This window comes from Pantoea sp. EKM10T, from assembly GCF_011800685.1.
Lineage (GTDB): Bacteria > Pseudomonadota > Gammaproteobacteria > Enterobacterales > Enterobacteriaceae > Pantoea > Pantoea agglomerans.
Window position 1 is genome coordinate 513,654 of sequence record NZ_JAALEU010000002.1, and the last position, 55,753, is coordinate 569,406.

57 protein-coding genes and 6 tRNA genes (2 of these 63 only partly in view) are annotated in these 55,753 nt (G+C 54.4%); 34 read left to right on the plus strand and 29 right to left on the minus strand.

All coding sequences use genetic code 11. The features are described 5' to 3' along the window. On the minus strand, positions 1-542 hold the 5' portion of the coding sequence (locus HFD95_RS05930) for a sulfonate ABC transporter substrate-binding protein (protein WP_010254990.1). It extends 412 nt beyond the left edge of the window; the window shows 542 of its 954 coding nt (coding positions 1-542); the start codon lies at positions 540-542; its stop codon lies beyond the left edge, outside the window. Between the two features lie 11 nt (positions 543-553). After that, on the minus strand, positions 554-1,105 hold the full coding sequence (gene ssuE, locus HFD95_RS05935; RefSeq protein WP_045140577.1) for an NADPH-dependent FMN reductase: 552 nt from the start codon (positions 1,103-1,105) through the stop codon (positions 554-556). 748 nt (positions 1,106-1,853) lie between these two features. Between ssuE and HFD95_RS05940 the strand changes: the two genes are divergently transcribed. From HFD95_RS05940 to HFD95_RS05955, 4 genes are all read left to right on the plus strand, one after another. Further along, positions 1,854-2,834, plus strand: coding sequence for a glycosyltransferase (locus HFD95_RS05940; protein WP_010254993.1), 981 nt, complete (start codon positions 1,854-1,856; stop codon positions 2,832-2,834). 83 nt (positions 2,835-2,917) lie between these two features. Beyond that, positions 2,918-4,219 (plus strand): flippase, encoded by a 1,302-nt coding sequence (locus HFD95_RS05945; protein WP_167429947.1) that lies wholly within the window; start codon positions 2,918-2,920, stop codon positions 4,217-4,219. A gap of 134 nt (positions 4,220-4,353) precedes the next feature. Further along, positions 4,354-5,364 carry a quinone-dependent dihydroorotate dehydrogenase gene (gene pyrD, locus HFD95_RS05950; protein WP_010255000.1) on the plus strand — a complete coding sequence of 337 codons (1,011 nt, stop codon included), beginning with the start codon at positions 4,354-4,356 and terminating at the stop codon, positions 5,362-5,364. A 153-nt stretch (positions 5,365-5,517) separates the two neighbouring features. Next, complete coding sequence (locus HFD95_RS05955) at positions 5,518-6,060, plus strand: cell division protein ZapC (RefSeq protein ID WP_022625930.1); 543 nt, start codon at positions 5,518-5,520, stop codon at positions 6,058-6,060. Here HFD95_RS05955 and HFD95_RS05960 read toward each other — a convergent pair whose 3' ends face one another. Next, positions 6,061-7,170 carry a YcbX family protein gene (locus HFD95_RS05960; protein WP_167429948.1) on the minus strand — a complete coding sequence of 370 codons (1,110 nt, stop codon included), beginning with the start codon at positions 7,168-7,170 and terminating at the stop codon, positions 6,061-6,063. Positions 7,171-7,280: 110 nt separating this feature from the next. On the opposite strand from HFD95_RS05960, the gene rlmKL reads away from it, so the two are divergent. The 6 genes from rlmKL (at position 7,281) to rmf (ending at position 15,244) form a co-directional block, all read left to right on the plus strand. Further along, a complete protein-coding gene (gene rlmKL, locus HFD95_RS05965; protein ID WP_010669780.1) occupies positions 7,281-9,395 on the plus strand; it encodes a bifunctional 23S rRNA (guanine(2069)-N(7))-methyltransferase RlmK/23S rRNA (guanine(2445)-N(2))-methyltransferase RlmL in 2,115 nt (704 codons plus the stop codon). Between the two features lie 6 nt (positions 9,396-9,401). Further along, positions 9,402-11,318 (plus strand): ABC transporter ATP-binding protein, encoded by a 1,917-nt coding sequence (locus HFD95_RS05970; RefSeq protein WP_010255011.1) that lies wholly within the window; start codon positions 9,402-9,404, stop codon positions 11,316-11,318. A gap of 14 nt (positions 11,319-11,332) precedes the next feature. Next, complete coding sequence (gene pqiA / locus HFD95_RS05975; protein ID WP_010669781.1) at positions 11,333-12,601, plus strand: membrane integrity-associated transporter subunit PqiA; 1,269 nt, start codon at positions 11,333-11,335, stop codon at positions 12,599-12,601. Beyond that, positions 12,588-14,231, plus strand: coding sequence for an intermembrane transport protein PqiB (gene pqiB / locus HFD95_RS05980; protein ID WP_033771294.1), 1,644 nt, complete (start codon positions 12,588-12,590; stop codon positions 14,229-14,231). The genes pqiA and pqiB overlap by 14 nt, the downstream gene beginning before the upstream one ends. Then, positions 14,228-14,797 (plus strand): membrane integrity-associated transporter subunit PqiC, encoded by a 570-nt coding sequence (gene pqiC / locus HFD95_RS05985; RefSeq protein WP_022625928.1) that lies wholly within the window; start codon positions 14,228-14,230, stop codon positions 14,795-14,797. The genes pqiB and pqiC overlap by 4 nt, the downstream gene beginning before the upstream one ends. A 279-nt stretch (positions 14,798-15,076) precedes the next feature. Further along, complete coding sequence (rmf, locus tag HFD95_RS05990) at positions 15,077-15,244, plus strand: ribosome modulation factor (RefSeq protein WP_008925875.1); 168 nt, start codon at positions 15,077-15,079, stop codon at positions 15,242-15,244. 68 nt (positions 15,245-15,312) lie between these two features. On the opposite strand, the gene fabA is transcribed toward rmf, so the two are convergent. Continuing rightward, positions 15,313-15,831, minus strand: a complete 519-nt coding sequence (gene fabA, locus HFD95_RS05995) for a bifunctional 3-hydroxydecanoyl-ACP dehydratase/trans-2-decenoyl-ACP isomerase (RefSeq protein WP_009091047.1) — start codon at positions 15,829-15,831, stop codon at positions 15,313-15,315. Between the two features lie 68 nt (positions 15,832-15,899). Continuing rightward, entirely contained in the window at positions 15,900-17,768 is a 1,869-nt protein-coding gene (locus HFD95_RS06000; RefSeq protein ID WP_167429949.1) for a Lon protease family protein, read from the minus strand. Between the two features lie 53 nt (positions 17,769-17,821). Here HFD95_RS06000 and matP point away from each other — a divergent pair, with 53 nt between their 5' ends. After that, a complete protein-coding gene (gene matP, locus HFD95_RS06005; RefSeq protein WP_138919647.1) occupies positions 17,822-18,289 on the plus strand; it encodes a macrodomain Ter protein MatP in 468 nt (155 codons plus the stop codon). A 95-nt stretch (positions 18,290-18,384) separates the two neighbouring features. Here matP and ompA read toward each other — a convergent pair whose 3' ends face one another. Together ompA and sulA are read right to left on the minus strand one after the other, a co-directional pair. Beyond that, the gene (gene ompA / locus HFD95_RS06010; RefSeq protein ID WP_010255028.1) at positions 18,385-19,455 is read right to left on the minus strand and encodes a porin OmpA; all 1,071 of its coding nucleotides are present in this window, start codon (positions 19,453-19,455) and stop codon (positions 18,385-18,387) included. Between the two features lie 350 nt (positions 19,456-19,805). Continuing rightward, on the minus strand, positions 19,806-20,297 hold the full coding sequence (gene sulA, locus HFD95_RS06015; protein WP_010255031.1) for an SOS-induced cell division inhibitor SulA: 492 nt from the start codon (positions 20,295-20,297) through the stop codon (positions 19,806-19,808). A 210-nt stretch (positions 20,298-20,507) separates the two neighbouring features. Between sulA and HFD95_RS06020 the strand changes: the two genes are divergently transcribed. Then, positions 20,508-21,137 carry a TfoX/Sxy family DNA transformation protein gene (locus HFD95_RS06020; RefSeq protein WP_167429950.1) on the plus strand — a complete coding sequence of 210 codons (630 nt, stop codon included), beginning with the start codon at positions 20,508-20,510 and terminating at the stop codon, positions 21,135-21,137. On the opposite strand, the gene yccS is transcribed toward HFD95_RS06020, so the two are convergent. Together yccS and HFD95_RS06030 are read right to left on the minus strand one after the other, a co-directional pair. Further along, positions 21,134-23,293, minus strand: coding sequence for a YccS family putative transporter (gene yccS / locus HFD95_RS06025; protein ID WP_031592830.1), 2,160 nt, complete (start codon positions 23,291-23,293; stop codon positions 21,134-21,136). The genes HFD95_RS06020 and yccS overlap by 4 nt on opposite strands. Next, positions 23,277-23,717: a YccF domain-containing protein gene (locus HFD95_RS06030; protein WP_167429951.1), complete on the minus strand. Its 441-nt coding sequence runs from the start codon at positions 23,715-23,717 to the stop codon at positions 23,277-23,279. Before HFD95_RS06030 ends, yccS begins: the two co-directional genes overlap by 17 nt. Positions 23,718-23,840: 123 nt before the next feature. On the opposite strand from HFD95_RS06030, the gene helD reads away from it, so the two are divergent. After that, positions 23,841-25,895, plus strand: a complete 2,055-nt coding sequence (gene helD, locus HFD95_RS06035) for a DNA helicase IV (RefSeq protein ID WP_167429952.1) — start codon at positions 23,841-23,843, stop codon at positions 25,893-25,895. A 1-nt stretch (position 25,896) separates the two neighbouring features. On the opposite strand, the gene mgsA is transcribed toward helD, so the two are convergent. Together mgsA and HFD95_RS06045 are read right to left on the minus strand one after the other, a co-directional pair. Then, positions 25,897-26,355: a methylglyoxal synthase gene (gene mgsA, locus HFD95_RS06040; RefSeq protein ID WP_010246657.1), complete on the minus strand. Its 459-nt coding sequence runs from the start codon at positions 26,353-26,355 to the stop codon at positions 25,897-25,899. A gap of 69 nt (positions 26,356-26,424) precedes the next feature. Next, complete coding sequence (locus tag HFD95_RS06045) at positions 26,425-27,066, minus strand: DUF2057 family protein (RefSeq protein WP_010669788.1); 642 nt, start codon at positions 27,064-27,066, stop codon at positions 26,425-26,427. A gap of 176 nt (positions 27,067-27,242) precedes the next feature. Between HFD95_RS06045 and HFD95_RS06050 the strand changes: the two genes are divergently transcribed. Next, complete coding sequence (locus HFD95_RS06050; RefSeq protein WP_010669789.1) at positions 27,243-27,662, plus strand: CoA-binding protein; 420 nt, start codon at positions 27,243-27,245, stop codon at positions 27,660-27,662. A gap of 31 nt (positions 27,663-27,693) precedes the next feature. Here HFD95_RS06050 and hspQ read toward each other — a convergent pair whose 3' ends face one another. Continuing rightward, a complete protein-coding gene (gene hspQ / locus HFD95_RS06055; protein ID WP_010246651.1) occupies positions 27,694-28,011 on the minus strand; it encodes a heat shock protein HspQ in 318 nt (105 codons plus the stop codon). Positions 28,012-28,070: 59 nt separating this feature from the next. Then, positions 28,071-29,261 (minus strand): 23S rRNA (cytosine(1962)-C(5))-methyltransferase RlmI, encoded by a 1,191-nt coding sequence (rlmI, locus tag HFD95_RS06060; protein ID WP_167429953.1) that lies wholly within the window; start codon positions 29,259-29,261, stop codon positions 28,071-28,073. A gap of 85 nt (positions 29,262-29,346) precedes the next feature. Here rlmI and yccX point away from each other — a divergent pair, with 85 nt between their 5' ends. Further along, positions 29,347-29,625 (plus strand): acylphosphatase, encoded by a 279-nt coding sequence (yccX, locus tag HFD95_RS06065; RefSeq protein ID WP_010246647.1) that lies wholly within the window; start codon positions 29,347-29,349, stop codon positions 29,623-29,625. On the opposite strand, the gene HFD95_RS06070 is transcribed toward yccX, so the two are convergent. Beyond that, entirely contained in the window at positions 29,626-29,952 is a 327-nt protein-coding gene (locus tag HFD95_RS06070; protein ID WP_010669791.1) for a TusE/DsrC/DsvC family sulfur relay protein, read from the minus strand. Between the two features lie 104 nt (positions 29,953-30,056). Beyond that, positions 30,057-30,710 (minus strand): FtsH protease modulator YccA, encoded by a 654-nt coding sequence (gene yccA, locus HFD95_RS06075; protein ID WP_003850014.1) that lies wholly within the window; start codon positions 30,708-30,710, stop codon positions 30,057-30,059. A 220-nt stretch (positions 30,711-30,930) separates the two neighbouring features. On the opposite strand from yccA, the gene HFD95_RS06080 reads away from it, so the two are divergent. The 3 genes from HFD95_RS06080 to agp all read left to right on the plus strand — a co-directional run bounded on the left by HFD95_RS06080 (position 30,931) and on the right by agp (position 33,148). Then, positions 30,931-31,018, plus strand: a tRNA-Ser gene (locus HFD95_RS06080). Positions 31,019-31,085: 67 nt separating this feature from the next. Continuing rightward, positions 31,086-31,173 (plus strand) — tRNA-Ser (locus HFD95_RS06085). A 271-nt stretch (positions 31,174-31,444) separates the two neighbouring features. Continuing rightward, positions 31,445-33,148, plus strand: a complete 1,704-nt coding sequence (agp, locus tag HFD95_RS06090) for a bifunctional glucose-1-phosphatase/inositol phosphatase (RefSeq protein ID WP_181955253.1) — start codon at positions 31,445-31,447, stop codon at positions 33,146-33,148. A 65-nt stretch (positions 33,149-33,213) separates the two neighbouring features. On the opposite strand, the gene HFD95_RS06095 is transcribed toward agp, so the two are convergent. The 3 genes from HFD95_RS06095 to wrbA are packed head-to-tail and all read right to left on the minus strand — an operon-like array spanning position 33,214 to position 35,491. Then, a complete protein-coding gene (locus HFD95_RS06095; protein ID WP_033785555.1) occupies positions 33,214-34,587 on the minus strand; it encodes an NAD-dependent succinate-semialdehyde dehydrogenase in 1,374 nt (457 codons plus the stop codon). Between the two features lie 53 nt (positions 34,588-34,640). Beyond that, complete coding sequence (locus tag HFD95_RS06100; RefSeq protein WP_010669794.1) at positions 34,641-34,871, minus strand: YccJ family protein; 231 nt, start codon at positions 34,869-34,871, stop codon at positions 34,641-34,643. Positions 34,872-34,891: 20 nt separating this feature from the next. Next, a complete protein-coding gene (wrbA, locus tag HFD95_RS06105) occupies positions 34,892-35,491 on the minus strand; it encodes an NAD(P)H:quinone oxidoreductase (protein WP_022625914.1) in 600 nt (199 codons plus the stop codon). Between the two features lie 300 nt (positions 35,492-35,791). Between wrbA and HFD95_RS06110 the strand changes: the two genes are divergently transcribed. Both HFD95_RS06110 and HFD95_RS06115 read left to right on the plus strand, forming a co-directional pair. After that, positions 35,792-35,965, plus strand: coding sequence for a general stress protein (locus HFD95_RS06110; RefSeq protein WP_010246636.1), 174 nt, complete (start codon positions 35,792-35,794; stop codon positions 35,963-35,965). Positions 35,966-36,061: 96 nt separating this feature from the next. Then, complete coding sequence (locus tag HFD95_RS06115) at positions 36,062-36,976, plus strand: DMT family transporter (RefSeq protein WP_010669796.1); 915 nt, start codon at positions 36,062-36,064, stop codon at positions 36,974-36,976. 4 nt (positions 36,977-36,980) lie between these two features. Here the strand turns inward: HFD95_RS06115 and rutG are convergent, their stop codons facing one another. From rutG to rutA, 6 genes are read right to left on the minus strand one after another with little or no spacing between them, the layout of a single operon-like run. Beyond that, on the minus strand, positions 36,981-38,309 hold the full coding sequence (rutG, locus tag HFD95_RS06120) for a pyrimidine utilization transport protein G (RefSeq protein ID WP_167429955.1): 1,329 nt from the start codon (positions 38,307-38,309) through the stop codon (positions 36,981-36,983). A 46-nt stretch (positions 38,310-38,355) separates the two neighbouring features. Continuing rightward, complete coding sequence (gene rutF, locus HFD95_RS06125; protein WP_029518970.1) at positions 38,356-38,871, minus strand: NADH-dependent FMN reductase RutF; 516 nt, start codon at positions 38,869-38,871, stop codon at positions 38,356-38,358. A 19-nt stretch (positions 38,872-38,890) separates the two neighbouring features. After that, the gene (rutD, locus tag HFD95_RS06130) at positions 38,891-39,700 is read right to left on the minus strand and encodes a pyrimidine utilization protein D (RefSeq protein ID WP_167429956.1); all 810 of its coding nucleotides are present in this window, start codon (positions 39,698-39,700) and stop codon (positions 38,891-38,893) included. Continuing rightward, complete coding sequence (gene rutC / locus HFD95_RS06135; protein ID WP_022625912.1) at positions 39,700-40,095, minus strand: pyrimidine utilization protein C; 396 nt, start codon at positions 40,093-40,095, stop codon at positions 39,700-39,702. The genes rutD and rutC overlap by 1 nt, the downstream gene beginning before the upstream one ends. 20 nt (positions 40,096-40,115) lie before the next feature. After that, entirely contained in the window at positions 40,116-40,829 is a 714-nt protein-coding gene (rutB, locus tag HFD95_RS06140) for a pyrimidine utilization protein B (RefSeq protein ID WP_010246624.1), read from the minus strand. After that, positions 40,829-41,920, minus strand: a complete 1,092-nt coding sequence (gene rutA, locus HFD95_RS06145; RefSeq protein WP_010669800.1) for a pyrimidine utilization protein A — start codon at positions 41,918-41,920, stop codon at positions 40,829-40,831. Before rutA ends, rutB begins: the two co-directional genes overlap by 1 nt. A 306-nt stretch (positions 41,921-42,226) precedes the next feature. Here rutA and rutR point away from each other — a divergent pair, with 306 nt between their 5' ends. Together rutR and HFD95_RS06155 are read left to right on the plus strand one after the other, a co-directional pair. After that, positions 42,227-42,862, plus strand: coding sequence for an HTH-type transcriptional regulator RutR (rutR, locus tag HFD95_RS06150; RefSeq protein WP_003849991.1), 636 nt, complete (start codon positions 42,227-42,229; stop codon positions 42,860-42,862). Positions 42,863-42,900: 38 nt separating this feature from the next. Then, positions 42,901-43,875: a metal-dependent hydrolase gene (locus tag HFD95_RS06155; RefSeq protein ID WP_010246619.1), complete on the plus strand. Its 975-nt coding sequence runs from the start codon at positions 42,901-42,903 to the stop codon at positions 43,873-43,875. Between the two features lie 47 nt (positions 43,876-43,922). Here HFD95_RS06155 and cycA read toward each other — a convergent pair whose 3' ends face one another. After that, a complete protein-coding gene (cycA, locus tag HFD95_RS06160; protein WP_010246617.1) occupies positions 43,923-45,317 on the minus strand; it encodes a D-serine/D-alanine/glycine transporter in 1,395 nt (464 codons plus the stop codon). A 286-nt stretch (positions 45,318-45,603) separates the two neighbouring features. Here cycA and HFD95_RS06165 point away from each other — a divergent pair, with 286 nt between their 5' ends. The 3 genes from HFD95_RS06165 to HFD95_RS06175 all read left to right on the plus strand — a co-directional run bounded on the left by HFD95_RS06165 (position 45,604) and on the right by HFD95_RS06175 (position 48,925). Continuing rightward, positions 45,604-46,299, plus strand: a complete 696-nt coding sequence (locus HFD95_RS06165) for an extensin family protein (protein ID WP_167429957.1) — start codon at positions 45,604-45,606, stop codon at positions 46,297-46,299. Positions 46,300-47,468: 1,169 nt separating this feature from the next. Next, positions 47,469-48,191, plus strand: coding sequence for a transcriptional regulator SdiA (gene sdiA, locus HFD95_RS06170; RefSeq protein ID WP_045140567.1), 723 nt, complete (start codon positions 47,469-47,471; stop codon positions 48,189-48,191). Positions 48,192-48,313: 122 nt separating this feature from the next. Continuing rightward, positions 48,314-48,925, plus strand: coding sequence for an acyl-homoserine-lactone synthase (locus tag HFD95_RS06175; protein WP_029518973.1), 612 nt, complete (start codon positions 48,314-48,316; stop codon positions 48,923-48,925). A 35-nt stretch (positions 48,926-48,960) separates the two neighbouring features. Here the strand turns inward: HFD95_RS06175 and HFD95_RS06180 are convergent, their stop codons facing one another. Beyond that, a complete protein-coding gene (locus tag HFD95_RS06180) occupies positions 48,961-49,185 on the minus strand; it encodes a DUF2594 family protein (RefSeq protein ID WP_003849983.1) in 225 nt (74 codons plus the stop codon). 432 nt (positions 49,186-49,617) lie between these two features. Between HFD95_RS06180 and uvrY the strand changes: the two genes are divergently transcribed. From uvrY to HFD95_RS06210, 6 genes are all read left to right on the plus strand, one after another. Next, complete coding sequence (gene uvrY / locus HFD95_RS06185) at positions 49,618-50,277, plus strand: UvrY/SirA/GacA family response regulator transcription factor (protein ID WP_010246608.1); 660 nt, start codon at positions 49,618-49,620, stop codon at positions 50,275-50,277. Then, a complete protein-coding gene (uvrC, locus tag HFD95_RS06190) occupies positions 50,270-52,102 on the plus strand; it encodes an excinuclease ABC subunit UvrC (RefSeq protein ID WP_022625905.1) in 1,833 nt (610 codons plus the stop codon). Before uvrY ends, uvrC begins: the two co-directional genes overlap by 8 nt. 69 nt (positions 52,103-52,171) lie before the next feature. Further along, a complete protein-coding gene (gene pgsA, locus HFD95_RS06195; protein WP_010246604.1) occupies positions 52,172-52,720 on the plus strand; it encodes a CDP-diacylglycerol--glycerol-3-phosphate 3-phosphatidyltransferase in 549 nt (182 codons plus the stop codon). 150 nt (positions 52,721-52,870) lie between these two features. Next, positions 52,871-52,946, plus strand: a tRNA-Gly gene (locus HFD95_RS06200). Between the two features lie 40 nt (positions 52,947-52,986). Continuing rightward, positions 52,987-53,060: transfer RNA gene (locus HFD95_RS06205), tRNA-Cys, on the plus strand. A gap of 10 nt (positions 53,061-53,070) precedes the next feature. Next, a tRNA-Leu gene (locus tag HFD95_RS06210) sits at positions 53,071-53,157 on the plus strand. A gap of 147 nt (positions 53,158-53,304) precedes the next feature. Here the strand turns inward: HFD95_RS06210 and HFD95_RS06215 are convergent. After that, on the minus strand, positions 53,305-53,541 hold the full coding sequence (locus tag HFD95_RS06215) for a hypothetical protein (RefSeq protein ID WP_010246484.1): 237 nt from the start codon (positions 53,539-53,541) through the stop codon (positions 53,305-53,307). Between the two features lie 235 nt (positions 53,542-53,776). Here HFD95_RS06215 and HFD95_RS06220 point away from each other — a divergent pair. Beyond that, positions 53,777-53,849, plus strand: a tRNA-OTHER gene (locus HFD95_RS06220). Between the two features lie 179 nt (positions 53,850-54,028). Next, on the plus strand, positions 54,029-54,880 hold the full coding sequence (locus HFD95_RS06225) for a substrate-binding domain-containing protein (RefSeq protein WP_010669805.1): 852 nt from the start codon (positions 54,029-54,031) through the stop codon (positions 54,878-54,880). Positions 54,881-54,911: 31 nt separating this feature from the next. Here the strand turns inward: HFD95_RS06225 and HFD95_RS06230 are convergent, their stop codons facing one another. Further along, entirely contained in the window at positions 54,912-55,079 is a 168-nt protein-coding gene (locus HFD95_RS06230; RefSeq protein WP_010246480.1) for a hypothetical protein, read from the minus strand. Positions 55,080-55,272: 193 nt separating this feature from the next. Here HFD95_RS06230 and HFD95_RS06235 point away from each other — a divergent pair, with 193 nt between their 5' ends. Next, positions 55,273-55,473, plus strand: a complete 201-nt coding sequence (locus HFD95_RS06235) for a DUF6404 family protein (protein WP_010669807.1) — start codon at positions 55,273-55,275, stop codon at positions 55,471-55,473. A gap of 34 nt (positions 55,474-55,507) precedes the next feature. Here HFD95_RS06235 and HFD95_RS06240 read toward each other — a convergent pair whose 3' ends face one another. Then, positions 55,508-55,753, minus strand: the 3' portion of a protein-coding gene (locus HFD95_RS06240) for a SulP family inorganic anion transporter (RefSeq protein WP_022625901.1). The gene runs 1,260 nt beyond the window's last position; 246 of the gene's 1,506 nt are visible here — the last part of the coding sequence; the start codon falls outside the window, past its right edge — the gene reads right to left on this strand; its stop codon occupies positions 55,508-55,510.

A 55,753-nucleotide genomic window follows, 5' to 3' on the forward strand; every position in this document is an offset into this window, starting at 1 on the left:
CAGGCATCAACGTCACCCTGCTGGAAGGCGGCGCGCGCATCGGCGGGGGTGAGATAGACCGGCGTGATGTCTTTAAAGGTCAGACCCGCCTGCTGTAAGGCGCGCAGCAGTAAGTTGTGAGAGCTGGAGCCTTTCTGGAAAGCCACTTTCTTGCCTTTCAGATCCGCAACCTGTTTCAGCGGGCTGCTTTTTGGCACCAGAATCACTTCCGCTTTGGGTTTTGGCGGCTCCGCGCCAACATAGAGCAGATCCGCGCCCGCGGCCTGGGCAAACAGCGGGGGAAGATCACCGGTACTGCCCAGGTCGATACTGTTGATATTCAGCGCTTCCAGCATTTGCGGACCTGCAGGGAACTCGATCCACTTAATCCGGGTATGGGGAAAACGCTTCTCCAGTAACTGATGTGACTTCGCCAGCACCATGCTGACCGAACCTTTCTGATAGCCGATGCGAATCTCAGACGGATCGGATTCGGCGGCCTGTACCTGGAGGCCGGCCAGCAGAAGTCCGGCCACCAGCCACTTTCCTAATCTCAGCTTCATCGATCGCTTCCTTATACCGCTTGCGCAACGGGGTGGTGGTGACGGGTCAGTGCCAGCCAGAAGGCGGAGACGGCCTCATCCAGGCGCTGTGACAGTGAATCCTGCAGTTCGGGCTGACGGTCGTAATGACTGATCTGATGATCCTCGGCATAAACACCATGCAGGATCTCCTGCGCCTTTAAGGCGCTGAGCACCGGCTTCAGGGCGTAGTCCAGCGCCAGCATATGACCGGCACTGCCGCCGCTGGCCAGCGGTAACACGACTTTGTGTTCCAGTGCGCGTTCAGGCAGCAGATCGAGCAGCGTCTTCAGCGCACCCGAAAACGACGCTTTATAGATAGGTGTCGCAATAATCAGTCCATCAGCCGAAGCCAGATCGTCACGCAGGGCGAGAAGCGCAGGTGCATCAAAACGCGCATTGATTAAATCGTCAGGCTGAAAGTTGTGAATATTCCACGGAATGACTTCAATACCACGCGCCTCCAGCTTGTGCTGACACAGCGTCAGCAGTGAGGTTGAGCGGGAGGGGAATCGTGGGCTGCCTGCCAGCGTAATAACTCGCATCATCACTCCTTATAACTAAAAGTTATTGATTATCAAATGTTGAGAACTTATGCCTTCATACTGTCAGAGCAGGGGAGTGGGCTTAAATGATTTATCCGGCAAAGTAAGGGTGAAATCTGCAAATAGAAGGCGTTGCGACAGATGTCAGTATCGCCGCTTCCGATAATTCTTAAATTAAGCGCTGACAGCGGAACAATTCATTAAGGGGCATGATACGAGATCGTCAAAATGTGTCGGTTGAGCAGAAAAAATATCTTTCGTCTGATTGCTTAATCATTTTTTCTGAGAGTGGCGCGGCCATAAAGCGCAACGGCTGACAAAATAGCGCTGCGAAGCAGCACAGAATCAGCTTATCTGCGGCAGCCTCTGCCAAAGATTAAGATTTATTGCAGAAAGCAAACTGTAATAATAATGAAGGAATGCTGAACTTATTCATCGTTTCAGATGTTCGCTTACAGATTTCTGAATCTGGTTACGTCTGCTTTGCAGGGCTAATTTAAATCGATCCTCAACGGTTTTAACATTACTGCGGGCTATAGATGCACTTTCGTTAAGAGTGATGCTCACATGAAACATTAAGATGATTTTTACGGCTGGTCTTTTTTCGCATTACAGGTTTAAGATAATCGGGCTCAATGAAAGCAATCATAATAATCGCGCCTTACTCTTTTCGACGTTTCGCCTCTGGTCAGAACCTGCATCAGGCAGGTGAATCGTATTGTCATTTTCTAACAGCAGAGAATTGCATATGTCTGACATCCTGTTATCCGTTATTATTCCAACCTACAATGTTGAGAAATATATTGTAGAGTGCGTCGATTCGTTATTACGCCAGGTTAAAGCGCCCAATGAAATAATCATTGTGAATGATGGATCTACTGATGGAACATTAGCCTTAATTGAACAGAATTATGCGCACCTTTCTCAGGTGAAAGTGATCACCATTGAAAATGGCGGCCTCGGCAATGCACGGGACACCGGCATTGCACTGGCAAAGGGTCAGTTTCTCTTTTTCTGTGACCCGGATGATGTCGTGGTTGATGGCCTCGTCACTGAGCTGGCAATGGTGGCGGAGAAGCATCCTGAAACGGATCTTTTCTGTTTTAACTCCTGCGTCTATGAAGATGGCCACATTGATATCACCTCGCCAAAAGTGAAGCATGACCAGTTTGGCCAGCAGAAACCACAGGAGGTCTTTCTGCGCCTGCTGCGTAATGGCAGATATACCTCTGCCGTCTGGAATTACGTCTTAAGAAAAAGCGTCATTGAACAGCATAAGTTGCGCTTTGTACGTCGGGTTCATGAAGACCACAACTTTACGCTCTCCGTGTTTATGAAATGCCAGCACGCATGGGTCAGCCGTCAGGTCTATTATAAGCAGCGCATCCGCAGTGGTTCACTGACCAACAGTACCAAAGGCAATGAGTTTTTCTATCAGCGCTATGACGCTTTTATGCATGCTTATAATACGTTAACCAGTTCGCTCCCTAAATCAGCCTGGCGTAGTTCGCTGGAAAAGTCTTATTTACTTCACTCGTTCCGTCTGATGATCTATTTGTCTCTCTATAATAAAACGCCGGTGCCGGAATATGTCTGTAATGCCATTCGCTTCATGGGTCGAAATGTAAAATCAGAAAATCTTAAAGAGTGGTTATTGTTTAATCGCCCGGAACTCTTTATTGCGCTGCAACATTACAAGGTTAAAAAAGAGCTCAAGCGCGCAGCCTGATTCTGAAAAATGTGAAGCGATATTGTTTATGCCTTAGCGAAATGAGAAGGTGAGACATGCAATGTGTATAAGGTTGTTGCGACATGGCAAAAGTACTCGATAAAAGTCTGGTTATTAATATTTTCTCGCTGCTGGCTTACCGTGGCGCGTCGTTTCTGTTTCCGCTGGCCACGCTGCCCTATCTTGCCCGCGTTCTGGGCGTAGAGCAGATGGGTACGCTGGCGCTGGCGATTGCCTGCGTGCTCTATTGCAGCACTATCTCCGACTGGGGATTCAATGTCTTTACCACCAAAGATATTGCTCACCATCGTGAGGACAAAGAACGCGTCAGCCAGCTCTTCTGGTCAACGTTTAACGCCAAGCTGATGCTGCTGGTGGTCACCAGCGGCACGCTGCTGACTGCGACCTGGTTCAATCCCTCCTGGCACCCTCTGTTCTTCATCATTCTGGCGAACTGCACCACGCTGGTAGGCTCGCTGTTTTCATTCGGCTGGCTGATGCAGGGCTTTGAGAAGCTGGGTAAGACGGCGATGATCGCCACCTTCGGTAACTTCTGTGCGATTCCGCTGACCTTTTTGCTGGTGAAATCTCCGCAGGACACCTGGCTGGCTGCCCTGATCCCTGGCGCGGTCTCCATTATCAGCGCGGCAATTACGCTGAAGTTTGTACTGGAGATGAAAGTCATTGGCCGCTATCGCTTTGAACCGCGCGAAATCAAACAGCGCATCACCGACAGCATGGATGTGTTTATCGCCATCGCCGGTGCTAACCTTTTCAACAGCGTCAACGTGGTGATTCTCGCCTCCTTTACCTCTACCTATATGGTCGGGATCTACAACGGCGCCGATCGCCTGCGTAAAGCGGCCAACTCTGTGCCTGAGCAGATTGGCAGCGCCTTCTTCCCGCGCGTCAGCCACCTGTTTGGCCGGGATAAACGGGCCGCGATTGCCGCGACACGCAAAAGCCTGCTGCTGTCGTTTTCCCTGAGTCTGTCGATTGTGATCTTCACCTGGTTTTTTGCTGACCTGGTGGTCTCAATATTGCTGGGTAAAGACTTTATCCAGTCAGCGGATGTGCTGCGCGTCTTTGTGCTCTGCTTCCTGTTTGGCAACATTGCCTACCCGGCTGGATTACAGATTCTGATCCCACATGGTCTGGCCCGCCAGCGTATGTGGGTAATGATGGCCGCTGGTGTGGTTAACGTGCCGCTGTGCTGTTTCCTGGCGTGGAAGTTTGGCGCAATAGGTGCCGCATGGTCGATGGTCGGGGCTGAAGCGTTCGTCTGTCTCGGTATTTTTGGCATCATGCAACGTCACGGCATCCTGCGGGAATATCTGTTTCCCTCTGAGGTGAAAAATCAACCCGTAAACGATTCCGCCGCGTAAGATCAAAGCATTTTCAGTTAACTTCACGCTTCCCCGCTGTTCGATTTACTTTTGCGCCAGAGCACTTTACCATTCTGGCGCACAATTTCCCGTGCACCGACTTTCACGATCGCTTCCGTCCTTCAGGAGAGTGCATGTTTTATCCTATCGTCCGACCGGCGCTGTTTAAACTTGATCCCGAACGCGCACACGAACTCACCTTTCAGCAACTGCGTTTTATGAACGGCACCCCACTGGAGATGTTTTATCGCCAGAATCTGCCGTCGCGTCCGGTCACCTGTATGGGACTGACCTTTAAGAATGCCCTTGGCCTGGCGGCGGGTCTGGATAAGAACGCAGAGTGTATTGATGCGTTTGCGGCGATGGGCTTTGGCTTTGTTGAAGTCGGCACCGTCACGCCGCGCGCCCAGGCGGGGAACGATAAGCCACGCATGTTTCGTCTGGTGGAAGCGGGCGGAATTATCAATCGGATGGGGTTTAATAATCTGGGTGTTGATCACCTGGTTGAAAACGTGAAGAAAGCGCGCTTTAACGGCGTGCTGGGGATCAATATCGGTAAAAATAAAGATACGCCGGTCGAGCAGGGCAAAGATGATTATCTCATCTGCATGGAAAAGGTTTATGCCCACGCCGGTTATATCGCCATCAATATTTCCTCACCTAACACCCCAGGTTTACGTTCGCTGCAATATGGCGAGGCGCTGGATGATCTGCTTTCTTCCATCAAACAGAAACAAAAAGAGCTGGAACAGCGTCATCTGAAATATGTTCCGCTGGCCGTAAAAATTGCGCCCGATCTCTCTGAAGAAGAGTTAATTCAGGTCGCGGACAGTTTAATTCGTCATCAGATTGATGGCGTGATTGCCAGCAATACCACGCTCGATCGTTCGCTGGTGAGCGGTCTTAAGCATGCTGAGGAAGCGGGTGGGTTAAGTGGACGGCCAGTGCAGTCGCGCAGCACGGCGGTGATACAGCGCCTCTCTCAGGAACTGCAGGGACGGTTGCCGATTATTGGCGTCGGCGGGATCGATTCTCTGACGGCAGCGCGTGAAAAAATCGCCGCCGGGGCAACACTGGTTCAGATTTATTCAGGCTTTATTTATCAGGGGCCAGGCTTAATTAAAGATATCGTCACCCATCTCTAAGACAATTCTCACAATCATTGGCCGGGGGGTTTATTTATCCCCTCGGCTCGTTTATATTTTGTCCTGTTGCACGCTTTTTCAGCTTTTCCTTATGTTTCTTTTTTCGCTGAATTCTGCGTGATTTTTGGCGCAGCGGTAAATACAGGGCACACGATGAAAATTAAACCCGATGATAACTGGCGTTGGTATTTTGACAACAGCCACGACCGAATGATGCTCGACCTGGCAGATGGTATGCTTTTTCGTTCCCGTTATTCCCGCAAGATGCTCACGCCGGATGCCTTCACTGAATCGGGTTTTTGTGTCGATGACGCCGCCCTTTATTACACCTTTGAAGAGACCTGCCGTCAGTGCAAACTCAGTGGCAGCCATCGCGCCGAACTGGTGTTAAATGCGCTGGTCGCTGCACGCTTCCTCAAGCCACTGATGCCGAAAAGCTGGCATTTCGCCTCTTATGCCCCGGCAATGCAGCCCCGTCCCGGTGAAATGGTACAGGTTACGCTGGCAGACGAGGGAACGCAGGCACGACTGCTGGTGGTTGAGAGTGGCGATAATGCGGCGCTCTGCCTGCTGGCGCAGCCGGGATTGACGCTGGCCGGAAAAAACATGGTGCTCGGCGATGCCATCAAGGTGATGAACGATCGCCTGCAGCCCCTGTATCAGGATGTCGCGCCGCGCTACGCCCGCGCAGTCTGACTACCTTAGTTCTACATCGCCAGCCGGAATACAGCTGCAGCTCAACAGCGTGCCGTCCTGACGCAGGGCGCTCTGTTTCAGCGCCTTAACCTCACCCGCGACCAGACTCAGCTTGCAACTGCCGCACAGTCCCGCCCGACAGGAGTAGGGGATCCGGAAGCCCTGCATCTCCAGCTGATCCAGTAATACCTGTTGATTATCTCCGGTGAACGAATGCCCCTGAAACGTGATAGTCACGGCATCAGGCGCCTGCTGCTTTGGTTTCAGTGTTTCGACCACTTCACCGGCACCATAGCTGCGCGGTGCATGACGTTTCAGGACAATCATCTCATCACCAGCGCGCACCACCCCACTGTTGCGCGCCACTAAGTTCAGACCGAAATCAATATCCCCGCTGCCATCCAGGGCGGTGCGGAACGTCTGCAGCGTGGCCAGCGGATGACCGGCAGGATGCTTAACGCCGGTTTCGGTGCTGACAGTGGTGAGCACGCAGCGACTGCATGGCTTAGGAACCTCGAATATCACGTCGCCAATCTGAATCTCCGCCCAGCTGTCTTCATCCCATGCGGCAGCGCCGCTGACGACCAGATTCGGACGAAACTGTTCGGCACGGACGCTGGCCGGGCAGCGCTGTTGCAGATCATGCAGCGACGCGTTGTTGATCAGCAAAAACGGAAAGCCGTCGGCAAAGCTCAGCGGAATATGATTAAACGCTTTAACCCGGCGGCTGGGTTGCGGCCCGACCCAGCGCAACTGAACCTCACGCGGGAAGAACTGGCTCAGCCATTGGTTAATCGCACGCGGCGCTATGCGCGCGGTGAAATGATTTCCCCAGACTTCGGTGGGGTGATCCTGCTCATCGAAATCGCTGAAGCGGATCAGGGAGTGACTGCCATCCGGGGCCGTCAGCAGCAGGCCATCCGGTAAAATCGCGGGCGTGAAGCGCACCATCTCCGGGTGCTGACGCGCGGTAATAAAGGTGCCATCAGGTTCGGTCACCATAAACAGACGATCAAATGCCAGTCCGCTGTCAGTGACCAGCGCGTGTGACAGCGCTAATCCCCGCATCGACTTCACAGGATGAATAAATAAGCGGGAAAGCGTGATCATGGTGTTCTCCTTGAACCCGACGCGCAGCACAAAAGAAGCTAACTTTATGACATAGGTCTCCGATTCGCTATAATGCGCGACAATTTTCTCAAGAGTTAAAAAGTGACGATATGAATTCTCTGTTTGCCAGCACGGCGCGTGGGCTCGAAGAGCTGTTAAAAAGTGAGCTGGACGCGCTGGGCGCGCAGGATTTGCAAGTGGTGCAGGGAGGCGTTCACTACGAAGCCGACGATCGCACTATGTACCAAAGCCTGATGTGGAGTCGTTTAGCATCACGCATCCTGTTGCCGCTGGGAGAGTTTGGCGTCTACAGCGATCTCGATCTCTATCTGGGTGTGCAGAGCGTGGACTGGCCGACGATGTTCGGCAGCGACAAAACCTTTGTTGTGCATTTCAGCGGCACCAACGATTCGATTCGTAACAGCCAGTTTGGTGCGCTGAAAGTTAAAGATGCCATCGTGGACAGCTTTACCCGTCAGAATCTCGAACGACCCAACGTCGATCGTGAGCAGGCAGATATCCGTGTCAACGTCTGGCTGAATGACGATCGCGCCAGCATTGCGCTGGATCTCAGCGGCAGCTCGCTGCATCAGCGTGGTTATCGCCAGCAGACCGGTCAGGCGCCGTTAAAAGAGACCCTGGCGGCGGCCATCGTGCTGCGTTCTGGCTGGGAGCCGACGACACCGCTGATTGATCCGATGTGTGGTTCCGGTACGCTGCTGATTGAAGCCGCACTGATTGCCTGCGATCGTGCGCCTGGCCTGCTGCGCAAGCACTGGGGCTTCACCGCCTGGAGCCAGTTTAACGCTGCGTTGTGGCAGGAGGTTAAAACTGAGGCGCAGAATCGTGCCCGCACTGGTACGGCTGCCACTCAGGCGCGCTTCTTTGGCTACGACAATAATGGTCGGGTGCTGGAGTGGGCGCAGGCGAATGCCCGCCGCGCTGGCGTCTTTGAACTTTTCACCTTCGGCCAGCAGGATCTGCTGAAGCTGACTAATCCGGTCGATCCGGCGGTTCACGGTACGGTGCTGAGTAATCCTCCTTACGGTGAACGTCTGGAGAGCGAACCAGCCCTGATTGCGCTGCACAGCCAGCTCGGACGTCTGATGAAGCAGCATTTTGGCGGCTGGAACCTGTCGCTGTTCAGCGCCTCGCCAGAACTGCTGAGCTGCCTGCAGTTGCGTGCCGATCGCCAGTTTAAAGCGAAGAACGGTCCGCTGGATTGCGTGCAGAAAAACTATAAGCTGGCGGTTAACAGTCATGAAAGCGCCGGACAGATTGCGGAAGATTACGCTAACCGCCTGCGTAAAAACGTGAAGAAACTGGAGAAGTGGGCGCGTCAGGAAGGCATTGAATGCTACCGTATTTATGATGCCGATCTGCCAGACTACAACGTTGCTGTCGATCGCTATGGCGACTGGGTGATTATCCAGGAGTATGCGCCACCGAAAACCATCGATCCTGATAAAGCGCGTCAGCGTCTGTTCGATGTCATCAGCGCAACGCTGAGCGTGCTGCAACTGCCTGCCGACCGTCTGATTATGAAAACGCGTGAACGCCAGAAAGGCAAAGCGCAGTATCAGAAGCTCAGCGAGAAGGGCGACTATTTCGAAGTTAAAGAGTTTAATGCGCGTTTCTGGGTGAATCTGACCGACTATCTCGATACCGGCCTGTTCCTCGATCACCGCATTGCCCGTAAAATGCTGGGCCAGATGAGTCAGGGCAAAGATTTCCTGAACCTGTTTGCCTATACCGGTACTGCCAGTGTGCATGCCGGTCTGGGTGGCGCGCGTTCAACCACCACGGTAGATATGTCGCGTACCTATCTGGAGTGGGCGGAGCGCAACCTGCGTCTTAACGGACTGACCGGGCGTCAGCATCGTCTGATGCAGGCGGACTGTCTGAGCTGGCTGAATGAGAGTGACGAGAACTTTGACCTGATCTTTATCGATCCGCCAACGTTCTCCAACTCAAAACGTATGGAAGAGAGCTTCGACGTTCAGCGCGATCATATGATGCTGATGCGTAACCTGAAGCGCCTGCTGCGTCGCGGCGGCACCATCATGTTCTCCAATAACAAACGCGGTTTCAAAATGGACATGGATGGCCTGAAATCACTGGGCCTGCAGGCGCAGGATATTACCCAGAAAACGCAGTCGCAGGACTTCGCGCGTAACCGTCAAATTCACAACTGCTGGCTGATCACTCACGCCGGTAAGGAATAAGCTTACATGTCATTAATCAGTATCCACGGCGCTTATCTCTCCTTCAGCGATGCGCCGCTGTTAGACAACACCGAACTGCACATCGAAGAGAACGAACGCGTCTGTCTGGTGGGCCGTAACGGTGCAGGTAAATCCACGCTGATGAAAATCATCAATGGCGAACAGCCACTGGATGATGGCCGCATTATTTATGAAACCGATCTGGTCGTGGCGCGTCTGCAACAGGATCCGCCGCGCAATATTACCGGTTCGGTGTATGACTTCGTGGCCGAGGGCGTTGAAGAGCAGGCTGAGCATCTGAAAGCCTATCACGCCATTTCCCATGTGGTGATGGAAGATCCCAGCGATAAAAACCTCAATGAGATGGCGCGTCTGCAGAGCATTCTCGACCACCAGAATCTGTGGCAGCTGGAGAGCCGCATCCATGACGTGCTGGAGCAGATTGGTCTGCAGCCCGATACCGAGCTGTCGTCGCTCTCGGGCGGCTGGCTGCGTAAAGCGGCGCTGGGCCGTGCGCTGGTGAGTAACCCGCGCGTCCTGATGCTGGATGAGCCAACCAACCACCTCGATATCGAAACCATCGACTGGCTGGAAACGTTCCTGAAGAACTTCACCGGCAGCATCATCTTTATTTCCCATGACCGTTCGTTTATCCGCAACATGGCGACGCGCATTGTCGATCTGGACCGTGGCAAGCTGGTCTCCTGGCCAGGCAACTACGATCTCTATCTGGAAGGCAAAGAGGAAGCGTTGCGCGTTGAAGAGATGCAGAACGCCGAATTCGACCGCAAACTGGCGCAGGAAGAGGTGTGGATCCGTCAGGGCATCAAAGCTCGCCGTACCCGCAACGAAGGCCGTGTGCGTGCGCTGAAAGCGCTGCGTCGTGAACATTCAGAACGCCGCGAAGTGATGGGCAAAGCCAACATGCAGGTGGGCGAAGCGTCCCGTTCCGGCAAGATTGTCTTTGAGCTGGAAAATGTCGACTACGCGGTCGATGGCAAAGTGCTGGTGAAGGACTTCTCAACCCAGGTGCAGCGTGGCGACAAAATTGCGCTGATCGGACCAAATGGCTGCGGGAAAACTACCTTACTACGCCTGATGCTGCAGCAGCTGAAAGCTGACCATGGTCGTGTGCATTCCGGCACCAAGCTGGAAGTAGCCTACTTTGACCAGCATCGCGCTGAACTGGATCCGGATCGCACCGTGATGGACAACCTGGCCGAAGGCAAGCAGGAAGTACTGGTCAACGGCAAACCGCGCCACGTACTGGGCTATCTGCAGGACTTCCTGTTCCATCCAAAACGTGCCATGACGCCGGTGCGCGCCCTTTCGGGCGGTGAACGTAACCGTCTGCTGCTGGCACGCCTGTTCCTGCGTCCCAGCAACCTGATGATTCTGGATGAACCGACTAACGACCTTGACGTCGAAACGCTGGAACTGCTGGAAGAGCTGATTGATGGTTATCAGGGCACCGTGTTACTGGTGAGCCACGATCGTCAGTTCGTCGATAATACCGTTACCGAGTGCTGGATTTTTGAAGGCAACGGTGAGATTGGTACCTTTGTTGGCGGTTATCACGATGCTCAGCAGCAGCGCGCCGCCTACCGGCAGCACAAGGCGGCAGCACCGGCGAAAGCGACGGGCAACGCCTCTAAGCCTGCAACCGAGAAGGGTGATGCGAAGCGTAGCGTGAATAAACTCAGCTACAATCTGGCGCGCGAGCTGGAACAGCTGCCGCAAAAACTGGAGCAGCTGGAAGCGCGTATCGGAGAGCTGCAGGCGAAGATGAGTCATCCCGACTTCTTCAGCCAGGCACACGATCAGACGCAACCGGTGCTGGATAATCTGGCTCAGACTGAGCAGGAGCTGGAAACCGCTTTTGCGCGCTGGGAAGAGCTAGAGTCACTGAAAAACGGCGCGTAGGGCAGGGCTAACGGATGTGTTCAGCAGTGAAAAGTAACGCGTGGATGCTCTGTCCACAATGCGATTTAATGATTAAGCTGCCGGACATTCCCGTTGGCAGCCGTGCGTCATGCCCGCGCTGCCACACCTCCCTGACGGCCAACTGGCACGAACCGCGTAAACGGCCAACGGGCTATGCGCTGGCAGCGCTGTTTATGCTGCTGCTGGCGAATCTGTTTCCTTTTGTCTCAATGAAGGTGGCGGGGCTGACCAGCCAGATAACCCTGGCCCAGATACCTCAGGTGATGGTGACGGAAGATTACAGCAGTCTGGCGACGCTGTTCCTTCTCTTTGTGCAGGCGGTTCCGGCCTTCTGCATGATCACCATTATCCTTCTGGTCAATCGGGTCCCGTTGCCGACTGGACTCAAAACTGGTCTGGCACGTATTCTGTTTCAGCTGCGTAACTGGGGCATGGCAGAAATCTTTATGGCGGGCGTGCTGGTCAGTTTCGTCAAGCTGATGGCCTATGGCGAGATCGGCCTGGAGACCAGCTTCTGGCCGTGGGTTCTGTTCTGTCTGCTGCAGTTGCGGGCCTTTCAGTGCGTTGATCGACGCGGCTTGTGGGACAGTCTGTCACCCCGACCTGCGCTGCCCCATCCGCCCGAAGTGGGCATCAGTGGTTTAGAGCAGGGTCTGCGCTCCTGTCCCTGCTGTACGGCCATTCTGCCGGAAGCAGAGCATAAGTGTCCCCGCTGCGGCGTCACGGCCGAGGCACGGCGTAAGCACAGCCTGCAGTGGACGCTGGCGCTGTTGTTCACCTCCATACTGCTTTATATCCCGGCCAACCTGTTGCCGATTATGGTGACGGAAACCCTCGGCACTGCCTATCCTTCCAATATCATGGCGGGGGTGATTGTGCTGTGGGGTGATGGCTCCTATCCGGTGGCGTTGGTGATCTTTATCGCCAGTATCATGGTGCCTACGCTGAAAATGCTGGCGATTGGCTGGCTTTGCTGGGATGCCAGCGGACGCGGACAGCGTGACAGCCACAGGATGCACAAAATTTATGAAGTGGTCGAATTTGTAGGCCGCTGGTCAATGATCGACGTGTTTGTTATTGCCGTGCTCTCTGCGCTGGTGCGCATGGGGCAATTAATGAATGTTTATCCCGCGTGGGGGGCAGTATTGTTTGCAATGGTGGTGATTATCACCATGATTGCTGCCATGACCTTTGACCCGCGATTAACCTGGGATCGTGTACGCGAAAACAATATGAAGGAGTCGCGCCTTGACGGAAACTAATCACGGCCATGCAAAGGTGGAACAGATTAAGCGCTGGTCGCCGGTCTGGATTGTCCCCATCGTTACGCTGTTAATCGGCGGATGGATCCTCTTTTATCACTTCAGCCATCAGGGGCCGGAAGTCACCCTCATCACCGAAAACGCCGAAGGCATTGTTGCGGGTAAAACCACGATTAAAAGCCGCAGTGTGGATGTCGGTGTGGTGGAAAGCGCGGTGTTAAGCGACGATCTTCACCATGTGGAAATCAAAGCGCGCCTGAATTCAGGCATGGAAAAACTGCTGCACAGCGACAGCGTTTTCTGGGTGGTGAAACCGCAGGTGGGTCGCGAAGGGATCAGCGGTCTCGGTACTCTGTTATCCGGTGCCTATATCGAATTACAGCCGGGCACTAAAAGCCAGGCACCCGAGCAGTTTAAGCTGCTGGATGCGCCGCCGTTAGCGCCACCGGATGCCAAAGGGATTCGCATCGTGCTGGACAGCAAGAAAGCGGGCCAGCTCAATCCGGGGGATCCGGTGCTGTTCCGTGGCTATCGCGTCGGTACGGTCGAGACCAGTGCTTTTGATACCGAAAAACGCATGATGACCTATCAGCTGTTTGTCGCTGCGCCTTACGATCGCCTGATTACAACCAACGTGCGCTTCTGGAAGGACAGCGGCATCGCCGTGGATATGTCCGCTTCAGGAATGCGGGTGGAAATGGGATCGCTGACCACGCTGTTCAGCGGCGGCGTCAGTTTTGACGTGCCGGATGGCTGGGCGCTGGGTCAGCCTGCGCAGAATAAGTCTGACTATCATCTGTTTGACGATCAGCGCAGCATTCAGGACTCGCTCTACACCAACCATATTGATTACCTGATGTTCTTCACCGACTCCATCCGTGGTCTGCAGGCGGGGGCGCCGGTTGAGTTCCGCGGCATTCGCCTGGGTACCGTCTCAGAAGCGCCATTGATGAAAGCCGGTCTGGACCAGGCGCTGAACAATGATTACCGCGTGCCGGTGCTGATTCGCATTGAGCCGGATCGCTTTATCAGCCGACTGGGTGAGAACTTCGATCTGCAACAGCATCTGCAGGATGGTAAAAAACGTGGCCTGCGTGCGACGCTGAAAACCGGCAGTCTGTTGTCGGGTGCGCTCTATGTCGATCTCGACTTCTATGACAATGCACCGCCTTACAAAGGTCCGCAGAAAGTCTCTGGCTATGAAGTTATCCCAACGGTCAGCGGTGGCCTGAGCCAGATTCAGCAGAAGCTGATGGCGGCGCTGGATAAGATCAACAGTCTGCCACTGAACGGTATGGTCAATGAAGCGACAGGCACGCTGAAAGAGAGCCAGAAAACGATGCGTGATCTGCAGCGCACCATCGACAACATCAACAAAGTCACCGCCAGTCCGGCTATGAAAACCCTGCCGGAAGACCTGCAGCAGACATTGCGCGAGCTGAACCGCAGCATGAAAGGCCTGCAGCCAGGTTCACCAGCCTACAGCAAGCTGGTGGGGGATATGCAGCGCCTGGATAAGGTTCTGCGTGAACTCCAGCCGGTGTTAAGAACGCTTAACACCAAGAGCAATGCGCTGGTATTTGAGGCAAAACCGGGACAGGATCCCCAGCCGAAGAGGGCGAAACAGTGAATAAAGGATTGATACTTTGTGCCGCGCTGGTGTTGAGTGCGTGCAGTAGCAGCGTTGACAATACCTGGTATCAGCTGCCCTCCGGGGCGGCTTCCATGCAGGTCAGCAGCAGCCAGCTGAATGAAGCGCAACCGATGTTATGGGTGCAGCAGGTGACGGTGCCGGACTATCTGGCAGGCAACGGACTGGTTTATCAGACCAGCGATGTCAAATACGTTATCGCCGCGAATAATCTCTGGGCCAGCCCGCTCGATCAGCAGTTGCAGCAGACATTGATCACTAACCTGAGCAAGGCGCTGCCAGGCCGGCTGGTCGCAGGTTCACCTTTAGGCGCGCAGCACGATACGCTGAATGTGACCGTGACAGGCTTTCAGGGACGCTATGATGGCAAAGCAGTCGTCAGTGGCGAATGGACGCTGGAACATCAGGGCCGGCTGACCAAACAGGCGTTTAACCTGGTACTGCCGCAGACCGAAGATGGCTACGATGCGATGGTCAGAACGCTGGCGGCGGGCTGGCAACAGACAGCACAGAAGATTGCCAATAGCGTGGTTGCGTTAAATTAAGATTGATGTGAATAAATAAGCTAAGCCCCTGACCGATTGTCGTGCTTTTTCGACAGAGTTCAGGGGCTTTTTTATTAGCTTAATCAGAAAGATAGTGTTGTTGCATGCATCACAGAACGTCATTATTTTTACCGATTAAGGTCACATTTATGACACTGGCATGAAGATTGGGCATTGATCTTTGGGTGCGCAGGAGGTAGAACATAAGAGTGGTTGAACATTAATTCACCACTTTTCTTTCCACCAGATTCCACAGACCTTACATGAGGGACACGGAGTATGAAGAGACAGAAACGAGACCGCCTCGAACGCGCCCATTCACGTGGTTATCAGGCAGGTATTACTGGACGCTCAAAAGAGATGTGTCCGTATCAGTTGATTGACGCTAAGTCTCACTGGTTGGGAGGTTGGCGACAAGCCATGGAGGACAGGTCGGTAGCTGCATAACCGGATGTCACTGAAAAGGGAATATAACCTCCGCCATGCGCGGAGGTTTTTGTTTCGGGGGGAAACGCTTAGAAAGCGGCGGTATCTTTAAACAGGCCGACTTTAAGATCGCTGGCGGTATAGATCAGATTACCGTCAACCAGCACTTCACCATCTGCCACGCCCATAACCAGTTTGCGGTTAATAACGCGTTTGAAGTGAATGCGGTAAGTCACTTTCTTCGCATCTGGCAGGACCTGACCGGTGAATTTCACTTCACCCACGCCCAGCGCACGACCTTTACCTTCGCCGCCCAGCCAGCCCAGATAGAAACCAACCAGCTGCCACATGGCATCAAGGCCCAGACAACCCGGCATCACCGGATCGCCAATAAAGTGACAGCCGAAGAACCAGAGATCAGGATTGATATCCAGCTCCGCTTCAACAAAGCCTTTGTCATATTTGCCGCCGTCTTCGGTCATTTTGACCACGCGGTCCATCATCAGCATGTTGCCGGATGGAAGCGGCGGACCATTTTCGCCAAACAGTTCACCACGACCTGACAGAATCAGATCTTCTTTGGTATAGGATTCGCGTTTATCTACCATGTTTTCAATAAGCCTTGTTTTAGTGAATCACGAATATTAGCGAACAGTTGTACGCTGAGCAAATCGGATTAACGGTGGTTGAACCAGTTAAGCCAGCGCAGCGCCCAGGGACGTTGCGGACCGTCCGGCTGGTTGAACAGGCTAATGCGTTCCTGGATGGTATTCAGCAGGCAATCGCCCAGGCCATCCTCGGTACTCCAGATTTTACCGGTCAGCAGCGGTAGCGCTTCATCGGCACGGTCAATTGCCCAGATATGGAAATGACCCTGTTCAACCGCACTGACAACCGCCTGGCTGAGGCTGAGATGACGGACATTGCTGGCGGGAATAATCACACCCTGCTGACCTGTCAGTTCTCGCTGATGGCAGATATCAAAGAAGCCTTCGATTTTCTCGTTCAGTCCGCCCACCGGTTGTACGTTGCCAAACTGATCAACCGAGCCGGTCACCGCAATTTGCTGATTGATGGGCTGATTAGCCAGCGCGCTGATTAAGGCACAGAGTTCAGCCAGTGAAGCACTGTCACCATCCACCTCGGAGTAAGATTGCTCAAAGACCATTGAGGCCGAGAAGGGCAGTTGCTGATCGAGTTCCAGTTCGGCAATCAGGTAAGCCTGCATAATCATCATGCCTTTGGCATGAATATTACCGCCCAGCTCCGCTTTACGCTCGATATCCATGAATTCACCATCGCCGGGATGTACCACGCAGGTAATACGCGAGGGATCGCCCCAGGCACGGGGATGGCCAGGATATTCAACGACCGACAGGCCATTAATCTGACCAACCACTTCGCCTTCGGTTTCAATCAGAATCTGTCGCAGCAGGATCTCGTCACGCATCCGCTCATTGAGATAATTCTCGCGCCACAAACGCGCTTCCAGCGCATCACGCAGCGCTTCAGCGTTCAGTTCATCGCCCATCAGGGCCGATTCGCGCATCTGGCGTTGTAGCCAGCGGGGGCAGAGTGGCAGCGTCTCCTGATCGCCGCTGTAGCGGACGCCTTCTTTAATCAGTTCTGGCCAGAAGTCCGCTTCCGGCTGGGGCAGACCCGCCTGTTGCGCCAGTTCGATGTTCCAGCGACACCAGGCAAGCATGTCATCTTCATCCAGAATCTGAATATTCTCTTCAAATTCAGTATAGATGGCCATTTCGTGAGCTTCGGGATCCAGCTCCTGAAATTCTGCCAGCGCTTCCCGATCGCCACACAGGACCAGTTTCAGATTGAGCGGCAAGGGAGGAATCGAGACTGGCAGCGGCCGGCGTTCATCCTGAGATGTCCACTCAACATAGCCCTGCTCAATACACTTTTTCAGGCGCAACCAGAGAATCGGCTGCGTCATCAGGCTACGCAGGGAAAGCAGCAGCGTGCCGCCATTAGCACGATGGATCAGGCCCGGTTCCAGCTGGATGCGATCTTTATACTGGCGCACGCAGCCAAACAACTGCTCTATCTCAGTCCATTCAGCAAAGTGAATACCACCCTGACTGGTGAATGGGCGTTGAGGATCGGAGGGGGGCTGGAGCGTGACGTTGTCGGCCATGATATGGTAATCACCGCCGAATAGAGTGGTACTGTCGGCCATAACCCGCTCTGCGGCCTGGGCAATGAATGTCAGATAATCGCGATTCTCCTGGCTACGAACCAGCAGTAACGGGAAACCCTGCGTCTGATCGTGTAAATGCGCCAGTGCATTCAGCAACCGGGGCTGTACCGTTGCCAGAGCATCAGTTTCTTCATCAGCAATTCGGGAGAAAACGGATTGGTATTGCGCGCTATCTGGCTGTAAGGTCTGCCACGTAAGTTGAGTGCTGGTCAAAATAATCGCATTTGTCTGTTTTAAGAAAAGCGAGATTATACAGGATTCACCCTTGTTAAGCACTGCAGACTTCCTGTTGAAGATGTGATGGGGACAGCATGTTTTTCGTTGCTGCATCCGGGAAAAAAGCTGTTATTCTTAGTTCGTTACGTGATCACGATGAGATTCCGATGAAATACCAGCAACTCGAAAATCTTGAATGTGGATGGAAGTGGAAATACCTGGTGAAAAAACATCGGGAAGGTGAACTGATCACGCGTCACCTTGAGTTAAGCGCGGCGCAGGCAGCAGTGGATAAGCTGCTGGCAATGGAAAATAATCCGGTTACAGTGAATGAATGGATCGCAGAACATATTCACGCTGATCTGGATAACCGACTGAAGCAGACCATCCGTGCCCGACGAAAACGCCATTTCAACGCTGAACATCAGCATACGCGAAAAAAATCGATAGACCTGGAGTATCTGGTCTGGCAGCGACTGGCAGGTCTGGCACAGCGGCGCGGCTGCACGCTCTCTGAAACGATTGTTCAGCTGATAGAAGATGCAGAACGTAAAGAGAAATATGCCACTCAGATGTCGAGCCTGAAGCAGGATTTGCAGGCGATTCTGGGTAACTCCGGTTCAGAGAGCGAATAATCGGGCAGGGCAATCAAAGCCTTCATCTCTCAGTCCGGTTTTATTACCGGCATAAAAAAACCCCGCCTTAGCGGGGTTTTTTATTACGTATAAACTTAAGCCTGTGGCTGAGTTACAACGTCTTTGATACCTTTAACGTCGATTTCTACACGACGGTCCGGCGCCAGGCAGTCGATCAGGGCATTACGGCCTTTCACGCTGTCACAGGTGTTGCCGGTAACTGGGTTAGATTCACCCATGCCACGTGCAGAGATCTTGTTAGAAGGAATACCTTTAGATACCAGGTAATCTACGACTGACTGAGCACGTTTCTCAGACAGTTTCTGGTTGTACTGCTCTGAACCGATGCGATCGGTGAAGCCCAGTACGACAACGGAACCATCTTTAGGATCCATTGAGCTCAGCTGGCTGTACAGCTGATCCAGAGCCTGCTGGCCTTCTGGCTTCAGGGTAGATTTGTTGAAGGTGAACAGAACGTCAGACTTCAGAGTGAAACGCTTGGTTTCAACAACTGGAGCTGGTGCTGGAGCCGGAGCTGGCGCCGGAGCAGCGACGTCATCCTGACCGAAGCGGTATGAAACGCCTACGCTCAGCATGCCGTTGTCTGGACGAGTACCAACGGTCTGTGCATCACCGATGTTGTTAACCCACTGGTAATCCAGACGGGTAGCCCAGTTTTTGGTCAGCGCATATTCAACACCAACAGCAGCCAGCGGAGATACGCCGGTGTCGTGGTCGCTGATGCGGCCAGTAGTTGGGTTAGTCTGCGTTGAGTCTGCACGCCATACCATGCCGCCCAGACGAGTATACACGTCCAGATCGTCATAGATTGGGTAGCTCAGTTTAGCAGCCAGCTGAACGCCCTGTGCTTTGAATGCGCCGTTAGTCACGTTGCCTTTGTTAGGCATGCGACCCAGCCAGTCATAGCCCAGCTCGAAGCCCAGGTATGGATTTGCCTGGTAACCAACGAATGCACCTGCACCCAGCTGGCTTTCATGAGTTGGACCGTCATTGTTTTCGTAACCGTTACCGTAGTAACCAGTGTCGTGATACTGAGACCAGCCCAGTTTAGCACCGGTGTACCAGGTGTCATCTTTCGGAGCGGCCTGCGCTACGGTAGCGAAGCCAGCCAGTGCCACTGCAATTGCGATAGCTGTCTTTTTCATTTTGCGCCTCGTTATCATCCAAATAGGCAATGAGCAAAAAGGTTGCTCTTGGTTTAAATCCTTCGCCGGGTCAAAACGCTCGCTTATGACTCTACCGCAAAAAACGGAGGTTATTGAGCACCCTGGCGAGCTAAAGTCTACAACGAGATTGGAAACTTACAAGTATGATGTGAGGCGCTTATGTAAAAAAACAGCGATTTATACACAATTTCTAACAATTAGGCTGGTCTTATTGCCGCGGCAAAAAGCCCTAAAAACTTGCTAAACCATTGTCAACGCTCGAACTAACAGAATCAGTGGTTTAGCTGCGACAGATAAGAAAAATAGCTTGGGAAACTTCTGATTTTTACTTAATGAAACAAATCCGACTGAATTTTTATCGCAGTTTGCGGTCTGAGAGGCGCTTCTGATGTCCCGCTTGCACGCAAAATCAATCCCAGCGCTTCACCCTCTGCCGCCGCATTTTCAAGTTGACGTCGTTCATCTTCGTCAAGATCGTAAGGAATCCATGCCAGAACGACACTGTAATTTCCTGTACGCAATGCTTTAACCATCGCTTCAACCGCATTCAGACGTTCAGAATCGGCGATATGCATACTTTTATCCAGTGGTAATCCTGATTCCTGCAGCCAGGTGCGATTCAGTTTATATGCCGGTGTTAACCACAACTGCCAGCGTGATTGCTGACTCAGCTGCTGCAATAAAGGCAACAGCAACATCTGCATCATACCGGGCTGTTCGCTGTAGCGTAACTCAGTAATTCCACCGCCCTGAGAGGCCGGAACGGAAGAGGACGCATAATGATGAGCATAGCGTGAATTATTAGGATGTTGTGTTCGCATAAGTTAATCACCAGCAGTGGACTGTATGAATATACAGTACTGTCATCCTGGATAAAGATCAACCCAAATTTCTGAAAACGCCTCGCAAAATCGCGACAAGATTAGTTGAAACGCTATTTATTCATTGAACCCGTTGACGCTTTTTTTTATCTTCTAATTACCTGATACCCAAGGTAATTTACGATATATTTCTTACATGGAGGTGGTGCAATGAAAAAGGTGAATCCGGTTGTAGAGCGCTCCAGAGCGCGCCTGGCCCCATTAGGAACAATAGAGTCGCGCACCCAGTTCGGAGGCTATGCCCTGGCTGTAGAAAGTGTGGTTTTTGCCTTAATTAATAAAGACGAACTCTATCTGCGTGCCAGTGAACCTTTGCGGGAATACCTTACAGATCGTCCGTTGCAACCCCTGATTTTTCGCAAGCGGGGCAAGCTGGTGAGTCTCAATTACTTTCGGGTCGATGAGGCGTTGTGGCGCGACCCTGACCATCTGCTGGCGCTCTCTGCTGCCTCTTTAGAAACGGCGCAGCTGGAGTTGCAGGACCGACAATCCTCACCGCGGTTAAAAGATCTGCCAAATCTCAGCGTACGTATGGAGATGATGCTGTACGAGGCGGGCGTCATGAGCGTCAATCATCTCTACCAGATGGGGGCTAAACAGTGCTGGCTGAAGCTTAAAGCGATCAACCAGTACGTTGGGTTCCAGACATTACTTGCGCTGCAGGGGGCGATCACGGGCCACCATGCCGCTGCGCTGCCGCAGGCGACACGGGCGGAGTTGAATGCGTGGTTCCAGCGCACGCTTTTATCAAACCCCAATCTCAGAAACGGCGAAGGCTAATCAGTGATTAGCGTGCGGCGCAGGCGAGCCACATCGGGCATTAATGCCACCAGCAGACCGAGTTGCTGGAGCACCAGCGGCGCACGCGTATCCGCATCTGCGGCCAGCTGGCTGATTCGCTGAGCCAGTTGATGGCGCATCGTTTCTACGTGCTCATCGCTGACAACTTCCGTCTGCAGCACATCCTCCACATAGCAAACCGTATCATCCAGCAATGTCAGCAGTTCGGGTGCGGTAATTTTATCGCGGTGAGCGCCCAGCGCAGAAATGTAACTCAGAAATGAATGGTTGGAGCAAAGCAGCTGAAAAGCCGAATCGCGCAGCTTCTGGCTGGTGCGACTTTCACTGCTCATGTTTGAGACCACCGACGCCAGTTCAGCATCCGCGTTATGCGCATCACGCCGTGCAATGCGATAGGCGAGACGGTTATCTTTGCCCTGATGATATTGCTCCATGATCGCGTCCAGATAGCGGCAATTCGCTTTCAGCGTTCGTTCTGCCACGGCAGGTAACTGACGAAAGCGCCAGTCAGGCCAGATAAACGCGACAGCCAGCCAGGCCAGCCCACAGCCCAGTAGGGTATCCACTACCCGCGGCAGGGCAACTTCAAATCCTTCACCCAGCAGGTTAAAGCAGAGCAGCACCAGCAGAGTGATAAACAGCGTGGCCTGTGCATACTGCACCTGCCTGAAAGCGAAGAACAGTACGCCCGTGATCACTATCAGGATTAACTGACCTTCAATCGAAGGCACCAGCCATAAAACGGGCAGACCAATCGCAATCCCCGCCAGCGTTCCGCCGATGCGCAAGGCCAGTCGTCGCTGCGTTGCATTGTAGTTGGGCTGGCAGACAAACAGGCTGGTCAGCAAAATCCAGTATCCCCGCTCCAGCCCGGTTACCTGAATAAAACCATATCCAATACAGAGCACCACAGACATGCGAACCGCATGCCGGAACAGCGCCGATGCGGGCGAGAGGTGGCGGCTGAAGCGCAGCCGGATATCACTCCAGCCACTCAATCCTTCGCGTGACAGCAGATTGTCACTGTGCTGAGGATCTTCACCGGCCAGCGTCTGTTCTGATTCGATCGAAGCAAGCTGTGCGTCGATGGCGCGCAGGTTGCGCAGCAGCCAGAAAAGAGCACGGGTATGCGTAGCGTCAGGATCATGCTGCTCCAGACGTTCTATCGCTTTCTGTAATCGTTCAAATGCACGCTCAAAACGGCTGTCATGCACCCACCTTTGACGCATCAGAATGCAATGTGCCAGCTGGCGACAGGCCTGAGCCTGCATATTCAGCAGGCGCTGAAAGCGAAACAGAATTTCGTTGTAGCGCCAGTCGCCGCGCAGCAGATGATATTGCAGATGGGAAGAGCTGGCCCGTTCATGGATATCCTGCGCCACAAAGTAGTAGTGCAGACTACGGCGGGTGCCGCGCGACCCGCGATCGCCGCGCAGACGACTCTGCAGTGTGGTCTTGGTCAGATTAAGTTGCGCCACTAACTGGCTGTTGACCATCGCCGCATCGATAAACGCGGCATCATCCTGATCGCCTGCGTCGGGATCGAAAAGGTTCGCTTTGGCATCAAGGTAACGCGCCAGTTGTGAAAAACTCCCGGCCAGTTGCTCCTGCACCGGCCGGACCGGAAACATCAGATGGCCCAGTAATGTCAGCAGGTTGTACCACAGCGCTCCGACCAGCAGCAGCATCGGCTGCATATACCACTGGCTGAACAGTCCGATGCCGAGCATGGTATAGACCGCAATCAGCAGAGCACCAAAGGCGATAGTCGCGTAGCGCTGGCCAAGGGCGCCCAGCAGAATAAAGCCCCAGGTCGAGATTGCCAGCCCGATAATAAAGGCGAATGGATAGGGAAACAGTAACTCGACTGAAACCGAGGCGATGCAGAAGCAGAGCAGGGTAATCAGCAGATTCTTCAGGCGACCGGCCAGGCGATCATCGAGATCGGCCAGCGCAGCAGCGACCACTCCCAGCGTCAGAGGGATCGTCCACTCAATCTGATGCAGCCACCAGGGAATGGCGGCGCAGCCACTCAGTGCAAACAGGATCCGCAGCAGATAGCGCCACGTACTGTTAAACAGATATTTGCGCCAGCCTGGCACGGCATCCGACATCATATTAATAGCGGCGGGCATTGGCTTCGCGCGCGGCGCGCGCCTCTTCCACTGATACCACCCTGCGGCCAACCGGCCAGAGCGCGATAGCGGCGATCTTAAAGTTCGCAATCCCTACCGGAATACCGATGATACTGATGCACTGCACAATCCCCACGGAGATGTGCGAAAGGCAGAGCCACCAGCCAAAGAAAACCAGCCAGAAGATATTCAGAAAGGTGCCGCCGGTATTCAGAATATGACTCTTACTTTCCGGACGCAGCACATCAACATGCACCGCCTCGTTGCCAAATGGCAGCAACGAGAGTTTGGTGATTTCCCAGCAGGAGCGGGTCAGCGGCAGGGTAAAAATCAGCACGATGCTGATTAACGTGGCAAACAGCCAGCTCAGGGTGGTGAAAAAACCGCCCAGAACAAAATTAAGAATATTTAAAACGGTGCGCATGATCTTCTTTTCCTTTTGCATTCCGCAAGATGTGACGCCAAGTTTAGCCTGTTTTAAGGCTGGAGCGCTAAGGGTCTGACAGGTAAACTCCCCCTAATCCTATTCTCTGACGTTGGTGTCGGCGTGGAACTGAAAGCAACCTCGATGGGCAAACGGCTTGCCCAGCATCCTTATAATCGTGTCCGTTTGATGGCGGCAGGCGTCGAAGTCAGCGGCGATAAGCATGAGTATCTGATCCCCTTTAACCAGTTACTGGATATCGCCTGCAAGCGCGGGCTGGTGTGGGGCGAGCTGGAGTTTTTGCTGGCCGATGAAAAAGTGGTCCGCCTGCATGGCACGGAATGGCAGGAAACGCAGCGCTTTCACCACTATCTGCTGCAGGCCTGGCAGAGCTGGAGTCTGGAGATGAGCGCAGTGTGCCGCGAGGTGCTGCAGGCGCTACGCGACGAAATCGAGGCGTTTGGCGCGCAGGATCGCTGGCTGAACCGCCACGAGTTGCAGGCGCTGAAAACCAACATCCTCAAACAGTTCGATGCATTGCCGATGCCGCTCTCCCGCTTAAAAGATTTTGCTGACTGCCGGGATAACTGGCAATTCTGTCAGCGCTGGCTGGAGCAGGGTGAAACGGCGTTGCGGCAGCGAAACCGCGACTGGACGGCCGCCATGCTCACCCGCTATCAGGATTTCTTTGCCAGCGTCGAGAGCACGCCACTCAATCAGTCGCAATGTGAGGCGGTGGTTAATGGCGAGAATTCTCTGCTGGTGCTGGCAGGCGCGGGCAGCGGTAAAACCTCGGTGCTGGTGGCTCGTGCAGGCTGGTTAATGCAGCGCAAGCTGGCCAGCGCCGATCAAATCCTGTTACTGGCATTTGGCCGCCAGGCGGCTGAAGAGATGAACGCACGTCTCCAGTCGCGGCTCTCCGCCGCTGACATCCAGGCGCGGACTTTCCATTCTCTGGCACTGCATATTATTCGTGAAGGCAGCAATAAGCAGCCGGTTATCAGCAAACTTGAGAGTGATGCCGATGCGCGTCGCACGCTGCTGATCCAGCAGTGGCGGCAGCAGTGCCATGAGAAGAAGGCGCAGGCAAACGGCTGGCGTCAGTGGCTGCGTGATGAACTGGAGTGGGAGTTGCCCGAGGGGCCATTCTGGGAGGACGACAGGCTGGCAAACCGGCTGGCGTCACGGCTGGAGCGCTGGCTTGGTCTGATGCGCATGCATGGCGGCGCGCAGGCAGCGATGATCGCCGACGTGCCCGAAGAGATCCGCGATCTCTTCAGTAAGCGCATTAAACTGATGGCACCGTTGCTGAAAGCGTGGAAGAGCGCATTAAAAGAGGAGGGCGCGGTCGATTTCTCAGGTCTGATTCACCAGGCGATTGCCATTCTGGAAAAAGGACGGTTTATCAGTCCGTGGAAACACATTCTGGTGGATGAATTCCAGGATATCTCGCCTCAGCGTGCCGCGTTGCTGAGCGCATTACGCCAGCAGAATAAGCGTACTGCACTGTTTGCTGTTGGTGATGACTGGCAGGCCATCTACCGCTTTAGTGGGGCGGAGATGACGCTGACGACGGCATTCCATCACTATTTTGGTGAGGGAGACCGCTGCGTACTGGACACAACCTACCGTTTTAACGACTGCATCGGCGACATTGCTAACCGGTTTATACAACAGAACCCGCAGCAGCTGGCAAAACCGCTGAACAGCATTACCAAAGGCAATAAAAAGTCGATTTCGCTGCTGGCGCAGGATCAGCTGGAAGCCTTGCTGAACAAACTCAGCGGTTACGCGAAGCCTGATGAGCGAATTTTGCTGTTGGCGCGTTATCACTATCTGCGGCCGGATTTACTGGATAAAGCCAGAACCCGCTGGCCAAAGCTCAATCTGGAATTTATGACGATTCATGCCAGCAAAGGTCAGCAGGCGGATTACGTCATTTTGCTGGGATTACAGCAGGGTAAAGAGGGCTTCCCGGCAGAGGCGCGCGAATCGATTATTGAACAGGGCTTATTACCGCAGCCAGAAGCGTTCCCTGATGCAGAAGAGCGCCGTCTGGCCTATGTGGCACTGACGCGTGCGCGTCAGCAGGTTTTTCTGATGTTCGATAAGGCAGCGCCGTCACCGTTTGTCGATCACTTCCGCGAGCTGGGTGTGCCGGTGCTGCGTAAAGCCTGAGTTACTTCAGACGATCGGCCAGATAGCGCTGATAGTCGGGGATCATAATCTCTACACTTTGCGCAAACAGTGGCGACTGAATGATAAAGTCAGCCGTGGACCGGTTAGTGGCTACCGGGATATTCCATACGGTAGCCAGACGCAGCAGTGCTTTGACATCCGGATCGTGCGGCACTGCGTTGAGTGGATCCCAGAAAAAAATCAGTGCATCGATCTTCCCTTCCGAAATCAGCGCACCCACCTGCTGATCGCCGCCCATCGGGCCGCTCAGCATGGCTGTCACATTCAGACCCGTATCGCGATTGATCAGATTCCCGGTAGTGCCGGTGGCATAGAGGATGTGCGATTCCAGCGCGGGCTGGTTTTGTTTCACCCAGTCAAGCAGGGCGGCTTTGCAGTGGTCGTGGGCGACCAGCGCGATATGTTTTGTGGTGCCGAGGGTACGAACAGTCTGTTCCATAAAGGCGTCCTGGTAAGGCTCATGCGCAAGAAGAGAGAGCATGAGTGTACCTCTGGCCTTTCGACTCTATCAACTCGTACGTAGCATTTTGACCAGCGTCAGAAGCTGCTGACGCGTGGCTTCATCGAAGCGGTGAAACCAGCGGTGCAGCGAGGGCAGTTCGGCCTGAGTAGTCCAGTCCAGATCGGCGGTAAGCCGGACGGAAGAGGGCGTAGCAGAAGGGGTATTTGCAAACCGCGGCACAGAGGCAATCTGGCGGGTGCGATTATAATTCAGCATCGCTTTTTCCATATCTGCGGATGTGGTGACCGGCAGGTGGTCGCGCACGCTGGTAATCTCCGTGCCTTTTTCATCCACCAGCTGAAAGTTCAGGCTGCGGTCAAAATGATAACGCTCGCGTTTTGTCTCCAGCGCAGGCAACCGAATGGTAATGGTTTTGGCAACCGCGGTGAACGTGACGATCATCGGTACCGACTGATAAGCGATGACGTTCTCATTCTGACCTTTGCGCTGCTGCTCTACCCGAAACAGAAACTGATGCTGACCGCGGTCCAGCTCCAGGCTGTCTGCACCTTTGAGAAGGGAGCCTGAAATTTTTCGACCATCCAGCACCAGCAAATCGATCTGAGGATCGAGCTTTAATGTGATGGCAGAACAGGACGCCGAAACGAGGAGGGTAATTAACCCCGTTACAGCCAGCGACAGCTTCATTTCAACTCCGGTAACTGAAGACACAAAGGATGGTGTGTAGCAAATTCTTACATTATGGCAGTTAATTTACATTTAAACATATTTATTCGTGCGCGGGTTCAATTAATTTCGCTGAGGACTTACCCGCTAAAGGGCACGCCAATCTACACTCAACACTGGCCTGAAAGGAGTTAAACATGAACGATCAGACAATTCGTGAGGTGCTGACGCGCACCCAACGTATCGCCTTAGTCGGAGCAAGCGATCGCCCCGAACGTCCCAGTTACGGTGTGATGAAATATCTGCTCGACCAGGGATATGAGGTGATCCCGGTCAGCCCGAAACTGGCAGGGAAAACGCTGCTGGGGCAGCAGGGGTATGCCAGCCTGGCGGATGTACCGGGCAAGATTGATATGGTGGATGTCTTTCGCAATTCTGAAGCCGCGTGGGGCGTGGCGCAGGAGGCTATCGCCGTGGGGGCAAAAACATTATGGCTGCAGCTGGGTGTGATTAATGAGCAGGCGGCGGTACTGGCACAGGATGCGGGCATGACGGTGATTATGGATCGCTGCCCGAAGATTGAAATTCCGCGTCTGGGAATAACGCGTCAGAAATGATGAGTGTGGCGGCAGAGCGTGCCGCCACGGATTAATGTCGCAGATGAGGTGCCTGTAATTGCTGACGTACCGATGCTGCCAGCTCATCCATTGAAGGCTGCTCAGGGTGTTCAATGCTGGTTTCGCCGGAAAGCTGAATCTCAGCAACATAGGTATGTACCTGATCGCCTTCCTCATCTTCCATCACCACATGATACCAGGGCGCGGTGCGCATTTTCTCTTCCGCGCCAACATCTTCAATTTTAGGCTCATCTAACGAGTATTCAGGATCGACATCGACGATAACGCCCAGTACGCCGGACAAACGATGACGAACCTGCTGACCAATACCAAATTTACTGGCAATCATTGTGACCTCCGAAAAAAAAGCTCTCTTACCAATATGGGGGCAGGAGCCGTTTTTTCAAGTCACATGACGCGGCAGGCGAAACCTTTCAGGTAGAGACCTTCCGGATAGCTGGCGATCACCGGATGATCTGCGGCCTGGCGGAACTGCTCAATAAACTGCACTTCACGGCCCGCATCCAGCGCGGCATCGGCGATGATCTTCTGGAACAGATCGGTGGCCATCAGACCGGAGCAGGAGAAGGTCATTAATATGCCGCCCGGATTCAGTAACTGAATGGCGAGCATATTAATGTCTTTATAGCCGCGACAGGCGCCCATCAACTGGCTTTTGTTTTCGACGAACTTTGGCGGATCCATAATGATCAGATCAAATTTCTCGCCACTGTCACGATAACGGCGCAGCAGTTTGAAAACATCATCACGCTCAAATTGCGCGCGGGAGAGATCCAGCTCATTGAGTTCAACGTTCTGACGGGCAACGTCCAGCGCCTCCTGGGAGGTATCCACGCTGATCACCTCTTTACAGCCACCCATCAGCGCCGAAACCGCGAATCCACCGGTGTAAGAGAAGCAGTTAAGGACGCGGGCATCCTGTGCGTAACGACGCGTGGCGAGACGGCTGTCACGCTGATCAAGGTAATAGCCGGTTTTGTGACCGCCCTGGATATCCACCAGCAGCTTCATGCCATGTTCAGTAATCGGCAGCAGCGGCGGCGGCAGTTCACCGGTAACGGTGCCCTGCGTCAGCGCCAGACCCTCTTTCTTACGAACGGCGACGTCAGAACGGTCATAGATGGCGCAGCCAGGGAAACAGTGCTGCAGGGCGGTGATGATCGCTGCACGCTGATATTCCGCGCCAGCCGAGAGCAGCTGCATCACTAAAAAGTTGCCAAAGCGGTCAATGGTGACGCCCGGTAAACCATCAGATTCACCGGCGATCAGGCGATAGCTGTCCAGACCATCGCGGACCGCCAGCCATTCGCGCCACTGCTGCGCCTGTTCAAACCGGCGGACAAAGAAGGCGATATCGATGGATTCATCGGCCTGCCAGCTCCAGACGCGGGCGCGGATCTGCGACTCGGGTGAATAAGCGGCGCGAGCCAGCCATTTACCGTTGCTGTCACAAACGTCAATGGTTTCACCCAGTTGCGCTTTACCTTCCAGACGCGCAACGGCACCTGAAAAGACCCATGGATGGCGACGGAGCAGGGACTTTTCACGTCCCTTTGCGAGAATCAATCTGACTGTCATAGTTTGCTATGCTTACCTGAAAAAATGAGGCGCCATTGTCCGGTGGATAACGGGAAATTGCAACGAACAGCAGCAGGAGAGAATAATGTCAGCAGCCTGTTTTAAAGCATGGGTTCATGGCCGCGTCCAGGGCGTCGGGTTTCGTTACAGTACTCAGGCAGAAGCCAGGACGCTGGGCGTACTGGGCTATGCGCGAAATCTGGATGACGGTAGTGTCGAGGTGCTGGCCTGGGGTGAGGCGGAGCAGGTCGATGCGCTGATCGCCTGGCTTAAAGCGGGCGGGCCACGCAGCGCGCGCGTTGAAAAGGTGCTGGTGGAGCCGCACCAGCCCGCAGAGCCGCCCCGCGATTTTACGACCGGTTAATTACAGACATTTCGCCGGTTTAGGCAGGCCGGCGATTTTCGTCGCCTGTTTAGCCGGCCCTTCAGGGAACAGGCGAAACAGATAGCGGCTATTACCTTTCTCTTCGCCATATTTCTGCGCCATCGCCTTCACCAGCATTCGCACGGCAGGGGAGGTGTTATATTCCAGATAAAAGGCGCGCACAAAATGGACCACTTCCCAGTGTGCTTCGGTCAGGGTCAGGCCTTCCTGCTCAGCGATGTGGACAGCCAGTGCTTCACTCCAGTCGCCGGGATGCTTCAGATAGCCTTCGGCATCGACGGCGATTTCGTTACCGTTAAAATTCACGTGACATCCTCTTAGTAAATGACGGCGCAGTTTATCAAACCTGGCGGGCAGTAAAAGCAAAAACCCCGCCGAAGCGGGGTTTTACAGGCTACTGTTACTGCGGATTAGTTACTGCGGGCAAACCCCAGCAGGCTCAGCAGGCTGACAAAGATGTTATAGAGCGAAACATAGAGGCTGACCGTCGCCCGGATGTAGTTGGTTTCGCCACCGTGAATGATGTTGCTGGTTTCCCACAAAATCGCACCAGCTGAAAACAGAATGAACAGGGCGCTGATGGCCAGATGCAATGCAGGCAGCTGCAGGAAGATGTTGGCTACCACAGCAACCAGCAACACGACGAAACCTGCCATCATCATGCCGCCGAGGAAGGACATATCACGACGGGTGGTCAGCACGTAAGCCGAACAGCAGAAGAACACCAGCGCCGTGCCGCCCAGCGCCAGCGCTATCACGTCACCCATGCCTGCGGTTAAGAATGAGCTCAGGATAGGCCCCAGGCAATAACCCAGGAAGCCGGTAAAGGCAAAAGCGGCCAGAATGCCCATCGGGCTGTTAGCCAGACGGTAGGTTAAAAACATCAAGCCATAGAAGCCAACCAGCATCAGGATTAAACCCGGCGCAGGCAGGGCCAGCAGGGTGCTGGCGGTAGCCGTAACGGCTGAGAAGGCCAGAGTCAGTCCGAGAAGAAAATAGGTATTGCGCAGAACTCTGTGCGTAGACAGCAATGAGGACTGCGATGAGGTGACAATTCTTTCCATGTTGCGCTCCTTTAAGCAGAACACCAAATATGTGCCGAGAATACGCAGGCCATTAAAGAGGGAAAAGGCGTTTTACCCTTCTTTACGCGCTAAACTGCTAATTGTTTGAGCAGAGTGGCGATTTTGACACCGAAAAATCACAATCTGGCTGTTTTTCAGGCGAATAGACAGATAGGTGCTTTACATCCCTAAACGGGGTGTTTATAGTGCGCGTCATTGCGGAGGGGTGGCCGAGCGGCTTAAGGCAGCGGTCTTGAAAACCGCCGATGGGAAACCATCCGAGAGTTCGAATCTCTCCTCCTCCGCCACTTTATCTGCCCTGGGCAATAAAGCGGCAAAAATAAGTGTTTTGCCAATGCAGTACAGTTTCAAAACGGAGGGGTGGCCGAGCGGCTTAAGGCAGCGGTCTTGAAAACCGCCGATGGGAAACCATCCGAGAGTTCGAATCTCTCCTCCTCCGCCACATTTTACAGGCCAGCACGCAGTGCTGGCCTGTTTCGTTTCTGCTCTCTCTGTAACTTCTTCCTGTCTGAAAAAAGCGTGCCACTCTCTGTGACGCGTGGCTGCGCATTCATCTCTCCGGTGCATCTCTGCTATAGTCCACTCACCGTTTTTGCAAACATCTGGCGCTTTTCTGAGGCGAGCTGAGTTACACTGTTGATTACATCGCTCTGAGGCGAGCTAATCGGTTGATAGCCAGAGTGTTTCTTTACTGAATGAATGGAATAGGCACAATGATCAAGAAACTGAGTCTTTGCGCATTGTCAGTGCTCGCTGCATTGCCGGTCGGAACGGTAGCATTTGCTGCTGAGGGTGATATGCAGCTGCAACAGGTGCTGATGTTAAGTCGTCACAATCTGCGTGCACCGCTGGCTGATAATGGCAGCGTGCTGGCGCAGTCGACCAAAAAGAGCTGGCCGCAGTGGGATGTTCCCGGCGGACAGCTGACCACGAAAGGTGGTGTGCTGGAAGTCTACATGGGTAACTACACCCGTCAGTGGCTGGCACAGCAGGGCCTGGTAAAGAACGGCAGCTGTCCTGACAGCAATAACGTCTTTGTTTACGCCAACAGCCTGCAGCGCACTGTGGCCACCGCCCAGTTCTTTGTTAATGGCGCCTTCCCGGGCTGTGACGTCGCTGTTTCTCATCAGGATGAAATGGGTTCCATGGATCCTATCTTCAATCCGGTTATCACAGATGGCAGTGAAGCATTCAATAAGAAAGCGCTGGCTGAGATGGCCGCTGCGAATGAAAAACTGTCGCTGAAGCCTGCCTTCCAGCGCCTGGAAAAGATTGTTGACTACAAAGCATCGCCTGCCTGCAACAATAAAAAGCAGTGCGACCTCAGCAGTGGTCAGAACACCTTCAGCGCTGAAAATGGTAAAGAACCGAATGTCAGTGGCCCGCTGAAAACGGGGAATTCCCTGATGGATGCGTTCACGCTGCAATATTACGAAGGTTTCCCGCTGGATCAGGTTGCATGGGGCCAGATCAAAACGCCTGAGCAGTGGAAAGAGCTGTCAGCGATTAAAAATGGTTACCAGGACGCGCTGTTTACCAGCCCGGACATTTCCCGTGAAGTGGCGGCACCGCTGGTGGACTACATCCGCAGTCAGTTAGTGGATCAGGACAAAGCCAACGCGCCAAAAATTACGCTGATGGTAGGCCATGACTCAAACATCGCCTCGCTGCTGAGCGCGTTGCAGGTCAAGCCTTATGAACTGCCTGATACCTTCGAAAAAACGCCGATTGGCGGTCAGGTTGTTTTCGAACGCTGGCATGATGCGAAAAATGATAAAGACCTGCTCAAAGTTGAGTATGTCTATCAGAGCGCCGATCAGCTGCGCAACGCAGACGTGCTGAGCCTGAAGAACCCACCGAAGCGCGTTACGCTGCAGCTGGCGGGTTGTGAGACCGATGCAAACGGCTATTGCAGCTGGGATCAGTTCTCTCAGGTGCTGAATGCTGCGTTGCAGGGCACGCCAATGCAGCCAGTGGCGGCACCACAACCGGCAGCCCAGTCTGACGACGACAGTGCGAAAGCCGCAGCGACCAATGACGCTGCTGCTGATAAGGCTGAAGCGGATAAAGCGACCGCGGCGAAAGAGAAGGCTGACGCCGATAAAGCTGCCGCTGAGAAGTCTGAAGCGGATAAAGCCGCCGCTGAAAAAGCAAAAGCGGACAAGGCAGCAGCCGATAAAGCTGCAGCCGAGAAGGCAAAAGCGGACAAGGCAGCAGCCGATAAAGACGCCGCTGAGAAGGCAAAAGCGGACAAGGCAGCAGCGGATAAAGCCGCCGCTGAGAAAGCGAAAGCGGACAACGCGGCAGCGAAATCAGCCAGTGCCGATAAAGGTGCGGCTGACCAGGCTAACGCCTCGAACACGCCTGCAACAGCGCACAACGACGAATCAAAGTCAGCAGCTGTGGCAACACAGTAATCGTGCTATCCCGCTGATAATAAAAAACCCCGTCGAGACGGGGTTTTTTTATGGCTGTAAGGCGATTAACCCGCCACGACCACCAGTTTCTGGTTAGCAAACTCTTTGATACCCAGATCAGACAGCTCACGGCCATAACCTGAACGTTTCACGCCACCAAAGGGCAGCTCCGCTGAGGTGTCGCTCTGGGAGTTGATAAACACCATGCCGGTTTCAATGGCAGAGGCCAGTTTACGACCGCGTGCAATATCGCGTGTCCAGACCGAGCCGCCCAGACCATAGTGAGAGTCGTTCGCCAGCGCCACAGCCGCCTGATCGTCACCTATGACATAAACCTGCGCGACCGGACCGAAGAACTCCTGATAATAGGCGGGATTATCCGGGGTAATGCCAGTGAGAATGGTTGGCTGATAGTAGCAACCTGCACCGTCAACGGCTTTGCCGCCTGTAACCAGTTTTGCGCCATTGGCGACGGCTTCGTCTACCTGTTTCACCAGGCGGTCACGCGCGTCAGCGGAGGAGAGCGGGCCAAGCGTAGTCTTCTCATCCAGCGGATCGCCCAGCGTAGCGGAACTCAGTGCAGCGCTGAACTGGCTGATAAAGCGATCGGCAATCTTCTCGTGCAGAATAAAACGTTTTGCGGCGGTACAGACCTGTCCGCAGTTGCTGAGGCGAGCCTGCACGCCCTGACGTACCGCTTCATCAAGATCGGCATCATCCAGCACCACAAACACGTCATTGCCACCCAGCTCCAGCGTCGATTTCTTAAGATGCTTACCGGCCTGCTCAGCCACGGCGCTGCCCGCGCGCTCGGATCCGGTCAGAGCGACACCCTGTACGCGGTCGTCAGCAATCAGATCGGCGACCTGATCGGTGGAGATGAACAGGTTAGTCCAGGCCCCTTCAGGTGCACCCGCTTCACGAACCAGCTTCTCAAAGACATCGGCACAGTGCGGCACGATATTGGCATGTTTTGCCAGCACGGGGTTACCCAGCGCCAGGTTAGGTGCCAGCACGCGCATCAGCTGATAGTAAGGGAAGTTCCACGGCTCGACGGCGACTAAAACGCCAATCGGGTGATACTCAACCCAGGCTTCGCCCAGATCGCTGGGATAGGACTGCGGCTGCAGAATACGTTCCGCATTCTCTGCGTAGTAGCGGGCAATCTGCGAGCAGATTTTCACTTCTCCGCGGCTCTGACCAATCAGTTTACCCATCTCTTTACTGGCGATGGTGGCCAGTTCTTCCGCGCGGCTATCAATCAGGTCAGCCAGTTTTTTCAGTACCTGCAGACGCGGCTGAATATCACCTTTGCTCCATGAAGAATGGAAAAGGCGATCGGCCACTTCGAGGGCATGGCTGGCGGCGGCTTCATCGTGTGACGGCCAGCTTTTCAGCAACTGGTTGTTTGCGGGATTAATGCTTTGATAGGAAGACATAGCGTACTCCTTGGTGAGCTAAAAATTGAGGGCGGGAAAGTCCCGCCCCTGAATCAGACGTTCTTACGTTCTACGGGCTTGTCATCCCAGGTCAGGAGATCTTTATCGGTTTTTTCAAAGGCGCGAATCAGCACGTCATCACTGCCTTGCTGACGCCAGATCTCTTCTGCCAGTTTTTCATCGTAATTGGCCACTTCGAAAATGGCCTCGGCAATTTCAGGGGAGGTATGACGCAGACTTGCCCATTCGCCAACGTGATGTGCTTTTGATTGTTCAGTAGACATACTTTTCTCCTTTGATTAAATCAGTCCTGCAGTTTGACGGTCAGTCCGGCCACATGTTCGCCCTGAAAACGGGCGATATTCAGTTCCGCTTCGGTAGGCTGACGCGAACCATCGCCGCCCGCCAGGGTGGTGGCTCCATAAGGCGTGCCACCGCGAACCTGTGAAATATCGAACAACTCTTTGGTTCCGTAGCCGATTGGCACAATCACCATGCCGTGATGCGCCAGGGTGGTCCAGACAGACGTGATGGTCTGTTCCTGTCCGCCGCCGGTGCCGGTTGAAGTAAAGACGCTGGCAACCTTGCCAAACAGCGCGCCTGACGCCCAGAGTCCGCCGGTGCGATCCCAGAATGTCCGCATCTGTCCGGCCATGTTGCCGAAGCGGGTCGGGGTACCGACGATAATCGCGTCATAGTGCGGCAGCACCTCAGGCGTGGCTTCTGCTGCCTGCTGATCGGTTTTGCCGCCCACCTGTGCAAAGCGATCGGCCTCCATCGTTTCTGGTACCCGCAGGATATCCACTTCCGCGCCGGGAACCCGACGAGCGCCTTCTGCAACCGCATTCGCCATTGTTTCGATATGTCCGTACATCGAGTAGTAGAGCACCAGAATCTTAGCCATTGATCTCTCCAGATGGTTTTGACGTCCAGAAAAAGTATAGAAGAGCTTTCGTTTTACGCAGGCGATGCCGAAGCCGGAACGGAGGAGTCGGGCAATAAATCAGCAGCTAATCGGTTGTAAGTCGGCAGAGTGTTCGTTGTTTAGCCAAATTTCTGGTGATTACTCTGTTGCTAAATGTGACTGGCGGACGAGTGAAAGGATAATCTGGCTATTATTTAAACATGGGCTGAGCTCGGGTTTCGGGCCGTCAGCCCTCTGTTTTTAATTCTTAATTATCGCACTACGCGACAGGAGCAAATCATGACAACACATCGTGGGGGTTCTGGAAATTTTGCTGAAAACCGTGAACGTGCCGCAGAAGCGGGACGTAAAGGGGGAAAAAACAGCGGCGGTAATTTTAAAAACGATCCGCAGCGCGCCGCGCGTGCCGGGGAGAAAGGGGGACGCAGCAGTCCTAAAAAACCGGACGCATAACCCCACACTGCCGCCGGTTGAGACCGGCGGTTAACGTCGTTGCTTTTCCCCCTCGCTCTCCCCACAATATTGTCCGGACACATCATCAGGTGAATTATGTCGGACACACTCCGCGGTTTAACCCTGCGCCTGACGCGGCAGGAGCTAGTATTACTTTTCATAACCATGATCTGGGGCGGCACCTTTCTGGTGGTGCATCGTGCGATGCAGCACTCCGGCCCGTTCTTCTTTGTCGGCCTGCGTTTTGCCACCGCCGCGCTGCTGCTGGCGCTCTTTTTCCGCCGCTATCTGGCAGGCATGACCTGGCTGGAGGTGAAAGCGGGTGCGCTGATTGGCCTGTCGATCGCCGGGGGCTATGGTCTTCAGACGTGGGGAATGCAGACCATCTCCAGCAGTCAGTCCGCCTTTCTCACCGCGCTCTATGTCCCTGTCGTGCCGTTGCTGCAATGGCTGTTTCTGCGCCGTCCGCCGGGATTGATGTCGTGGCTGGGGATTGTACTGGCGTTTACCGGCCTGCTGCTGGTGGCCGGGCCGCAGGATGGTCGCATCACTCTGAATGCGGGTGAAATAGCGACGCTGATCAGTACCCTGGCGATCGCCGCCGAGATCATCTTAATCAGCCGCTACGCCGGTAAGGTCGATGTGCGCCGTGTGACCCTGATCCAGCTGGCGGTGGCGTCGCTGTGCGCCTTTGGTCTGATGATCCCCAATGGGGAAACGGTGCCTGCCATCTCAACGCCGCTGCTGCTCAGCGCGCTGGGGCTGGGTGCGGCCAGCGCCCTGATTCAGGTCACCATGAACTGGGCGCAACGCAGCGTTTCGCCGACCCGCGCTACGGTGATTTATGCCGGGGAACCAGTCTGGGCCGGCGTCGTGGGGCGTATTGCGGGTGAGCGCCTGCCTGCGCTGGCGTTGCTGGGCGGCGCGCTGATCGTCTGCGGGGTGATCGTCAGTGAGCTGCGGCTGAAACGAAAAAAAGCGGTGCAGCCTGCTGCCACACCGCTGGAGTAGGTCGTTAACCCTGCTGTCGCGCCAGGGGCTTGTCCTGCTTTGCCGCACTGCGTCGGCGCAGAATCGCATTGAGGATAATCGCGCCAAAGGTGGCGGTACCGATACCCCCCAGCGTGAAAGAACCGATTTTCAGCGCGAAATCACCGGCACCGAGCACCAGTGTGGTCGCCACCATGATCAGGTTACTGTTCTGGCCTAAATCAACATGGTTCTGTACCCAGATGCGTGCACCTGCTACCGCAATCAGCCCGAACACCACAATGGATGCGCCGCCAATCACCGGGGCAGGAATGGTGTGGATCAGCGCACCAAACTTCGGCGAGAAACCGGCGAGGATGGCGATGACCGCCGCGGCGACAAACGCCAGCGTAGAGTAGACTTTGGTCACCGCCATCACCCCGATATTTTCGGCATAGGTGGTAACGCCACTGCCGCCGATCGATCCGGAGAGCATGGTGGCCAGGCCATCGCCAACAAAAGCGCGTCCCATGTAAGGATCGAGATTGCGTCCGGTCATGCCCGCCACCGCTTTCAGATGCCCGAGGTTTTCAGCCACCAGAATGATCGCCACCGGGGCGATCAGCACCATCGCCTGCAGATCAAAGGTGGGTGCAGTGGTGTGCGGCAGACCAAACCAGGCAGCCTGTGACAGCATCGTAAAATCGACCGGCTTACCCAGCCCCAGACCGTTGGTCAGCAGTGCATAGATCGCCCAGGCCAGAATCAGGCCGACCAGAATCAGCAGTCGCTGAATCATCCCGTGGGTAAATACCGCTACCAGACCAATGCAGAGTACGGTCATCACCGCAACCCAGCTGTCGAACGACGAGGCGGAGACGCTGTGAACCGCAATCGGGGCCAGATTCAGCCCGATAGCCATCACCACTGCACCGGTCACGACCGGCGGCATCAGATTTTCAATCCAGCGCGTGCCGGAATTCATCACCACCAGACCAATCAGCGTGTAGAGCAGGCCGCAGGCGATCACGCCGCCCAGCGCCACGCTGAGATTGGGATTCAGCCCCTGACCGCTGAAGCCGGTTACCGCAATGACCACGCCGACAAAGGCAGCGCTCGACCCGAGATAACTGGGCACCCGACCGCCGGTGATAAAGAAGAACAGCAGCGTGCCTATACCCGAGACCAGAATGGCCAGATTGGGATCCAGCCCCATCAGCAGGGGCATCAGCACCGTTGCGCCAAACATCGCTACCGCATGCTGTAAACCCAGCACCAGCGTCTGCCCCAGAGGCAGGGTCTCATCCGGGGCGATAATACCGTTTTCTGTTAATGCCGACTTCTTTTGCCATTGCGGAAACCAGGATCGTGCCATCGTCTACTCCAGAGCGTTATGAATGCCGGTGGGATTCAGGGAAGCGTTAACAGGCATCCTGCCGCAACAGGGGATGGTATCCCCGGTCAAACCACGCCAGACCGTGGGTGTCATCATTGCGCACTAACCCCACGACTTCGCAGAACAGCGTGTCATGCGTACCGACGCTGACAATCTGAGTAATGCGGCAGTCAAAGGACGCGACGGCGCCGCTCAGCACTGGCGAGCCGGTCACGGCCGTTGACCACTCAGCGGCAATAAAACGATCAGCCATTGGCGTTTTGCCGCCGAACAGATTGGAGAGCGTTTCATGGCCCGCCGCCAGCGTATTGACGCAGAGCTGCATATTTTCGCGGAACACCGGGTAAACCGAGGCAGAGCGGTTAAGGCAGACCAGCAGCGTCGGCGGCGAATCCGTGACGCTGCACACCGCCGAGGCCGTAAAGCCTGCGCGTCCGGCCGGGCCTTCAGTGGTGATGATGTTGACCGCAGCACCCAGCCGCGACATCGCATTACGAAACTCAGTTTTCTCAACGGCAGGGGTAAGGGTATCCAGGCTCATCGTGTTCTCCGCGAAAAGGTTATCCGACGACGCGCTGCAGCGGCTGCACGTCATCAGTCTGATCCAGCCACAGCAGCAGCAGGGCATTAAAGTTTTCGGGGGCGGTGACGCTCATGGCGTGGCCGCCCCAGGCCATCATCTGTTCAGTCGCATTGGGCAGGGCCGCGGCCAGCTCAGTGGAGCAGCTCCACGGCACCAGCAGATCGTCCTGGCTGGCGATCACCAGCACCGGTTGTGGAATGGCAGCAGCCCGCGCGCTGAAGTCGGCGCTCATCAGGGCGTGCAGCCGCCGCATCAGATTTTCCATCCCCTGAAAATGTGCGACGTGATGGCTATCTTCCTGATCCAGCCGTGTCTGATGCTGTGCCATCCACTCCGCAGGATAGAGAAACAGCGGCTGAGCGCGGACAAATGCCTCGACGCCGACGTTGAGCAGCAGGTCCTGACGTACCTGAAAGCAACGACGGGTATGGGGATGCAGCGTCAGCCAGCCATTGATCACCGCGATCCGTTCGATCCGTTCCGGATAATCCAGCGCCAGCTGCATCCCCATCAGACCGCCCAGCGCGTGACCGATCAGGCTGAAGCGCAGGATGCCGTGCTGCGCCAGCGCGGCGGCCAGTTCCGCCGCCATCATCGCCATGCTGTAGCCTTCCGGCAGGCTGTCAGCGCTGCGACCGGTGCCGCGCTGGTCATAGGTCACCACCCGATAGCGTGCCGTTAGCGCGGCCAGCTGCGGCTGCCAGAAACCCGCCACGCCGCCCAGACCGGATGAGAGCACCAGTGTCGGTGCATCGGGATTTTGCAGACCCAGAATATCCAGCTGCATCAGACCTCCGCTTTGCCGATGTGCGCCACGCTGGCGATCTCAATCAGCGCATCAGGCTTGACCAGACCGCACTGAATACAGAAGCGCGCCGGTTTTTCGCCGGGAAAGTACTCGGCATAAACCTGATTGACCGCGGCGTAGTTCGACCAGTCGGTGATAAAAATCGAATTAAACGTCACATCGGTCATGCTGCCACCGGCGGTCTCGATCACCTTTTTAATGGTTTCCAGCACGTGGCGGGTCTGCGCTGCGGCATCACCCACATGCACCACGTTGTTGTCAGCATCAAACGGCAGCGTACCCGAGACATAGACCACGCCATCCGCCAGCGTGCCGGGAACGAACGGGGCGATGGGGGTGGAGGTGCCTGGCGGAACAATAATACTTTTCGGCATAGCGTCGTCCTCTTCGTGGATTAGCGGGCATTCAGGCTTTCGCAGAAGGTATCGACATCCGATACCCAGCCAAAAAAGGTTTCGATATTGAACAGGGCAGCCTGCTGAGCAAAGGGCGGGCCGGCCTGATAAGTGGCGTCTTCCAGCACCACGCCGAAGTACTCCAGAAAGAAGCCGTCGCGCAGCGTCGATTCAACGCAGACGTTGGTGGCGATGCCGGTAAACATCAGATGACGGATCCCGCGGCTGCGCAGCATGCTGTCGAGCGGGGTGTTATAGAAGCCGCTGTAACGCGATTTCGGCAGCACGATGTCACCGGGCTGTGGCACCAGTTCATCGACCAGCGCGTAATCCCAGCCGCCTTTCGACAGCAGCGACCCCTGCAGTTCAGGCCGTTTACGCATGGTTTTCAGGGCATTCGATTTGTGGAAATTGGGGGAACCGGCGTCGCCCGCTTCTACATAGTCACTGTCCCAGCCGTTCTGGAACCAGATGATCTGGACACCTGCCGCACGGGCTGCCGTCACCGCCTGATGGATTTTCGCAATCACCGGCTTGGTGGCGGAAACATCGAAGCCCGCCAGATCGAGATAGCCGCCTTCAGTGGCGTAGGCGTTCTGCATATCCACGACAATCAGCGCGGTCTGGCCAGGCGGAAAGGCGATCGGCTCTGGCCGCGCCGGCAGTTCAACCTGGGGAACATCCGGCGTGTGAGCACAATAAACAGTAGCCATCATGCCACCTCCTGCTGTGCGTCGAGCAGGGCGCTGCGACAGGCCATCAGCGGCTGAATGTGCTGCCCGAAGTTCTCGATACCCTGCAGGAAGTCATCAAACGTCAGCAGCACGCCGTGGGTGCCTTCGACCTGCGCAACCTCATCCAGCATCCGCGCCACGCTGGCATACGACCCCACCAGGGTGCCCATATTGATATTGACTGCCGAGGTCGGATCCGCCATCTGGCGCACATTGGTGTCGCTGCCCGATTTGGTGTCCTGCTGACTCTGAGTGGTGAGCCAGGAGAGCGCCTCTTCATCCGCACCGGCTTTGTAGTGTTCCCACTTCGCCCGCGCTTCTTCGTCCGTTTCAGCAGCGATGATCATAAACAGCACATAGGAGCCGACATCGCGGCCCGCTTTTTCAGCGGCCTGCTTCATGCGAATCGAGGTAGAGCTGAACGCGGCAGGCGTGTTAACACCTTTACCAAAGCAGAAGTTGTAATCGGCGTGCTGAGCAGAGAAGGCCATACCGGCATCGCTCTGTCCGGCGCAGATCACCTTCATCGGGCGCTGCGGCTGCGGACTCACGCGGCAGTCGTTCATGGTGAAGAACTCACCTTTAAAGTCCGATTTTCCGGTGCCCCACAGATCGCGCAGCACGGTAACGTATTCGGTCAGATAAGCGTAGCGGCTGCTGAAGTACTCATCGCCAGGCCACATACCCATCTGTTCATATTCCGGTTTCTGCCAGCCGGTCACCAGGTTGACGCCAAAGCGACCGCCTGAAATGGAATCGATGGTGGAGGCCATGCGCGCCACAATCGCCGGAGGCAGCGTCAGGGTGGCGGCGGTGGCGTAGATCTCAATGCGTGATGTCACGGCGGCCAGGCCTGCCATCAGGGTGAACGATTCGAGATTATGATCCCAGAACTCGGTTTTTCCGCCGAAGCCGCGCAGTTTGATCATCGAGAGCGCAAAATCGAAATGGTAATGCTCTGCTTTCAGCACGATCGCTTTGTTCAGTTCAAAAGTCGGCATGTACTGCGGCGCATTGGACGAAATCAGCCAGCCATTGTTACCAATCGGAATAAAGACGCCTATCTTCATGTGAAACCTCGTTGCGATGGGGGAAAGGTGTTTCACGCGCTGCACTGCATCCTGCATCGTCCGTGTGGGCCGCGCTCAGTCACAATTCTGCAAACTGTGTGCCACTTTTTTTATTGTTTTAAATAACAGTAAGTTAAAATTAACCCGAAAGAGGTAAGTGGAGTAACTGGTCCATTTCAGACCGTCTGGTCAAAATTCGCTGCACGTTTTCCATGCAGGCTGAGCAAAAAAGGTGCAGGGCGCGGATTGGGCAGCGATGAATCCCTTTGCTATGATGCGCTGACACCAGAAGGATGAGGTAAACGTGTGAATACCGATGAAAAAAAGCCAACGCGACGTTCGCGTGCGGTCGCAGCGAAGCGGGCCGCCATACTGGAAGCGGCATTAACCTTCTTCTCACAGTTTGGCATTCACGGCACCAGCCTCGATAAGGTGGCCGAGCTGGCCGATGTCTCTAAAACCAATCTGCTCTACTATTTTCCCTCTAAAGAAGTGCTGTATGTGGCAGTGCTTAAGCAGATTCTGGATGTCTGGCTGGCACCGTTGCGCGCGCTGGCGCACGATCAGGATCCATTGGTCGCGATTCGTCGCTACATCCGGCTGAAGCTGGAAGTGTCGCGCGATCATCCTCAGGCTTCCCGGCTCTTCTGTCTGGAGATGCTGCAGGGTGCTCCGCTTCTGAAAGGGGAGCTGGCAGGCGATCTTAAGCAGCTGGTGGATGACAAAGCGGCAATTATTGAACGCTGGATTGATGAAGGACGACTGGCAGGCGTACAGCCGCAGCATCTGATCTTTATGCTGTGGGCCACCACGCAGCATTACGCCGATTTTGCCACTCAGGTTGAGGCCGTTACCGGCCAGACGCTCAGCGATCCGGCGTTTTTCGATCAGGCTGTTGATAACGTGCAGCGCATGATCATCGAAGGGATTCGCGTACGCTAATTCAGGATACATCCACGGTTCAGGTACGGAGTTAATCAATGGATTCTGTTTCGCAACTGGTGCTGGGTGCCTCAGTCAGTGTCGCAGTGATGGGACGTCGGGTGCCGGTCTGGCAGGCCGCGCTGGTGGGCGGCGTCTGCGGCACCTTACCCGATCTCGATGTCTTTCTTGATCATGGCGATGCGATACGCAACATGACCCTGCATCGCACGGAAACGCATGCGCTGCTCTGGCTCACGCTGCTCTCGCCACTGATTGCATGGCTGGTGGCGGGTCTGTTTCGCCAGCGGGTGAAGTGGGCAGCATGGTGGCCTGCCATCTGGCTGGCGCTGATTACCCATCCGCTGCTCGATTTGATGACGGTGTATGGCACCCAGCTTGGCCTGCCGATCACCGATTATCCTTATGCCATCGGCAGTATCTACATCGTCGATCCACTCTATACCCTGCCGCTGCTGGCAGGCCTGGGCGTCGCGCTCTGGCGGCGCAGTGATAAAGGGCTGCGCGGAAACCGGCTCGGGCTGATGCTGAGTACCCTTTATCTGGTCTGGAGTGTGGTGATTCAGGGCGTCGCAGGCTGGCAGATCAGAGCGTCGCTGGCGGAGCAGGGTATTCCGGACAATAAAGTGCTGGTGACGCCCACGGCCTTTAATACGCTGGTATGGCGCAGCGTGATTATGACGCCGGATCGCTATGGCGAAGTTTACTGGTCGCTGTTGTCGCCCTCACGGCCACTGCAGGTAGCGTGGTATCCGCGTCATCCTGAACTGTTCGACGCTTTTCGGGGCAGCTGGTATGCAGAACGTGTCGCCTGGTTCAGCCACGGCTTCTACGCGCTGCGGGAGCAGGACGGGCAGACGACGATTGCCGACCTGCGCATGGGCGAAGGCGATAAGTATACCTTCACCTTTGGTCTGGGCACGCCTCAGCAGCCCGATCCCCGGCCGCAGCGCTTACCTTATGAACGCCCCTCTTTATCCGCCATTTTCTCTGCGCTGGGCGATCGCCTGTAAAAAAAAAGCCCGGTCATCTGACCGGGCTTTGTTCATGATATTACCGATTAGCGGCTACGACGATTACGCAGCATCCAGCCGACACCCAGCATGGCAAACCAGAGTGGCGTAACCATCAGCGCCTGGCGCGTATCTTCCTGCAGCGTCAGCAGCACCAGCACAAATGCGAAGAATGCCATGCAGACCCAGCACATGAATTTGCCCAGCGGCATCTTAAATGCCGACTCCGCATGGCGCTGCGGATGCTTTTTACGGTAGGCCAGATAGCTGCACAGAATGATGGTCCAGACGAACATAAACAGAATGGCCGAGACGGTGGTCACCAGCGTGAAGACCTTCATCACATCCGGGATCAGGTAGATCAACGCCACACCAATTAGCAGGCACAGGCAGGAGAAAAACAGGCCGGTAGTCGGCACCGCACGGGCAGAGAGTCGGCCAAAGGCGCGGCTGGCCACACCCTGCTGCGACAGGCCATAGAGCATACGGCTGGTGGAGAAGATGCCGCTGTTGGCTGAGGAGGCGGCAGAAGTCAGCACCACAAAGTTAACGATACTCGCAGCCGCAGGCAGACCAATCAGAACGAACATCTCAACAAACGGACTGCGATCGGCCATCACCTGGGTCCAGGGCGTTACCGCCATAATCACCATCAGCGCCAGCACGTAAAACATAATGACCCGCAACGGAATCGCATTAATCGCGCGCGGTAACACTTTATGCGGATTGTGGGTTTCAGCCGCTGCCGTGCCCACCAGTTCAATGCCGACAAAGGCAAACACCGCAATCTGGAAGCCGGCAAAGAAGCCGCTGAGGCCTTTCGGGAACATGCCGCCGTGATCCCAGATGTTGCTGAGTGACGCTGTGCCGCCGCCCGGTGAGGGGTAGTGAATCGATACCAGCACAATCCCGGTTACGATCAGTGCCACAATGGCGACGATTTTAATGATCGCAAACCAGAACTCCATCTCGCCAAACAGCTTGACGGTGGCAATATTGAGCGCCAGAAAAACCACCACGCAAAGCAGGGCGCTCATCCAGATCGAGAAGCCCGGAAACCAGAGCTGGAAATAGGCGCTGATTGCCACCACGTCGGCAATGCCGGTTACCACCCAACAGAACCAGTAGGTCCAGCCGGTAAAGTAGCCCGCCCACGGGCCAAGCAGATCAGCGGCAAAATCGCTAAAGGATTTGTACTCAAGGTTGGAGAGCAGCAGCTCCCCCATGGCGCGCATCACAAAGAACAGCATAAAACCGATGATCATATAGACAAAAATGATCGAGGGGCCAGCCAGGCTGATGGTTTTACCTGAGCCCATAAACAGGCCGGTACCGATAGCGCCACCAATGGCGATCAGCTGGATGTGACGATTGTGCAGATTGCGCTGGAGTTTATCGGGCGTCTCGTGGGTGCTTGCGGTTTCTTTAGATTGATCAACCATAGAATTGTCTTTCCTGTCGTGATGTTGTGTTCAGCTCTGCTGGCTGTTAGTCAAGGCGTCTGCCTGAGGGCAAGTCGGCATAAGATAGAGGAAGAGAGCCGGAATCGGGTAACGCTTTTTTACCAATTGTGATGCCTGCCGTCCCGGAAGCGGCAATAAAGCGCGATTTTGTTCAAACCTTCGTCAGCCTGGGTAATTATTCATCACGTTATGTCAGTCAGGCGGCGTGAAGGGCGATGCGCTTCTACACTTTTTGTTTGCTAATCATCATGCTGCGAGAGGGACTATGCGCACGCTTATCCTGTTTTTGCTATTGCTTGCGCTGGGATGGGTCAGCTTACCCTGGCTTAAGCAGCATCTGCCGCCGCAGTTTAATCCCTTTACGCCACTCTCTGTTACCGATCCGCCGGGCTGGATGACGCAGATTAAGATGAAAAGGCTGGCCAGCGATCCTGACGCATGTCTGGCGGTGATGCGCCGCGCTCAACAGGCGGGCTGGGTCAGCTTCAGCGAGCGTCCGGACGTCACGGGTCACTGTCCGCTCAGTCATCCGCTGCGGGTTCAGAAATTTGGCCCGGTCAGCCTCAGCAGCAGCTTTCTGGCCAGTTGCCCTATGGCCGTCGCCAGCACCATGTATGCTCTGCGCAGTCGTGAACAGATCGCCAGAGAGTTGCACAGTCCACTGGTACGAATTACCCATGTCGGCAGTTACGCCTGCCGTAATATTTATCATCGTGCCCAGGGGCGGCTCAGTGAACATGCCACCGCCGATGCCTGGGATGTGACAGGCTTTCAGCTGGCTGATGGCCAGCGGCTTGAGGTCAGTCGTCACTGGCAACAGCCGGAAGAAAAATCGGCAATGCTTCATACGCTGTGGCGTGGCGGCTGTGAGGTATTCGGCAATGCGCTGGGGCCGGACTATAACGCCGCTCACGCCTCACATTTTCATCTGGGTATGCGTGGTGCAGGCTACTGCCGATAAATCATCAGACAGGATTAATACCGTGTTTGATTAAGAAATGTTCTTATGGTGCCAGTAAAACCCATCCAGTTATCATTGCTGAACCTGATCCCTTACTGAAATAGTCTGACAACAGGTCAGGATGCGCATAAAAAAGCCGATTTCAGGGCCATCTGTAAGAATAAAACGATGCCTGCGGGATAAAACCCTTGTGCAGATTCTCAGCCTCATTTGCTCAGCGCCTGCTGGCGGCATGATGAAATTATTTCACGGTTGCGCTGGCAGAAATAAGGGAAAGGTATCGCATAAATAAAGCGTGCGTGATTGAGAAAAGAACGGATTTTTCCTGCAAATTTATTTTCATATGATTTAGTTGCGTGACTATCGGGAAAGTGATTTAACTGATTAAAATAGAGTCAGTGCTGAGCATTACGCCATAAATAGTGATCTCCGCCACGTATTGCGGCCAGGTAGCAGAGTAAGTAAACGAGACTTTTACGAACGTGCTGTCCTGGATCAGGTATTTGCAGTCAGATAAGTCGGTAAACCACAGCAGGATGTGAATCGACGGGCACAGAGCATGGTCGGGTAGAGGAGACCAGAAAAGGTTTATTAAACAGCACATCGTTACGCTTACAGGGCTGCCACGGAAAACCGGGACAGGTCTTTCACCGGCAAGCGCGTGGCGCGGGCAGCAAGCCGGTTAGCTGCCTCAACAGACGCCACAGGGGCTGCGGGGACTTCTGACGAAACCGGTCCTGATGCTGCAAAGAGAGAGCCGGGCTTATTTCCTGATAAAAAATATGTCAGAAATTTGTCACTGCCGCTTCGCTTATAACGGAGTAATTAACGCCTTGTTTACTCGTTATTTACCCAACAATCAGCATCGCGATTCAATATTTTCAGCAGACGTTTCGGGTCTGAGATAAAATTGCACTGGAGGTCAGGGATTGAAATCCTATCAGAAAAATCTTATTCTCCTGGGGTGATTGAAATTGCTGTGATCGGCCTCACCTTGTAAAGGCAGGAACACTTTTTCACTCCGCTCCAACGGTGAAAGGTTAAATGCGCTGTAGATCGCGACAGATTCGTCCTGAACGATAAATTAATTTTCTTCTGCAAATTTATTTTATCCGATGAATCCGAATGAATATTACCGGAAGGGCGAGTGAAATTAACGCTGAGGCAATATGAGCACTGAAAATTATTTCGCCTGGCGACATGAAGCGAAAGAACAATTTCAGGCATTAACGGTTTCTTCTGAATTGAAGCCGTTATTGCAACAATTTACTGAATCATTAGGCTTCGATTATTTTGCCTTTTTGATTCAGCACCCGGTGCCTTTTAACCGACCGCGCATTCATTTACATAGCACCTATCCCAGATTATGGGTTAAACGCTATGAGAAGCAGAATTATTACGCTGTCGATCCGGTGCTCAGGTTGTGTCAGCGACCGGGCAAAGGCATGGCGTGGACGGAGGAACTCTTCGCCGACGCCGGCAATTTGTGGCATGAGGCGAGAGAATATGGGCTGCAGAGCGGATTTTCTTGCTCTGCAATGGCACCAAATCGCGTCATTGGTATATTATCTATATCGTCGCAACAGCCCATTTCTGTCCAGCTCTGCCATGCTGAGCTGGAGGTGAAACTACACCTTTTAGCGGAACTAAGTCTGGATACGCTGGAACGCTTTAGCGATGATGCAATGATGGTACTAAAAAAAGAGTTTAGTCAGCGCGAGCTGGAAATTTTGAAATGGACAGCCGAAGGAAAAACGGCGGTCGAAATTTCACTTATTTTATCCATCTCTGAACATACCGTTAACTTTCACCAAAAAAATATGCAAAAGCGTTTCAATGTTTCCAATAAAACGCAGATTGCCTGCTATGCAGCGGCAATCGGACTGATCTGAACATAAAGCAACGGCTACACTTCGCCGTTCCTTTGCACAGGTCTGTTGTCTACCCTGCGCCGGGACTTTGCCAGGCTGGCGCAAAGAAATCATTGCAAACATGGGGATGTCAGAGGCGCATGATGAAAATAGTGCAAACGCAATTAAAGGATATGCCATCCTCTTTGCTTGCCGAACTCGGCAGCTACCGATACAGCGTCTTTGCGCGCGGCGAAGGGTGGTCAATTCCGCCACGCCTGAGCACGCCAGGACAGGAATATGATCGCTACGATCGTTCAGATGTTACCTGGCTGATCGCATGGAATGCGCGGGAGGGCATCAGCGGCTGTGCGCGTCTGATGCCCTGGTTCGAACCTGAACTGAGTGAAGGCATCGTACTGCCTTTCAGCCATGAGAAAGTGTGGGAAATGTCGCGCTTCTCGGCACGGCTGGATGTGGACGCTGAACTGCCACTGAATATTCTCTGGCACGCCGTGCAGCTGGCAGAATTGAACGGTATGGAATACATCATCAGTTCGGCAACGCCGATGCTGGAGAAGATGTTTGAAGAGCATCAGGTGGTGTATGAGCCGCTGACGCCGGGACTTATTCTGTCAGAAGATAATCTGTTTGCGATCCGTATTCCGGTGGTTCAGCCAGCGCTGGCTGAAAAGTATCGGGGAACGCGGCGCTTTAGTCCGGAAGAGGTGCTGCCTACGCTGGGCGTTTCGGTTAACTGGCAGGCGCACAGTTAATTAATTTGCCCCCGCGGCTGTGGGGGCAAGCAAGCTTACTGACGGTAGGCTGTTTTGATCTGCTTAATGGTATTGCTGAATACTTCCGCCTGAGGCTTGTCGCCCAGCGTCTGTACATAGCGTTCCATGTTGATAATCACTTTGCCGGCATCAGCCTGGCCCATACCTTTCAGGATCAGGGTGATCATCATCTTCAGACCCGCGATTTCATCCGCTAATTTCCGGGCTTCCTGCGAAGTTGCAAAATCTTCATCGCTCATGCGTTTCTCCTTGGTGAATGACAATGTGTCGGCAATCTGTCCGAACAGCAGTGCGTGAGTATATCACAGGGTCAGTAAGTTGCTGGAGCAGCCGGTTCGCTTCGCTATAAACAGCTGGTTTGTCCAGTACAACTAATCAATCGCTGAAAGTAATTACAGGTGTTGCCGGGCCAGATATCACAAGGGCCTGCAGCGATAAGGCACAGCAAAGTCTGATGTTAATACCATGAAATAGTAAGAGTTTAAGGATTATTCAGTACGCCTGTCGGTTGTAAGAAATCTCTGTTATTGCTGGCTGCACGGGGCTGGAAATCGTTATGCGAAGCGTCGACTGTTTTGCTTTGTTGATGTGCTTTTGAGGTAAAAGCGGGTATGATTATCGCCTGTATTCGTTAATTGATTCCTCTTTTTTTAGCCTCTGGAGTTTCCCCGTTGATCAGTGTGCTTCTTGTTGATGACCATGAACTTGTCCGTGCCGGAATCCGTCGCATCCTGGAGGATGTCAAAGGTCTGGCCGTGGTCGGAGAGGTCAACTGTGGCGAGGATGCCGCTAAGTGGTGCCGTGCCAATCAGGTTGATGTGATCCTCATGGATATGAACATGCCGGGCATCGGTGGACTGGAGGCGACGCGGAAAATCGTGCGTTACAATCCCGATATCAAAATCATCATGCTGACCATTCACACGGAAAATCCGCTGCCTGCGAAAGTGATGCAGGCGGGGGCTGCAGGCTACCTCAGTAAAGGGGCTGCGCCGCAGGAGGTGATCAATGCGATTCGCTCGGTCAATGCCGGACAGCGCTACATCGCTTCAGATATCGCCCAGCAGATGGCGCTGAGCCAGATTGAGCCACAAAAAGCGGAATCCCCCTTTAGCTGTTTGTCGGAAAGGGAATTGCAGATTATGCTGATGATCACCCGTGGACAAAAGGTGACGGAAATTTCCGAGCAGTTAAATCTCAGTCCTAAAACCGTTAACAGTTACCGCTACCGGATGTTCAGCAAGCTGAATATCAGTGGCGATGTAGAGTTAACGCATCTGGCCATTCGACATGGCCTCTATAATGCGGAGCCGTTAATCAGTAGTGAATGACGTTTTTGATTCCAAAGCCTTTCTGAGTACGGTAACCAGCAAGCCCGGTGTTTACCGCATGTATGACGCCTCAGGCACCGTCATCTATGTGGGCAAAGCCAAAGACCTGAAGAAGCGTCTGACCAGCTACTTCCGCACTCAGGTCGGCAGTCGCAAAACCGAAGCGCTGGTTAGTAATATCCAGCACATCGATGTCACCGTAACCCACACCGAAACCGAAGCGCTGCTGCTTGAGCATAACTACATCAAGCTCTACCAGCCGCGCTACAACGTGCTGCTGCGCGACGATAAATCTTACCCCTACATCTTTCTTAGCAGCGATACTCATCCGCGGCTGGCGATGCACCGTGGTGCAAAGCATGCCAAAGGCGAATACTTTGGCCCGTTCCCCAACGGCTATGCGGTGCGTGAAACGCTGGGACTGCTGCAAAAAGTTTTCCCTATCCGCCAGTGCGAAAACAGTGTCTACCGCAATCGCTCCCGGCCCTGTCTGCAATATCAGATTGGCCGCTGTCTGGGTCCCTGTGTCGCGGGACTGGTCAGTGAGGAGGAGTATGCACAGCAGACCGATTACGTGCGCCTGTTCCTGGCGGGTAAAGACGATCAGGTTCTTAACCAGCTGGTCAAACGGATGGAAGAGGCGAGCATGGGCCTGCGCTTTGAAGAGGCGGCACGCCTGCGCGATCAGATTCAGGCTGTGCGACGGATCACCGAAAAGCAGTTTGTCTCGAATCAGGGTGATGACCTTGATGTGATGGGTGTGGCTTATGAAGCGGGCATGGCCTGTCTCCACGTGCTGTTTATCCGTCAGGGCAAAGTGTTAGGCAGCCGCAGCTACTTCCCGAAAGTGCCCGTCGATACCGATCTGGCTGAGGTCGTTCAGACCTTTGTCGGGCAGTTCTACCTGCAGGGCAGCGAGGCACGTACGCTGCCTGGCGATATTTTGCTGGACTTCACCTTGCCAGAGCGTGAACTGCTGGCTGAGTCGCTCAGTGAGCTGGCCGGACGTCGGGTGAGTATTCAGAGCAAGCCGCGCGGGGATCGCGCCCGTTATCTCAAACTGGCGCGCACCAACGCCGCGACGGCATTAACCACGCGGCTGTCACAGCACTCCACAATTCATCAGCGGCTGATGGCGCTGGCGGAGTTCCTTGAGCTGGACAAAATTAAACGCATGGAGTGTTTCGATATCAGTCATACCATGGGTGAGCAGACCATCGCCTCCTGCGTGGTGTTCGACCAGAATGGTCCGCTGCGTGCCGATTATCGTCGCTACAACATCAGCGGCATTACGCCGGGTGATGACTACGCCGCCATGAATCAGGTGTTACGCCGCCGTTATGGTAAAGCCATTGAAGAAGATAAGATTCCGGATGTGATTCTGATCGATGGCGGTAAAGGCCAGCTGTCTCAGGCGAAGCAGGTCTTCGCGGAACTGGATGTGCCCTGGGACAAAAGCCGGCCGATTTTACTCGGCGTAGCGAAAGGCAGCGATCGTAAAGCCGGACTGGAGACGCTGTTCTTTGAAGCGGAAGGTGAGGGCGTTTCGCTGCCACCCGATGCGCCAGCGCTGCATGTGATCCAGCATATTCGTGATGACGCTCACAATCATGCCATTTCAGGCCACCGTAAAAAACGGGCCAAAGTAAAGAACACCAGCGCACTGGAAAGCATCGAAGGGGTGGGGCCGAAACGGCGTCAGCAACTGCTTAAGTACATGGGGGGCCTGCAACCGCTGATGAACGCGTCGGTGGAGGAGATCGCCAATGTACCCGGTATCTCACATGCTCTGGCAGAAAAAATATACTACTCGTTGAAACACTAGCATTGAAACGGGGGGGGCAATGTAGGAACATAGGCTAAATTCTACCTATATCCAGACAGTTACCGGCATATGCAATTAAACATTCCGACGTGTCTCACCCTGTTTCGAGTCGTGCTCATCCCGTTCTTTGTGCTGGCTTTCTATCTGCCGTTCACCTGGGCGCCGCTGGCGACTGCACTGATTTTTGTTTTTGCTGCCATCACCGACTGGTTTGATGGATTTCTGGCGCGCCGCTGGAAGCAGACAACACGCTTTGGTGCGTTTCTCGATCCGGTAGCGGATAAAGTGATGGTGGCCATTGCGCTGGTGCTGGTGGCTGAATATTTCCACGCCTGGTGGATTACGCTTCCCGCTGCCACCATGATTGCACGCGAGATCATTATCTCTGCGCTGCGTGAATGGATGGCGGAGATTGGTAAACGCAGCAGCGTGTCGGTTTCCTGGATTGGTAAAGTGAAAACCACTGCCCAGATGTTCTCACTGTTTGCCTTGCTGTGGCGTCCTGATGCGACCGTCGTGGCGATTGGTGTGGTGGCGTTATACATTGCTGCCGTGCTGACTTTCTGGTCTATGTTCCAGTATTTAAGCGCCGCGCGCGGCGATCTGCTCGAACCGTGATCGATACGATTTAAAAAGCAGCAAACGGACGCGCTGTGAGGATAATTTTATTGACTCATTGCGTCATCTAAGTAGAATGCATCGCATCGAACGGCAGCCAGGCTGCCAGAAGATAAATAAAATCAGCAGGTTCGACGAAATTGCTGAATTGCGGGAATAGCTCAGTTGGTAGAGCACGACCTTGCCAAGGTCGGGGTCGCGAGTTCGAGTCTCGTTTCCCGCTCCAGATTCGCAGGTCAGGTTAACCTGACGGCACATCAGTTTAAGGCGCGTTGGCAGAGTGGCTATGCAGCGGATTGCAAATCCGTGTACCTCGGTTCGACTCCGGGACGCGCCTCCAGTTACACCCTGCCCGGGTGGTGAAATCGGTAGACACAAGGGATTTAAAATCCCTCGGCTGTAAGGCTGTGCGGGTTCAAGTCCCGCCCCGGGCACCATATTTCTGCCGAAGAAAATCTAATAAAATAAAAGCAATATGCAGTAATGTCGTAACCGCCCAAGGGCGGTTTTTTTGTGCCTGCTATCTGGCGGATATGGCGACTGCAACCTCCGTTTAGCGGTATAAGCCGGCATCAAAGCCGGCATCAGCCCCGGGAGCTGAATACCAGCTCATCATCAGTGTCACTCACCAGCACCATCCGTTGCGCCTCACCACTGGAAGAGACAAAGGTCACTTCATGGCCGATGCTGATATCATCAAAGGCCTCAGTCGGCTGTGACTGCTTCCGGATCTCCAGTACCATGCGCGAGGGATAGGGTTTATCATTAACCGTATCAATATGATAATTGGCGGTAAAATTCAGTTCGGGTTGATCAACCACGTAAAATTGTCCTGACGGCATAGTCTTGACCTCTGCGTAATGTTGGCCATAAGTCCCGGTCGGAACAGGCTGCCTGAAACTTAAGGTTAGCTGAATAATCAATGCCTACAGGCGGCGGCACCTCTTTTTTGATTTCATACGACGGTTGCAAAAATACCTGCCGCTTGCGCTTGCCTGGTCAGAAAGTCGTACTACGCTTCTTGTTCACATAGCGCGGCTTTTCCAGGCACGCCATTCGGGCATGGTATAAAGGTATTACTGCAACTCTTAACGGGTTGACGATGCGGGTTCAACTCCTGCTGCCCGGTCCCTCTCCTGCATCTACGTTAACGCCAGCCTTATCCCTTTTGGGTTTCTGCCGATCTATTCCAATTACATCCGATTTCACTCATTTTTGCGGCCTGTGTCGAACTCTGTAACCTGTTGAAACGTTGTGGTTTACCGTATTGTGGTGGCTATTGTTTGCCGTCGCAGAGAATTAATGCCAATGATTACACCTTCCACACCTGACTTAACTGAACCGGCGGTCCCTCCGGTTATCGGTGTTGTCGCCAGTCAGTTGCTCAATCCGTATCAACAAAAAATGCTGGACGAAGTGATGCGCCAGCTTAACGCGCGCGGTGTTATCTCGGTGCTACTGAGTGCCGAAACCGACGTCACACTGACCGCACTCATCCGGCAGGCTACACCACTCGGGCTGCGTGGTTTGCTGTTACTCCCCGGTAACCGCGTTACTGATGCCTGCAATTTGCCAGTGCTTCAGATTGATGCTGAGCCTGAACTGCAGGCGGATGCACTGCGGGCGGGTGAGGTGACAGCGGAATTATTGCTTAAACAAGGGCATCAGCGGTTTGGCTTTATGCAGGCTCAGCCAGGCGAACTGGCGCAAAAACAGGGCTATCGCGCCTCTCTGCTGGCGTCGGGCACGGCGTTGAACGCCGAACTGACTGTGGGCAGTGATGATCGTGACTGCGCTTATCAGGCGATGATGTCTTACCTGAAAAAGACACGTGCTGCTGAGCGTATCCAGGCACTCTTCTGTGAAAGCGATCTGATGGCCTTTGGTGCAATGCAGGCGATTCGGGATTTTGGTCAGGGTATCCATCTGGCAGTGGCAGGTTTTGGCGATAGTGAAGAAGCCCGCAGCTCAACCTGGCATCTTACCAGCTGGTCACCTGACATCCGGCAGATCGCTGGCCGCGCGCTGGATCGCTGGCTGGGACAGCAGGCAGGCAACAGCAGTGCTGAAGAGCAGGGGCAATTACAGCGGCGTCACTCTCACGCAGGCAAAGTGCTGCCGGGTGAGATGTCAGCCTGCGGCTGCGCCTTCCGGCATTAACCAGCCCGCAACGCAGGCTGGCAGAATAATGTCAGGCCTGCGGTTGTCCTGCCGGGCCGCTGCCGCCGGGTGCGCCCACCGGCTGCTGCCCGCCAGGTGGAGGCGGTGGCGGGGCATCTCTGCCCGGTGGCGGCGGTGCACAGGCCGTAAGCGTGGCGAGGATAGCCAGTGTGGATAACAGATAAGCAGTACGTTTCATCGTAATTCCCCGATCAGGTAAGCGGAACGTTGAGTATAGAGAATTGCAACAAAACCGCCCGGACAGGACTAAATCATCAATACGCATGGCAAATTGTCGACGATTATTTGAGACGCCTCGCATCTCGCGCATGCTGGCAATGCGTTTCAGGCCGGAGCGCGCTAAGGTAGCGCTTCATTTAAGAGGAGTCGTTATGAATGGCATGATGAAGTTCGTCCGCGGGTGGCTGGTGTTCTCTGTACTGTGGGGCGTATTCATGTGGTTTATGTCATGGCATCAGCAGGGCAAAGAGCCTGGTCTGGCGATTCTGACAAGTCTCTACGCCGGTTTAATCTACCAGGCGCTGATTACCATGGTTGGCCGCTACCGCGCGCGGCGGCAACAGGCTGAGTGAGTTCTGCTGCCGGAGAGGCAGCAGAACGGCGTTTTTAGCCGAAATTACCGGTCAGACGCTGATGGAAGTCCGTGCTGCGTGGATCCAGCCCCTCAATGGTCACCTCTGCACCATAACGCTGATAGCGATACTCAATGCCATCCAGCGCCGCGACGCTGGACGCATCCCAGATTTGCGCGTGCGTTAAATCGATAGTGACCTTTTTAGGGTCGTGGGCATAATCGAAATGCTCAAACAGATCGTTGCTGCTGGCGAAAAACAGCGGGCCGCGCACCACATA

What these genes read in the sequence shown, in the direction of transcription:
- ssuE (WP_045140577.1), bottom strand. Translation starts at nt 1,105, where the DNA reads ATGCGAGTTATTACGCTGGCAGGCAGCCCACGATTCCCCTCCCGCTCA.
- HFD95_RS05940 (WP_010254993.1), top strand. Translation starts at nt 1,854, where the DNA reads ATGTCTGACATCCTGTTATCCGTTATTATTCCAACCTACAATGTTGAG.
- HFD95_RS05945 (WP_167429947.1), top strand. Translation starts at nt 2,918, where the DNA reads ATGGCAAAAGTACTCGATAAAAGTCTGGTTATTAATATTTTCTCGCTG.
- pyrD (WP_010255000.1), top strand. Translation starts at nt 4,354, where the DNA reads ATGTTTTATCCTATCGTCCGACCGGCGCTGTTTAAACTTGATCCCGAA.
- HFD95_RS05955 (WP_022625930.1), top strand. Translation starts at nt 5,518, where the DNA reads ATGAAAATTAAACCCGATGATAACTGGCGTTGGTATTTTGACAACAGC.
- HFD95_RS05960 (WP_167429948.1), bottom strand. Translation starts at nt 7,170, where the DNA reads ATGATCACGCTTTCCCGCTTATTTATTCATCCTGTGAAGTCGATGCGG.
- rlmKL (WP_010669780.1), top strand. Translation starts at nt 7,281, where the DNA reads ATGAATTCTCTGTTTGCCAGCACGGCGCGTGGGCTCGAAGAGCTGTTA.
- HFD95_RS05970 (WP_010255011.1), top strand. Translation starts at nt 9,402, where the DNA reads ATGTCATTAATCAGTATCCACGGCGCTTATCTCTCCTTCAGCGATGCG.
- pqiA (WP_010669781.1), top strand. Translation starts at nt 11,333, where the DNA reads ATGTGTTCAGCAGTGAAAAGTAACGCGTGGATGCTCTGTCCACAATGC.
- rmf (WP_008925875.1), top strand. Translation starts at nt 15,077, where the DNA reads ATGAAGAGACAGAAACGAGACCGCCTCGAACGCGCCCATTCACGTGGT.
- fabA (WP_009091047.1), bottom strand. Translation starts at nt 15,831, where the DNA reads ATGGTAGATAAACGCGAATCCTATACCAAAGAAGATCTGATTCTGTCA.
- HFD95_RS06000 (WP_167429949.1), bottom strand. Translation starts at nt 17,768, where the DNA reads ATGCAGCAACGAAAAACATGCTGTCCCCATCACATCTTCAACAGGAAG.
- matP (WP_138919647.1), top strand. Translation starts at nt 17,822, where the DNA reads ATGAAATACCAGCAACTCGAAAATCTTGAATGTGGATGGAAGTGGAAA.
- ompA (WP_010255028.1), bottom strand. Translation starts at nt 19,455, where the DNA reads ATGAAAAAGACAGCTATCGCAATTGCAGTGGCACTGGCTGGCTTCGCT.
- sulA (WP_010255031.1), bottom strand. Translation starts at nt 20,297, where the DNA reads ATGCGAACACAACATCCTAATAATTCACGCTATGCTCATCATTATGCG.
- HFD95_RS06020 (WP_167429950.1), top strand. Translation starts at nt 20,508, where the DNA reads ATGAAAAAGGTGAATCCGGTTGTAGAGCGCTCCAGAGCGCGCCTGGCC.
- yccS (WP_031592830.1), bottom strand. Translation starts at nt 23,293, where the DNA reads ATGCCCGCCGCTATTAATATGATGTCGGATGCCGTGCCAGGCTGGCGC.
- HFD95_RS06030 (WP_167429951.1), bottom strand. Translation starts at nt 23,717, where the DNA reads ATGCGCACCGTTTTAAATATTCTTAATTTTGTTCTGGGCGGTTTTTTC.
- mgsA (WP_010246657.1), bottom strand. Translation starts at nt 26,355, where the DNA reads ATGGAACAGACTGTTCGTACCCTCGGCACCACAAAACATATCGCGCTG.
- HFD95_RS06045 (WP_010669788.1), bottom strand. Translation starts at nt 27,066, where the DNA reads ATGAAGCTGTCGCTGGCTGTAACGGGGTTAATTACCCTCCTCGTTTCG.
- HFD95_RS06050 (WP_010669789.1), top strand. Translation starts at nt 27,243, where the DNA reads ATGAACGATCAGACAATTCGTGAGGTGCTGACGCGCACCCAACGTATC.
- hspQ (WP_010246651.1), bottom strand. Translation starts at nt 28,011, where the DNA reads ATGATTGCCAGTAAATTTGGTATTGGTCAGCAGGTTCGTCATCGTTTG.
- rlmI (WP_167429953.1), bottom strand. Translation starts at nt 29,261, where the DNA reads ATGACAGTCAGATTGATTCTCGCAAAGGGACGTGAAAAGTCCCTGCTC.
- yccX (WP_010246647.1), top strand. Translation starts at nt 29,347, where the DNA reads ATGTCAGCAGCCTGTTTTAAAGCATGGGTTCATGGCCGCGTCCAGGGC.
- yccA (WP_003850014.1), bottom strand. Translation starts at nt 30,710, where the DNA reads ATGGAAAGAATTGTCACCTCATCGCAGTCCTCATTGCTGTCTACGCAC.
- agp (WP_181955253.1), top strand. Translation starts at nt 31,445, where the DNA reads ATGATCAAGAAACTGAGTCTTTGCGCATTGTCAGTGCTCGCTGCATTG.
- HFD95_RS06095 (WP_033785555.1), bottom strand. Translation starts at nt 34,587, where the DNA reads ATGTCTTCCTATCAAAGCATTAATCCCGCAAACAACCAGTTGCTGAAA.
- HFD95_RS06100 (WP_010669794.1), bottom strand. Translation starts at nt 34,871, where the DNA reads ATGTCTACTGAACAATCAAAAGCACATCACGTTGGCGAATGGGCAAGT.
- wrbA (WP_022625914.1), bottom strand. Translation starts at nt 35,491, where the DNA reads ATGGCTAAGATTCTGGTGCTCTACTACTCGATGTACGGACATATCGAA.
- HFD95_RS06110 (WP_010246636.1), top strand. Translation starts at nt 35,792, where the DNA reads ATGACAACACATCGTGGGGGTTCTGGAAATTTTGCTGAAAACCGTGAA.
- HFD95_RS06115 (WP_010669796.1), top strand. Translation starts at nt 36,062, where the DNA reads ATGTCGGACACACTCCGCGGTTTAACCCTGCGCCTGACGCGGCAGGAG.
- rutG (WP_167429955.1), bottom strand. Translation starts at nt 38,309, where the DNA reads ATGGCACGATCCTGGTTTCCGCAATGGCAAAAGAAGTCGGCATTAACA.
- rutF (WP_029518970.1), bottom strand. Translation starts at nt 38,871, where the DNA reads ATGAGCCTGGATACCCTTACCCCTGCCGTTGAGAAAACTGAGTTTCGT.
- rutD (WP_167429956.1), bottom strand. Translation starts at nt 39,700, where the DNA reads ATGCAGCTGGATATTCTGGGTCTGCAAAATCCCGATGCACCGACACTG.
- rutC (WP_022625912.1), bottom strand. Translation starts at nt 40,095, where the DNA reads ATGCCGAAAAGTATTATTGTTCCGCCAGGCACCTCCACCCCCATCGCC.
- rutB (WP_010246624.1), bottom strand. Translation starts at nt 40,829, where the DNA reads ATGGCTACTGTTTATTGTGCTCACACGCCGGATGTTCCCCAGGTTGAA.
- rutA (WP_010669800.1), bottom strand. Translation starts at nt 41,920, where the DNA reads ATGAAGATAGGCGTCTTTATTCCGATTGGTAACAATGGCTGGCTGATT.
- HFD95_RS06155 (WP_010246619.1), top strand. Translation starts at nt 42,901, where the DNA reads ATGGATTCTGTTTCGCAACTGGTGCTGGGTGCCTCAGTCAGTGTCGCA.
- cycA (WP_010246617.1), bottom strand. Translation starts at nt 45,317, where the DNA reads ATGGTTGATCAATCTAAAGAAACCGCAAGCACCCACGAGACGCCCGAT.
- HFD95_RS06165 (WP_167429957.1), top strand. Translation starts at nt 45,604, where the DNA reads ATGCGCACGCTTATCCTGTTTTTGCTATTGCTTGCGCTGGGATGGGTC.
- sdiA (WP_045140567.1), top strand. Translation starts at nt 47,469, where the DNA reads ATGAGCACTGAAAATTATTTCGCCTGGCGACATGAAGCGAAAGAACAA.
- HFD95_RS06175 (WP_029518973.1), top strand. Translation starts at nt 48,314, where the DNA reads ATGAAAATAGTGCAAACGCAATTAAAGGATATGCCATCCTCTTTGCTT.
- HFD95_RS06180 (WP_003849983.1), bottom strand. Translation starts at nt 49,185, where the DNA reads ATGAGCGATGAAGATTTTGCAACTTCGCAGGAAGCCCGGAAATTAGCG.
- pgsA (WP_010246604.1), top strand. Translation starts at nt 52,172, where the DNA reads ATGCAATTAAACATTCCGACGTGTCTCACCCTGTTTCGAGTCGTGCTC.
- HFD95_RS06225 (WP_010669805.1), top strand. Translation starts at nt 54,029, where the DNA reads ATGATTACACCTTCCACACCTGACTTAACTGAACCGGCGGTCCCTCCG.
- HFD95_RS06230 (WP_010246480.1), bottom strand. Translation starts at nt 55,079, where the DNA reads ATGAAACGTACTGCTTATCTGTTATCCACACTGGCTATCCTCGCCACG.
- HFD95_RS06235 (WP_010669807.1), top strand. Translation starts at nt 55,273, where the DNA reads ATGAATGGCATGATGAAGTTCGTCCGCGGGTGGCTGGTGTTCTCTGTA.